The sequence below is a fragment of the Denitromonas ohlonensis genome, from assembly GCF_007625205.1.
GTDB classification, from domain to species: domain Bacteria; phylum Pseudomonadota; class Gammaproteobacteria; order Burkholderiales; family Rhodocyclaceae; genus Nitrogeniibacter; species Nitrogeniibacter ohlonensis.
This window is the reverse complement of record NZ_VMNI01000008.1, coordinates 56,716-114,386: the sequence shown is the minus strand read 5'-3', so window position 1 is coordinate 114,386 and position 57,671 is coordinate 56,716. Positions and strand designations below refer to the sequence as shown.

Genomic DNA, 57,671 nt, shown 5'->3' with positions numbered 1-57,671 from the left:
TTTCGAACTTGATCGTCTTGCCGCCGATGGTCACGCCCTTGGCGTTGTATTCCTCGATGGCGAGCAGGGCACCGTTTTCGTTGTCCTTGCCCAGGTGGGAGATGCTGCCGGTGAGCGGGCCGACGTGGCCAAGCTTGACCACCATGTCGGCGGCGCTGACGCCGCCGCTCATCAGGCCGAAGCCCAGGCCCATGATCGCAATAGCGATACCGGTTTTTTTCATGTCTCGTATCCTCCAGCTGACTCTTTTGTGAGTTTGGGTGGTTCCGATTCCGACCGGTTCGACATGAATCGGTCGGGGTGTGGCTTTCCGCTGTTCGGACCACGCGTTTGTGTGCCTCGTGGTCGGTCTTTGTTCTCTGTCCGCACCCGCCCTTTTTACGGGGTGGGCGAATGGTACGAAAGGCGCAAAGGCAAAGGTGTGCTTATTCTGCAAAAAAACCGATAGGGAAAGAAAAATTTTTGCCTGAAAAGCGGGTCGCAAGGGCGGGCATGGCATGCCGCAGTGCAATATGCCGGAAGATATGTTCTTTCCGTGTCGGACGTCTTCCGAAACGGAATCTCGTCAAGTCTCTGTACCGCTTGGGTTGCCGGGACGATGGTGCAGACAGTCGGCACAAATGCGGTGCACCAAAAATGCCGTATAGGGGGTTTCCCTAGTGTGCCCCGCAAAACATGTCCGCTGCGTCACCGATTTTTCCGGATTTCCGCCGTTTCGCGGCCGCCGTCACGCCGCGAGCCGTTTCGATGACCAAAAAAAACCGCCCTGTTTCAGGCGGCTTTCTGTTTGAGACAATTGCGGAGCGTTCAGGCCCCAACTCAGTCGCCAAAAACCGCGCTGGTATAGACCTCCTGAACGTCGTCGAGACTGTCCAGTGCGTCGAGCAGGCGCTGCATCTTGGCCTCGTCGTCGCCGGTCAGTTCGGTCTCGTTCATTGGTTTCATGGTGACTTCGCCGAACTCGGCCTTGAAGCCCGCGGCTTCGAGCGCGTCCTTGACGGTCGAAAAGTCGGCCGGCGAGGTGACCACCTCGATGGAGCCGTCGTCATCGGTGATCACGTCTTCGGCGCCGCATTCGAGCGCGGCGTCCATCAGCGCTTCTTCATCGACGCCGGGGGCGAACATCAGCTGGCCGCAGTGGCTGAACTGGAAGGCCACGCAGCCATCGGTGCCCAGGTTGCCGCCGTACTTGCTGAAGGCGTGGCGCACATCGGCCACGGTGCGTACCTTGTTGTCGGTCAGGCAATCGACGATCACCGCCGCGCCGCCGATGCCGTAGCCCTCGTAGCGCGCCTCTTCATAGCTGACGCCTTCGAGCTGGCCGGTGCCGCGCTTGATGGCGTTTTCGATGTTGTCCTTGGGCATCGACTCGCCGCGGGCCTTGTCGATGGCCAGACGCAGACGCGGATTCGATGCCGGATCGCCGCCGCCCATCTTGGCGGCCACGGTGACTTCCTTGATCAGTTTGGTGAAGACCTTGCCCCGCTTGGCATCCTGACGGCCTTTGCGGTGCTGGATGTTGGCCCATTTGGAATGACCTGCCATAGCGCCCTCGACTCCTGCAGACTTGCTGTTCGAAAAGCCGCCATTATACCTATCGACCCGGGTGTGGCGGAGCCCCGGTCCGCACAAGCGGCGACGAGTCTGCTAGATTGCACACGATAGGCATGACAACCGGATCGGGAGTGACCGCATGAAGTCTCTATTTTCAATGCTGGCCGTGATGTGGCTGGCGGTGTTTGCCGTGCCGGCCGGCGCCCAGGACCTCACCTTCCGTGGCTGCACCGACGCAGCCGGTCGCGCCGTGCCCAGTCGGCTCGATGTGGAATCGCCCTCGCTGGTGATGACGCAGATGGGCAAGTCCCGACCGCTGATTGTTTACAACCCGCGCGCGCTCCCCGATGTGACCGACGCCGTTCGCGCCTTTCTGTATGCCCATGAGTGCGCCCGTCACAGCCTTGGCATCACCCGCGATGTGCCGACCGCTGAGGCGGCGCACCGGGCCGACTGCGAGGGTCTGGCCACGCTGCAGCGCTCGGGCATGCTGGTCGAGGCGGGCGACGTAACGGCCTTGCAATCCATGCTGGTGTTCTCGCCCGAACAATGGGCGCGGGTGCCGGGACCGCCGCGCGGCTTTGACCTCAACAGCTGCCCGACGCGTCGTGCCATGCCACAAAGCGATCCGGCCTGGAACCAATGTGTGCACCGCTGCGGCGATCGGCTGTTCCACTGCGGCCAGAGTGCCAGCTGCCTGGCCACCTACAACAGCTGCCAGTCCGCCTGCCGGCGTTGATGTTTTTCGGGGCGAGGTGTTGTCACCACGCCCCGTCGCCGTGCCAGGGCTGCGATGTGACGTCACCCTGGGCTAGACTATGGCGATTCCCTCTGCCCGGACCCCGCTCATGATCGAACCGCTTGTTATCGCCAAGGCCGACGGCCGCGATGTCGCCCTGTTGCCGCGCCTGGCCAACCGCCACGGACTGATCACCGGCGCCACCGGTACCGGCAAGACGGTCACCCTGCAGCGCCTGGCCGAGTCCTTTGCCAGCATCGGCGTGCCGGTGTTTCTGGCCGACGTCAAAGGCGACTTGTCGGGTATCGGCGTGGCCGGCACGGCCTCTGAAAAGCTGATGAAGCGGCTCAACGCCATCGGCATCGAGACCTTCGAGCCGGTGCAAAATGCCGCGGTGTTCTGGGACGTGTTCGGCGAGTCCGGCCATCCGGTGCGTGCCACCGTGTCGGACATGGGTCCGCTGCTGCTGTCACGACTGCTCAACCTCAACGACACCCAGAGCGGCGTGCTGCAGATCGTCTTCAAGGTGGCCGACGACAACGGCCTGTTGCTGCTCGATCTCAAAGACCTGCGTTCGATGGTGCAGTTCGTGGGCGACAACGCCAAGACCATCAAGACGCAGTACGGCAATGTCTCCACCGCCTCCATCGGCGCCATTCAGCGCGGCCTGCTGACGATCGAGGAGCAAGGCGGTGATGTGTTCTTCGGCGAGCCGATGCTCGACATCGCCGACCTGATGCAGACCGGCGCCAACGGTCGTGGCGTGATCAACGTGCTGGCCGCCGACAAGCTCTACAACAACCCCAAGCTCTACTCCACCTTCCTGCTGTGGCTGCTCGCCGAGCTGTTCGAGCAATTGCCCGAGGTGGGCGATCCGGACAAACCGAAGCTGGTGTTCTTCTTCGACGAAGCCCATCTGCTGTTCAACGACGCCCCCAAGGCGCTGCTCGAAAAGGTCGAGCAAGTGGTGCGCCTGATCCGCTCGAAGGGCGTCGGCATCTACTTCGTCACCCAGAACCCGCTCGATGTACCCGACTCTGTGCTCGGCCAGCTCGGCAACCGGGTGCAGCACGCGCTGCGCGCCTTCACCCCGCGCGACCAGAAAGCCGTCAAGACCGCCGCTGACACCATGCGCGCCAACCCGGCCTTCGACGCCGCCGAGGCCATCACCGAACTCGGCGTCGGCGAGGCCTTGATCTCCTTCCTCGATGAAAAGGGCCGGCCCAATATCACCGAGCGCTGCTTCGTCATCGCGCCGGGCTCGCGTCTTGGCCCCATGACCGCCGCCGAGCGGCAGCAGACCGTCCATGGCTCGCTGCTCTTCGGGCATTACGAGAATGCGCTCGACCGTGAGTCGGCCTTCGAAAAAATCCAGGCCGGCTTCGGTCAGGACAAAGCCGAGGCCGACGCGCCGGCGGCGACCAAGGCCCCGGCGGCAGATGAGGGCGGCTTGTTCGGTGGTCTGGGTGGCATGCTCGGCGGGATGTTCGGCGGCGGCAAGTCGAGCCGATCTGACAGCGTCATCGAGTCCGCCGCCAAGAGCGCCGCGCGCAGCATCGGCACGCAAGTCGGCCGGGCGATCATCCGCGGTGTGCTCGGGTCGATTCTCGGCGGCAGCACCCGCCGCTAGCGCCGGCGCGGTGTCAGGCCGGCGTGGCCCGGCCGGCGCGCAGGCGCTCCGCGGCGCGGCGCGACAGATCGGGCCGACCAAGCGTGAGTCGATTGGCCGCGGCCAGGGTTGCCAGCGCGCGCAGGCTCACCACGAGCACACGGCCGTCGTTGGGGGCGAGCAGTAAACGCATCAAACCCTTCGGCGTACGGCCGGCCAGCACACCTTCAAACACCGTGCCATCGGGCAGATTCAACGCGACGCGATCTCCCTCGACACAGGCTGACCAGGCCGCAGGCAAGGCTGGTGCGCTGCTCACATGACCGTTGTGCTGAAAGACCAGCAATCCCTCCGGTGTGGTGCGCAGTGCCGGCGGACGCTGGATGGCGGTGTGGCGAATGGGCGGCAGGATGGCGCCTCGCACCACGGCCGAATGCAGCTCCATGCACGGCGCCAGCGCCCGCGATACGGTGTCTTCGTCGAGGCCGAGTTCGGTCAGCCCGGAGCGCAGTTCGCCAACCAGCGCCGGTAAGGCCCTGAGTAGCACGGCGCGCTCTGCTGCATCGGTCTCCCCGGGGGCGCTGCGGATCAGGCGGTGGGCGGTGTCGAGCCGCGCGCGCCATAGCCGGTCGTCGCGTTCGCGGTGCTGGGCCGCCTGGGCAAGAGCCTGTACCCAGAAGCGCTCAAGCAGGGTGACCAGCACCGGGTGGGTGTCGGTCTGCAGCATGGCGTTGATGGCGTTCGACGCGCTTTGCAGGGCGAGCTCCTTGCGCTCGGCACGCGCGGCCGCCACGGCGTGCTCCGCCAGTTGTTCCGCAAACAGGTTGGTCAGCTCGGCGAGCAGGAGGTCGACCGTGGCCTGCGCCCGGCCGCAGTGCGCCGCGTCCAGATCGGGCGCGCCGGCCAGTTCTTCAAGGGTGCCGCCCAGGCGCGGCAGCACCGCCGTATGCCGGCTGGCGGGCAGGGCGTAGGCCAGACGGACGGTCGAATCGAGCAGCTTGAGCACGGGGCTGTTTGCGTCGTCGACCAGATCGGGCTGGCGCAATGCGCGGCGCAGGGTCGGCGTGTGCAGGCTGGCCAGGGGTTGGCGTAGTGCCGTGGGCAGTGCCGTGTCGTCGGCAATCACCTGGAACAGCGCGTCGACGATGTCGATTGCCAGGGCGCGGTCGGGCGTGAGGAGCCCGGCGATTTCACGCAGCCCCAGCCGGAGCTCGTGGGCGTCGCCCGGCACCGTGCCGGCGAGTCGCGCTTCGAGCCGTTCGAGTGCCTCGGCCAGCCGGGTCGGATCGACCCCCGCGGTCGATGCTGCCGGCGCCCCTGACTGACGTGCGAGTTGTTGGCGCAGCGCGCCCAGATCGTCGCTCTGGCCGGCGGTGTTGGCACGGCGCGTTTGGCTTGGCGTTGTGTTTTGACGGGGGGCCGGGGGCGCCACCCCGGCGGCCGCGAGTCGCGCATCGAGCTCGGTGTAAAGGCGGGTCAGCGCGTGCCGCAACGGCGGTTCGGCACGCACGAGCAACTGCTCGCGCGCCTGTGCCGGCAGATCGGCGGCTTCGGCCAGGGCGCGCAGCGCCTCACAGGCGGTCTCTGGCGCCAGTGGCGACATTTCGGGTTCGAGATCGGACTGCTGGAGCACGGTGACCAGCCGCTGATGGACCCGCGCCAGTTGCGATCCGCAGGCCTCGCGCAGGCGGCGCGCGAGGTCCGACAGGTCGATGGTATAGGTCAGATCGTCTTCGTCGATCAGGCTGATGCGCGAGGCGGTCAGACTGCGCACGGCATCGAAGCCGCGCCGGTCGCGCACCCCGGTGAGCTCGTCGTAACGCTGTCCGGCCGCATCCAGCGCACGTGCGAGCCAGGCCTCGTCACGGAAGCCCAGGTCGCGAAAGACGGTGTCGAGCATGCTCAGCAGATGGCGCCTGCAGTCGGCAACGGGTAAGACGGGGCTTGTCGGCATGATGATCGGGTAGCGAACGACGTGGTGAGCAGTGTACGCGGTCTTTGGACGCATCGCACGTCTGTTCGCAAGCACGGCCGCGCGCTTGGGTCTATAATATTAGCTTTTACTGATGGAGATAATCATGCGGACCACTTTGCTGTTTTCGGCCTTGCTGCTCGCCGGCCCGGCTGCGGCTCAGGACATCGAAGCCCTCAAACGCGACACCCGCGAAAAAGCCCTGCCGGTGCTGCCCAAAGTGGTCAAGATGATGCAGGACACCGTCGCTGCCGAAGGCGTGGCGGGCGCCATCCCGGTGTGCAAGGAGAAGGCCCCGGCGCTGCTCAAGGCGCGCGCTGAAGAGCTGGGCTGGAAGATGCGCCGGGTCAGCCTGAAAACCCGCAATCCCGAGCGCGGCATGCCCGACGCGTGGGAGACCGCGCAACTGACCTCCTTCGATGTTCGCGCCGCCGCCGGCGAACCGGCGACTGCGCTCGAAGTGGGTGAGGTGATGACCCAGGCCGATGGCACGCAGATGTTCCGCTACATGCGCGCGATTCCGGTCGGCGACGTGTGTTTGAGCTGCCACGGAGCAACGGCCGAGATTGCGCCGGAGATCAAGGACGAACTGGCCAAGACCTACCCGCAGGACCGCGCCACCGGTTATTCGAAGGGCCAGATCCGTGGTGCGCTCACCATCGAGCGCCCGCTGTAAGCGATGGGGGCGTATCGTTCCGAATCGTGTTCAGGAGGGATGCGCCCGTGGCGGACGAGTACTACTTTGACGAAGGCTGTTTCATCACCGAGCTGCACAATACGGCGGACGACCCGGCTGTGTCGGTCGCCCGTGCGCGGGTGCCGGTCGGCGTCACCACGCGCTGGCATGTGCTGGCCGGCATTGCTGAGCGCTATCTGATCGAGTCCGGCGAGGGCGAGGTGTGGGTCGGCGACGCGCCGGCGCGTCAGGTGGCCGCAGGCGACACGGTGGTGATTCCGCCGGGGCAGCGCCAGCGCATTCGGAATATCGGGGTGAGGGACTTGTCCTTTCTGGCCGTGTGCACACCCCGCTTTGTCCCGTCGGCCTATACGGACGTCGACGTCGCCAGCTAGTTTGGCTGCCGGTGTTGCGGTTGTCATTGGTCGCGTCTACAGGCTAAATCGAGCCCTCGCCTGTTGCCGGTTCCCGTATGTCGCAGTTCAGCCCCGATTCGTCCAGCCCCCATGATTTGCCCTTGATGGGCCTCGCACTCGGCGTGCTGGCCGCGGTGGGCTTCTCGTTCAAGGCGATTCTGGTCAAGCTGGCCTATCGGCATGGCGTCGATGCCGAAACCCTGCTCGCGCTGCGCATGCTGTTCAGCTTGCCGTTCTTTCTGTTCATGGGCTGGCAGGGCAGCCGGCGCGCGATGGCGCCGCTGGGCTGGCGCGACTGGCGCGCGCTGTTCCTGCTCGGGCTGTCGGGTTACTACCTGGCCAGCTATCTGGATTTCCTCGGTCTGGGCTATATCACTGCCGCGCTCGAGCGGCTGATTTTGTTTGCCTATCCGAGCATTGTGGTGATCTTGTCGGCGCTCTTTCTCGGCAAGCCGCTGACCCAGCGAACCGTGGTTGCGCTGGTGATGTGCTATGTCGGCGTGGCCTTTGCGGTCGCTCATGATCTGACACTGAGTGACGACACCACCGATGTGATGATCGGCAGTGCGCTGGTGTTTGGCAGCGCGGTGGCCTACGCGCTGTACCTGATGGGCAACGGTCAGGTGGTGGGTCGGCTCGGCGCGGCGCGGGTGACGGCCTGGGCGTCGACCGTGGCTTGCGCGCTGAGCATCGGGCAGTTCTTGATACTTCGGCCGATTGCCGCGCTGGACCAGCCCTGGCAGGTGTATGGGCTGGCGATTGCGATGGCGCTGTTCTCCACCGTGTTGCCTATCTGGTGTGTGAGCGAGGCGATCCGCCGCATCGGCGCCGGGCCGGTGGCGCTGACCGGAAGCCTCGGCCCGATCGTGACGCTCGGCCTGGGTGCCGTGATGCTCGACGAGGCCATCGGTGTTGCCCAGTTGGCGGGTGGCGCGATGGTGGTGGGCGGCGTGCTGGTGATGGCGCGCGGCAAGTGCTGAGCGCGGTCGGGGAGCTTTTTGGCGTTTTGGGCGTCATAACCGGTGTGCCCACCGTGAGGAGCGACGCCATGACCCCGGAAACCGTGGAAGTGCTGATGGAAGACATTGAGCGCGAAGACCCGCTCGATTTCGGCATGCTGTCCATCGACGAGCATGACGCCCGCTGCCTGATGGCCAATCACTTTTGCGAAGTGGATCGCAAGCTGACCGAGAGCGGCCTGGATGTCGAGGCCCGTCTGGAGTTGATGACCGCCATTGCTGCCCACGCCATGGTCGAGAACATGTTGCTCAACGTGCAGCGCCTGGAGGACAGAGGCGCGGGTGAAGACGTGCGCGCCTGGATGCGCCGGCACGGCATGGGTTGAGCGGCGCGCCGGCTCAGTCGGGCGCCGGCTCGCCAAACAGCGCCGGTGATTCAGTGACCAGTGCGCGCAGGAAATCCCACACTACGCGCACCCGGCGCAGGCGAAACAGGTCAGCCGGTGCGGCCAGCCACAGCACACTGTGGGCCACGATGTCGCCCGGCAGAACCTGCACCAGCGGGCTGTCGGTAGGCACCGCGTACGGGGCGAGCATCGCCAGCCCCAGCCCCGCTTCGGCCGCCTGCGCCTGCGCCAGCATGCCGGTGCACGAGAACACCCGCCGGGGCGCGTCCACCAGGCGGTCCAGATAGCGCAATTCGTCGCTCATCAACTGGTCCTGCACATAGTCGATGAAGGCATGGCCGGCCAGATCGACGCGGCTGTTTATCGGTGAGTGCCGCGCCAGATACGCCGGTGAGGCATAGAGCACATAGCGAAACGCCGTCAGCCGGCTGACCACGTAGCGCCCGCTGGTGGGCGGCTCCAGCGTCACGGCCAGGTCGACCTCGCGGCTGGCCAGGCTCACAAAGCGGTGCTGCAGCAACAGTTCGACCGACAGCTCCGGGTGGTCGTTCAAGAGCGCGGGCAGGCGCGGGGTCAGCACGCGCGTGCCGAACACTTCGGGCACGCCGAGGCGCACCGCGCCGGCAATTGCGCCGCCCACGCCACCGGCAGATTCCTCCGCCCCCAACGCGGCGCTCTCCATGGCCTCGGCATGGGCCTGCAGTGCCTGGCCGGTGTCGGTCAGCACATAGCCATCGCGACGGCGGTCAAACAGTGTGGCGCCGAGCGCGGTTTCGAGCCGAGACAGGCGGCGCGCCACAGTGGTGTGATCGACCCCGAGACGGGCGCTGGCGGCGGTCAGCGTGCCGGTGCGGGCGACCTCAAGAAAATGCCGAAAATCCGTCCAGTCAATGTCCACGGCTCACTCCGGATTGATGTGCAAATATGCACAACGATGCGGTGAGTATGCGCTTTGTTCTGCTTTTATGGGGTGATAAGGTCCGCTGATACTGCACGCCATGCAGCGATCTTGACGAGGACAAGCAAATGAATTTGAAAGACAAAGTGGTGGTCGTGACCGGCGCAGCCCAAGGCATTGGTGAAGCCATCGCCCGACGCTGCGCGGCCGAAGGTGCGGCCATCGCGGTGTGGGATCTGGACGCCGATGCCGCCAAGGCAAAGGCGGCTGAACTGAGCGAAACCTACAATGTCACGGCCTGCGGTTGGGCCGTGAATGTGGCCAATAGTGCGGCGGTCAAGAACGCGGCGGCAGACGTGATCGGCGCGTTCGGGCGCATCGACGGCCTGGTCAACAACGCCGGCATCGTCGCCGACGCGCAACTCAAGAAGATGAGCGAAGAACAGTGGGACCGCGTGATCGGCGTGAACCTCAAGGGCGTCTACAACTGCACGCGCGCTTTCGTGGATACCTTCCTGGCGCAGGGCAGCGGGTCGATCGTGAATATCTCGTCGGTGGTGGGCGTGTATGGCAACTTCGGCCAGACCAACTACGCCGCCGCCAAAGCGGGCGTGCTCGGCATGACCAAAACCTGGGCCAAGGAGTTGGGCCGCAAGGGCGTGCGCAGCAACGCGATCTGCCCCGGCTTCATCGCCACGCCGATTCTCGCCTCGATGCCAGAGAACGTGCTCAAGAGCATGGAGTCGGAAGTGCCGCTGGGCCGCATGGGCGAGCCAGCCGAGATTGCTGCGGTGGCCGCCTTTTTGCTGTCGAAAGACGCCAGCTACATGAACGGCGCGGTGCTGGAAGTCTCTGGCGGCTTGACCATTTAAGGGCGCCGCGATGACGATGCAGGCGGCAATGGTCGGCTGGGCGCACACGCGTTTCGGCCGGCTCGACGATGAAACCCTCGAATCGCTGGTGTTGCGGGTGACGACCGAGGCGCTGGCCGACGCCGGCGTCCCAGCGGACGAGGTGGATTCGATCCACATCGGCAATCTGGGCGGTTTCGACGCCCAGTCTTTTCCCGCCGCTTTGCCGCTGCAGGCCGCGCCGGGGCTGCGCTTCAAGCCGGCCACGCGCTACGAAAATGCCTGCGCCAGCGGCTCGGCCGCGCTGCATGGCGCGCTTGATCGCATCGCTGCGGGGCGCAGCGGCGTGGCGCTGGTGATTGGCGTCGAGAAGATGAACGCGCTCACCACCCCCGAGGTGGCCCGCGTGTTGGCCGGCTGCAGCTACCAGCCCGAGGAGGGGCAGCTGAGCTTCCCCGGCATTTTCGCGCAGATGGCCCAGGCCTACTTCGACCGCTACGGCGAACAGCTCGACGCGCTGGCCCACATCGCCGCCAAGAACCACGCCAACGGGGCGCTCAACCCGTATGCCCACATCCGCAAGGATCTCGGCTTCGACTACTGCCGGCATGAGTCGGAACGCAACCGCATCGTCGCGCCGCCGCTCAAGGTGTCGGACTGTTCAACGGTCGCCGACGGCGCTGCAGCGATGATCGTGGTCGCGCCCGAGCGGATTGGCGATTTCCAGAAAGCCGTGGGCTTTCGCGCCACCGCCCAGGTCACCGACTACCTGCCCATGTCGATGCGCGATGTGATTGCCTTCGAGGGACCGCGCCGCGCCTTTGCCCAAGCGATGACCGCCGCTGGCACGTGTCTGGACGACCTGGCCTTCGCCGAGGTGCACGACTGCTTCACCATCGCCGAGTTGCTCAGCTACGAAGCCATGGGCCTCGCCCAGCAGGGCGAGGGCGCGCGGGTGATTCTCGATGGCATCAGCCGACGCGACGGTCGCCTGCCCATCAACCCTTCTGGCGGCCTCAAGGCCAAGGGCCATCCGGTGGGCGCCACCGGCGTGTCCATGCATGTGATGAGCGCCATGCAGCTCACTGGCGCGGCGGGTGACATTCAGGTGCCCGACGCCCGACTCGGCGCCGTGTTCAACATGGGCGGCTCGGCCGTGGCCAGCTACGTGAGCATTCTCGAAGCCATCAAATAACCGGCAAAGGCGGTCCGCAGAGGCCGCCCGCCACGGAGGAGGAGACAATCATGCAGATTGACGGACTGATCGCGCATCACGCGCGCTATCGCCCCGAGCACACGGCGGTGGTTTTCGGCGGCCAGCGGCTGAACTGGGACCAGTTCAATCGCCGCGTCAATCGCCTCGCCCACGCCTTTCGCGCGGCCGGCATCGACAAGGGCGACCGCGTCGCCACCGTGCTGCCCAACTGCCTGGAACTGCTCGATATCTACTGGGCCTGCGCCAAGCTGGGCGCCGTCGTCGTGCCCCTGTCGCCCCTGCTGACCACCGCTGGGCTCGAATCGCTGATGCGCAACGCTGCCCCCAAAGCCGTGTTCGCCTCGCGCGAAACCGCCGCCATCCTGCTGCCCGCCAAGCCGCGGCTCACCTCGCTGCGCTGCTGCGTGCTGGTCGGCGCGCTGGCCGATGGCTGCCGGCCCTACGCCGACTTCACCTCCGGGCGCTCCGAGCGCAACATTGGCGCCGAGATCACGCCCGACGACATGTTCAACATCATGTACACCAGCGGCACCACCGGCCTGCCCAAGGGCATCGTGCACACCCACCGCATCCGCGCCCATTACGGCACGCTGTTTGCCAACGCCTGGCGCATGGGGCCGGAGTCGGTGGTGCTGCATACCGGCGCCATCGTCTTCAACGGCGCCTTCGTCACCCTCATGCCCGCCTTCACGCTCGGTGCCCGCTACGTGCTGGCCGAGCGCTTCGACGCCGCCGCGACGATCGACACCATCGCCGCCGAGGGCGTCACCCACACCATGATGGTGCCCTCGCAGATCGTCGCCCTGCTCAACGCCCCCAACTTCGACCCCGCGCGCCTGCAGTCGCTTGAGATGCTGCTCTCGCTCGGCGCACCTTTGTCGGTGGCGCACAAGGACATCCTCGAAGCCGCGCTGCCCGGCCGCTTCTACGAGCTGTATGGCCTCACCGAAGGCTTCGTCACCATCCTCGACCGCGACGACGCCACGCGCAAACGCGGCACCGTCGGCGTACCGCCGCCCTTCTTCGACATGAAGATCGTGCGCGAAGACGGCAAGACCGCGGCGGTCGGTGAGATCGGCGAAATCGTCGGCCGCGGCCCCATCCTCATGCCCGGCTACTACCGCCGCGACGACCTCACCGCCGACGCCATCCGCGACGGCTGGCTGTACACCGGCGACCTCGGCTTCGTGGACAAGGACGGCTACCTGAGCCTGGTCGACCGTAAAAAAGACATGATCGACTCCGGTGGCGTGAAGGTGTACCCCCGCGATATCGAAGAAATCCTCATCCAGCACCCCGCCGTGCTCGAAGCCGTGGTGTTCGGCATCCCCGACGAAAAATGGGGCGAAACCCCCGCCGCCGCCGTCACCCTGAAAACCGGCCAGCACATCGACGCCGAGGCCCTGCGCGAATGGACCAACACCCGCGTCGGTGCGCGCTACCAGCGCCTCAGCACTCTCGGCTTTCTTGACCAGTTCCCGCGCAATGCGGCGGGCAAGATTCTCAAACGGGAGTTGAGGGAGCCGTACTGGGAGGCGGCGGGGCGGCGGATTTGATAGGTGCTCTTGCCATTATGGATGGGGTTCGGTGACGCGAAGCGTTGCTACTAACTCGACCGTCTTGTGATCAAGGGGTACCGAAACAAACTGCCGGCCGTCACTTCCGGTATTTGCGACGAAGAGATAGGCGCGGCCGCCGGAGATATCGATTAACCGTCCTTGGACGTTTTCACCTGCACCATTCTCGTCGCGAATACGCACGCATGGCGCCACTCGGGCTTGGCGAAGATCACACGTCTGTGCAGTTATCACTTGGATCTTTGCATCGGCGCTTCCGCTGGATACCCCCAGAGAAGGGATATACACGACCATGACAAATAGCAAAGAAAGCACGAGGCTCATGATCAAATACACCGCGCTGGCGGCGGAAACAAAACCCAACGGCACTGCCAGCCAGCCGAAATACCCCAATAGTCGGGATCGACGAGGTGTCAGCCGGCGAAACACCCGAAGGGCTGGCGCGATGTAGTGATGTGCTCTGAGTGCTGTGGTCATTTGGCCGAGTGTTGGCCTGATGATTGGGCGCCAAGCCTGGGTCAGGTAGATGGCGATCGTCAATGTTATGCCAAGTGCCGCCATCAGCAGCTGGACTGTTTGGCTTGATAACCACGATTCTAGCCATGAAAGAAAGGTTCCCAGATTCCATATGCGGGCCATCGGCTCTGTCCAGTGCATCAACGGCCGATAGCTGCGCATCAGAAAATCCAGCGGCGACCGTCCGACCATTTCTGGGCTTAGGCCGAAGGGTTCCAGGTACGCAAGATCGTACCCGTAGCCGATTAGGGTCAAAGCCAGCGTCAGCACCGAAATCAGCAGTGCGAAACTCGTTGCCCAACCAGCTACGCCCAGTCGGCACTTGTGTGGTGGTGGGGCTTCGGTGAGGGTGTTCTCCATGATTGCGAATCAGCTCCGATCAAACACTACCCGGCGGCGCACATGGCCGTCGCTCTCTCGTCGCGTGTCCGTCATGCGCTTGACCGTCAGTTCAGTGATCTTGTCCTCCATGTCCAGCAGGTCCTCATAGTCCGAGTCTTGCATCACCGGGAAGCTGCCGGGAGATCTGGCGTCCTCTGCCAGCATGCGTCCCTCGAACGCGGTGAGCGTTTCGCCGCGACGCTGCTTATCCTTAGCTAACTGCAGCTTTTCGGCCCTGTCGTAGGTGCCCAAGGGGCCGGCAAGATAGAACGACGCATGTGAATCGTGCACATGCTCGTCAAAGAAGGCATGCACCGGTTCGGGCACCTCGCTGGTGCGCGCCGCTTCATCGATGGCCGCCTGATACACGGGTGTCGATGTTGCCGGCGGTAGCTGGCGGCCGGGTATTGGGTGCATTGTCCGGCGTCGCTCCATGTCGTCTTTCCGGCGCTTGCGCTCCATTGCCCGGGCAACGTCGCGCTGGAAGTCGCCCTCACTCGCCGTCAGGTCTTCGCGGTCTTGCGCATTGGCGCGCTGGTAGCTGGTCAGCTTCTTGAACTGCGGCGCCACGCGCAGGCGCCAACGCCAGTAAAGGCGCATGTGCTTGAACAACAGGTCTTCGACCTTCGCCGCCGAGCCGGCGGACCAGACGGTGTAGTCGCGGAAACGGGTGGCGAGGGTGGGGTCGATTTTGAGGTCGTCGACGACTTCGTCCTTGTTTTCAGTTACAAGCGTCGTGGGATCGAGCAGCGGCACCCCTGACTTGCGCGCTTCCAGATACATATTCACCAGCGGCACCTGCGAGGCCAGCAAGGCCCGACGGCCCGGTGCCTTGCCCTGTTCGCCCGGTGCATAACCACCACCCACATCCGAATGCGCGCCTGGGTACACCACTTCAACGCAATTGGCCGGATAGGCCGCGCCATCGCGCGCCGTGCTCAGCGGGAAGGACTTGCGGATTTCGTGTGCCGCCACATAGTGCACACAGCGCTCGATGGCCGGTGAGATGGCCATGCTGCCGTCCGCCCAGTCCATCAAGCCATCACCGCCAATCGGCGACGAATCGGCCAGGCCCACCGAGGCCACGGTATCGAACAAGCCCATGAACTGGAAACGGATCGGGATGCCGCAAAACGTATAAGCACCGGCCTCGGACTTGCAGCATTCCAGAACCCAGTTCGCCCAGGCGCGCGCCTGCGCCGCCCCGCGAGAGAAACCGAAGGTCGAGACGTTGATCAGTGTGATTTCCGGTTTCTGATGGGCGATGGACTGCCGCAGACGGCGTTCCGCCTGTTCGAAGAAAGCGCGTCGTTTGCCCGAGAAGAGCGTCCAGCCATTTTTGAGGGTGTCTGGATTACGGATGGACGTTTTGGCTTCGCCAGCCGCTATGAGGTTGCGGCCATGGATGGCCCAATTGACTGCGTTGTAGAGCTGGATCATGGCCCAGTACAAGCGGGCCTCGCCGCCGGTGGCCATGGATTTACCATTGGAGGACTCAGTCGTCTCGCCGATCTCGGGAAAAGCCGTCCCTACACCGGGGACGTAGTAGGCGTAATAGCCTTCTTTTCGTTCATCTCGAAACGCATCATGCAGCACGACAACATTGGAATGGCTGCGCGCGTTCGGGTTCGGAATCAGCTCCTGGTCGCGATGCTTGTTGTTATTGGTGCCATCAAAGAACATGCCGACCCAAATGGTCTGTCGACAGCTGGGTTTCTTCGTGTCGGCGATACAACCGTAGGCGGCAACTCGCTGAGCTTGCTCTCGGGCAGACAATGCGCGCAGACCGGGGAGGTTTGTTGGGGGCGTAGTGGCGCTCATGGCTCCATGAACCTCTTCATTTCTGCGTCTGTGAATGGGCGCTGGTCGATGTCTCCGAGTTTGGAGAGGAGTTTTGACGGATGGCCTGCGTGCCAAGGGCTCTTGTCCGTCACATAAATCTTGATTTCGTCGTTCGGCAGGAAGAACACCTGGGTTTCGTCAAGCACGTCGTACGGCTCGATGGGGACGGTTTTCTTAAGAGTTTTCTTGGGCCAGTTCCCTACGTTTTCCAGTGTGCATTCCGATGACTTTGGTACTCCACAATCGCTTCGTCGCCACTCGACCGTCACCTGCAGCCCCTCATGCCACTTGTTCGGAATCATCACGCAGCACACCGAGCCCCCGCCGCTGCCAATGCCTACGCCGCTACCCCAGACACCATCAACGTAAAACTCCTGAACGCCCTCCGAGCTGAAGTTGTAGCGCGACAAGGAACTGGCCGTGATGTTCGGGTCGGGCCGGTCGTCGTTGGTGACATCGCAGGCGGTCAGCGTCAGTAGCGCGAACAAGGCGCAAAGCGTGGCGCGCCATCGGGCGGGGTGGATGAGGGTGTGAATCATTGCGGCTCCGATGCTGAGGCGACGGCGGAAGCATCCGCCATGGCTTCGATTTGATCCCAGATGTCATTGTCCCAATTCGCCAGCGCATCGGTAAATCGCAATGTGCCGCGACGGGTTGCGTCGAAGGTCGGTACCAGGGCCGGGAGCGTGTGGAAGTGTTCGGATGCGCTCCAGGCGAGGGTGATGAACTGGCGTTGATCGGGGGCGTCGGTGATGCCGTGGCTGCGGGCAATGCCGAGCAGCGCGTCAAGCCGGCGCCACAGCGCGGCGGGTTCGGCGTTGGGGATGATTTCGGGGGTGTGCTCGTTCAGCATGTCGAACAGCGTATCGGCTTCGGCGGTTTGCATGAGGGCGGCAAATTGCGCGTCGTTGAAGCGGATGCTGGTTTCGTCGCCGAGGGGGGCTGCGGCGTTGGCTGGCGCGATATTCGTCGTCTGTAGGGTGCCGTCACGAGCGACCCAGGCCCATCGACGCGCCGTGTCGGCGAGCCGTGTCGTTTGTGCCGGATCAAGAATGCCAAGCACATTGGGCAGGATGCGGGTGTCGGCGTAGCGGCAGTAGAGCCGGGTGTCGTCGGCACATTGCGCGTCGGCCAGCCACTGCAGCGTGTGACACTCGGGCGCTCCGTCGCGTGTTGCGACTTCAAGCACCGACAACGCTGGGTGGCCATCGGTGAGCGAGAGCAGGCGTTCAAGTGCCGATGCCTCGACTGCTCCCAGAGCGAATAGCCGAGGTCCGAGTTCGCCGTATGCTGCGTAGCGACCGCCCGCGAGGAGCGGCGTCGACGGCCCAATTGCACGGCCGAGATGGCGATGCGCGCTTGCGTCGAGCATGCTCATATCGACCAGGGCATAAGGGGCGTGCGATGCGTCGGCGCAGTGTGCCAGCCACTGCACCAATTGCGTGGCAAGGCCGGCGTGATGAGCGTTTTGCAGGAAGCGGGGCATTGTGTCGTCCGTCCTTACTGCATGGTGGCGAAGGGGGATCCCGCTTTCATCGCTGCCAGCAGACACTCCTTGCAGACGGTTTGCGGGAATGTCGGTAGTCCATAGTCGCCACGCGTCGGTCCGGCAAAGCTCTTCTTGCTCGCATGCACCGTAATCGTGCCCGGGCACTCGACCGTGATCCCGCCATCGATGGTGATGCTCGCGCCGCCCTCGGTGGCCAGCACGATGCGTTTGCCGGCGGCGAAGTCGATGTGTTCGGTGATCGAGACCATCTCCAGATCGTCGCGCGCTTGAAACTTCATCTCATCGCTTTGCGCCTGCATCTCGATGTCGTCTTTGGCAGCGATCATGGTGATGCCGGTGTTGTCCGCGCCGGCCCGAATGGCGCCGGCGAGCAGGCCGATGGCCTGGCCGGTGTGGATTCGGGTTTTGCCGGCGACGGCGAGGTTGGTGTCCTCGCCGCTGATGAGGCTGATGGTTTCGCCATTACTCAGCTGAATGTGCCCGCCGGCGACGAAGCCGAGGCCGGCTTTGGCGGCCTGGATGATGGCGGCGTCCGTGAGGTGGGGGAGCTTGCCGGCGGTGGCGGTGTTCTTTTGCTTGGCGTCGGCCAAGGCGGCGTCGAAATCGGCGCCGTCGACCATGCCGCGGGCGACGGTGTGCAGGGCCTTGAGCGGGGCGGCGTTTGGGTCGATGGCGCTTTGCTGGGGACCACCGCTGCCGATGGCGGCGGCGAGCTGCACGGTTTGATGGGTGGCGGCGGCTTTGCTGAGCGTTTGGGCGAGGGCGTCGGCCTGACCGAGCAGGGCGGCGGCGGGGGCCATGTCGCCGGCCGGCTCGGCGTCGGTGTGCTGCGCCCAGGTGCTCAGGGTGATGCCGCGCGCGGCGCGCAGCGCGCCCCAGGCGTCGGTGCGTAGCTCGGCGCCGGTGCCGCGGAAACTGCCGCGGTAGTTGTCGGCCTGGTGGATGAGGTGGCCGAGGTTGAGCTGCGAGGCGTATTGGGTGCTGTGCACGGCGGCGCGTTGCTGGTTGTCGGTGTCGTCGAAGACCAGCTGGTTGTGGCCGGCGAAGCGGCCATGGGCGCCGAATTCCTTGGTTTTGAAGCCACTGAGCGCGGCGGCGTGATTGTGTTGGCTGGCCGCTGCGCCGTGCCAGGCGGGGCTGTTGCCAGCGGTCAGATTGCCTTGCGCGGCGGGGCTGTGGTCGGTGGATTGCTCGAAGACTGAGCGGTCGACAGGCTTGGCGTCGGCGCCGCCGGGCGTGGGCGTGATGCCGCCCTCGCCCTGCCCGTTGTAGAGCGCGCCGAGCACCAGCGGGCGGTCGATATCGTTGCCGAGGAAGGTGACGAAGACTTCCTGCCCGATGCGCGGTAGCGCCTGCCAGCCCATGCCGGGGCCGGCCTGGCGCGTGACCACGCGCACCCAGCAACTGCCGCGGTCATCGGCGGTGTGGGCTTGCTGCCAGTGAAAGCGGATCTTGATTCGCCCGAGCCGATCGCACCAGATCTCGTCAGCGCCATTGGGGCGGGTTTCGCCGTTGGGGCCGACGACGACGGCGCTCATCGGGCCATGGACGGTGGGGCGCGGGTTGAGGCGGGCGCCGGTGTCGTCGGTGAGTTGGGGGCGCCAGGGGCGTGTACCGGGCTGTGCCTCGAAGGCGTTGGCGTAGCCGCGCTCGGCGGCGAGGGCCAGGGCCTCGGTGGGGAGGGCGTGCGGTGCGCGGATCGGGGCGGCGTCGTCTTCGCCGGTGGTGGCCTCGTCGATCATCAGCGCGGCCGCACCCAGGCGTTTGGCGATGGCGGCCATGGGCTCACCGCTCAGGTTGTTGATGCCGATGTGGGTGAGCGCTAGCAGGCTGAGGCGTGGCGGTTCGGCGGCATTGGCGGTGGCGGCGGGGATGGGGCTCGGCGCATCGAGCAGGTCAAACGCGGTGCCGGGGCGGAAGCTGCGCACCGTGCTGCGCCCCTGGAAGGTGGTGTGACGCGCTTCGAGCGCTTCCATCATCAGGTGCTGGTAGCGCTCGGCTTCGCGCGCGTTGGCAAAGGCGTAGAGGCCGGCGTCGTCATAGGCTTCCAGCGCCGGGGCCTGTGTGCCGCCGATCGACAGCGCCGTGGGCAGGCTGACGGCGACGGCGCGCTTGGCTTTGTAGTCATAGCTGAGCACGGAGCCGATGGCCGCGCCGAAGCGTCGGCACTCGCCAAAGGCGACGATAGCGTCTTGATCTTCTTGCGAATCGGCGCGGTGAAAGCGGATGCCGCGGCCGCCGTTGGCGTGCTCGGAGAGCGCATCTTCCGGCCAGCGCGGGCTGTCGGCAAACAGGCGCAGGCGGTGGCCGGCCGGCGCGCCGGTGTCGTCTTCGATGCACCAGCCGATGCCCTCTTCGGCCAGCAGGCGCGAGACGAAGGTGTAGTCGCTTTCCATGTATTGCACGCAGTAGCTGCGCGGGCGGGCATCGGCGAGAAACTCGGCCACCTCCTCGCTCCAGTGCCAGGCGGCATGCTCGGCGTAGTCGGCAAACACCGCGTCGACGATTTGCACCACAGTCTTGTCCTGAAAGACCCGGTTGTGCCGCCCCCGCGAGAGCAGCCAGGTCCACGGCACCAGCGTGATGCGGTAGCGACAGAAGCCGCCGTCGGCGCCGAGCTTGAGCACCGAGCGCACCAAACCCGAGCGCGAACTGCGGCTGCCGTCGGACAGCGTGCTGTGCAGCGTGACCGCCTGGCCGAGCATGTGTTTGAGCTCGATGAAAGCGTCGGTGGAGAGCAGATCGATGCAGAACTCAAAGCCCGACGACACCGCCTCGGCGCCCCACCAGGCTTCGACAGGCAGGTCGAAAGCGGCGTCGCGCCATTCAAGCGCGAACAGGCGGGTGTCGGAGGAGAAGGGTGAGAACATGTGAGCGCCCTGAGATCAGCGGGCACTCATTTTACATAAATTATGACGTTTGGAATTGCCGGAAGATGCCGGAGGATCAGCGGGGCTTCTTCGGTTTTCGGTTGCGCAGGGCACAGTCGATGGCCAGACGGGCCCAGGGAGCCATCGCCGCCGGGCTGTCGAGGGCTTCGTCGGGGGCGGTCCAGTAACCCATCGAGAAGGTTTTGCCGTCCGCTTGTGTGTAGATGAAGCGCTGGCAGCCGGCGTCGGCAAAGGCTTGTTCGCTTTGCGTGTCGGCTTTCAGATAGAGCGTGTCCCAGGCCTCGAGGGCGAAGAACAGCTCGTCGAGATAAAAGCCCCAGCCGCCGAACATGGGTTTGACCCGGATCGAGCCCAGCGGCGCGAACAGCTCTTGCGCGTGGGTGACGATCTCGGGGGGCGGCTTGCGGGGCATGGCGGGCGGCGGGTCAGGCTTTCAGGCCGAGGCGCTCGACGATGGTGCTGGTCGGGCCGGCCATGTTCATGCAGTAGAAGTGCAGGCCGGGCGCGCCTTCTTCGATCAGCCGCGCCGTCAGGTCGGTGACCACATCGAGGCCGAAGGCTTTGATCGAGTCGGTGTCGTCGCCGTAGCTCTCGAACTTGCGGCGCATCCAGCGCGGGATCTCGGCGCCGCAGGCGTCGGAGAAGCGGGCGAGTTTGGAGAAGCTGACGATGGGCATGATGCCGGGCACGATGGGGATCTCGATGCCCATGGCGACGCATTCGTCGCGGAAGTGCAGGTAGGCGTCGAGGTTGTAGAAATACTGGGTGATGGCCGAGTTGGCGCCGGCGTCGACCTTGCGCTTGAAGGCGGCGAGGTCGGACTGGGCGGTGCGCGCCTGGGGGTGGTATTCGGGGTAGGCGGCCACTTCGATGCTGAACCAGTCGCCGGTTTCGCGGCGGATGAATTCGACCAGTTCGTTGGCGTAGCGCAGCTCGCCGGCTTCGACCGCGCCGGAGGGCAGGTCGCCGCGCAGGGCGACGATGCGCCGGATGCCCTTGTCCTGATAGCGCTTGAGAATGTCGCGGATGCTGTCACCGGTGGCGCCGACGCAGGACAGGTGCGGTGCGGCGGCGAGGCCCTCGGCCTGGATCTCGAACACGGTTTCGAAGGTGCGCTCTTGCGTCGAGCCGCCCGCGCCGTAGGTGACGGAGAAGAACTCCGGCTGCAGCTGGGCGAGCTGGGCGCGGGTGCCGCGCAGTTTGTCGACGCCGGCCGGGGTTTGCGGCGGGAAGAATTCGATGGAGAAAGGTGTCGGGTTCATGCGTCGTCTGTCAGTTCGTTGAGATGGGCGGCGAGGAAGAATTCGCGGTTGCCGTCGCCGCCGGTGATCGGGCTGTCGAAGTAGTCATCGACGGTGAGGCCGGCGGCTTCGGCGGCAGCGCGGATGCGGGTTTCGACGCCGGCGTAGAGGCTGTGGTCGCGCACGATGCCGCCTTTGGCGAGACCCTCGCGGCCGACTTCGAATTGCGGTTTGACCAGCGCCAGCACGCGGCCGCCGGGGCGCAGCAGCGCCGGCCAGCGCGGGATCAACAGGGTGAGCGAGATGAAGCTGGCGTCGCACACCAGCAGGTCGAAGCCGCCCTCGGGCCAGGCCTCGCCGAGGGCGGCGGGGGTCAGGTCGCGGGCGTTGAGGCCTTCGAGGCAGGTGATGCGCGGCTCGTCATGCAGCGAGGAGTGCAGTTGGTCATGACCGACTTCGACACCCACCACGCGGCTGGCGCCCGATTGCAGCAGGCAGTCGGTGAAGCCGCCGGTGGACTGACCAACGTCGAGCACCGTGAGGCCGTGGGCCGACCCGTGGCAGTGCGCCATGGCGCCGGCCAGCTTGAGCCCACCGCGCGAGACGTAGCGATCCTCGGCGTCGGGGACGACCAGCAGTGGCGCGTCTTCGTCGAGCGCGAGCGAGGCTTTGCTGATGGTTTGATCGCCGAGGCGCACCCGGCCGGCGGCGATCATGCGCTGTGCGGTGGTGCGCGAGGGGGCGAGGCCGCGGGCGACGAGCAGGCTGTCGACCCGTTGCAACCCGTGCCGGTCGACCGCCGGCGCAGCGTCGACCGTGGGGGTCGGCGCCGGGCGGGCGGTACGGCGGTGGAAGGACTTCACGGGCGCGCCCGGCGTGTGCTCATTTACTTGACCTTGATGACTTCGACCGGGTGTTCGTAGACGTCTTTGCGCTTGTCGTAGAGCGGGATGGTGGTGCCGCTGAGACGGTTGCTCTCCAGATCGGCCAGGTCGACGTCGGCGACCACGATCTGCTCGATGTTGGCGGTGCCTTCGGCGGCGATGCCGTCGCGCGCAAAGGCGAAGTCCGAGGGGGTGATGATGCTGGCCTGGCCGTAGTGCAGGCCGAGGCCTTCGACGGCGAGGTTGCCGACGGTGCTGGTCATGACCACGAAGACCTGATTTTCGATGGCGCGGGCGTGGCAGCAGTAGCGTACGCGCAGGAAGCCCTGGCGGTCATCGGTGCAGGAGGGCACGAAGAGGATGTCGGCACCGGCCTCGCAGACCATGCGGGCGAGCTCGGGAAACTCGATGTCATAGCAGATCAGGATGGCGATCTTGCCGAAGGGGGTGTCGAACAGGCGCAGCTGGTCGCCGGCGTCGGTGTTCCACTTCTCGCGCTCCCAGCGGGTGCGGTGGATCTTGTCCTGCTCGTAGATTTCGCCGGTGGGGGTGAAGTAGTAAGCGGTATTGAGCAGGCGGCCGTCTTCGGTCAGCGTGGGGTGGCTGCCGCCGATGAGGTGCACGTTCCACTGTGCGGCCAGCTCCTGCATCAGATCCTTGTAGCGCTTGGTGTAGTCGTTCATGTTGCGCACGGCGTCACGCACATCGGTGGTGTCCATGAAGGACAGCAGCTGGGTGGTGAAGATCTCGGGCAGCAGCACGAACTGCGGTTTGTAGTCGCCGGCGGCTTTCATGATGAAGCGCACCTGGTTTTCGAAGCCCGACCAGTCGTGGATCTGACGCAGCAGGTATTGAACAGCCGCAATGCGAACGATCACAGGGCAATCTCCTCGGGGATGGTGGTGGGTCGCGTCGGATCGTAGTCGCGATTGAGCCAGACGATCACCGAGGCGCAGCCGTGCGACTGTTCGTCTTCGGGGATGTAGCCTTCAATTACGCCGCAATAGCTGAAGCCTTCCTTGATCTGAAAGCTCAGCACCTGGTCGCGCAGGTCACCCCACACGACTTTTTGCGCATAGAACTCGGCACTCATTTCATCGGCGTAGCGGTGGTAGCCGGGCAGCCGGCCGCAGGCGATGATGCGTCGCAGATTCATGGCACGGCACAGCGTGCGTCGCGCTTCGTACAGCAGATGACCAACGCCACTGCCTTGCATCTCGGGGGCCACAAACACCTCGGCGCCATAGAGCGTCTTGCCCTCGGGGTCGTGGTGCTCAAAGGTGCCGGCACCGGTGATTTCTTTCCAGGTATGCGATTCAGCCCAGTCGTCCCACAGCACGATCATGGAACTGGCGCAGCCAACAATGCCGCTGTCGGATTCGGCCACCACCTGACCTTGTGGAAACACCTCGAGCTGCTCGCGCAGCTTGCGGCGACTCCAGGGCGGAATCGAGGGGTAAACGCGGGCTTGAAGCTCGATCAAGGCGGGAATGTCGTCTGGCCGAGTCTGGCGCACCCAAGGACGAGTCATGCGGTGTCTCCTGCGTGAATGGCCCCGACTGCCTGCGGGCGCAGAGTTGGCAGTCGGGGGCCGTTGCTTCAATCAATAACGATAGTGTTCCGGCTTGTACGGGCCAGCCTTGGGCACGCCGATGTAGTCGGCCTGCTCGTCGGTCAGCTCGGTGAGCGTGACGGCCAGCTTCTTGAGCTGCAGACGGGCAACCTTCTCATCCAGGTGCTTGGGCAGCGTGTACACGCCCACAGGATACTCCGCCGTGCGGCTGTAAAGCTCGATCTGCGCGATGGTCTGGTTGGCGAAGGACGAGCTCATCACATAGCTCGGGTGGCCCGTGCCGCAGCCCAGGTTCACCAGTCGGCCCTTGGCCAGCAGGATGATGCGTTTGCCGTCCGGGAAAATGATGTGATCGACCTGCGGCTTGATCTCTTCCCACTCGTACTTTTCGAGCGCGGCGACTTCGATTTCGTTGTCGAAGTGGCCGATGTTGCAGACGATGGCCTGGTCTTTCATGGCGGCCATGTGGTCGTGGGTGATCACGTGGAAGTTGCCGGTGGTGGTCACGAAGATGTCGCCATGGCTGGCGGCGTAGTCCATGGTGACCACGCGGTAGCCTTCCATCGCGGCTTGCAGTGCGCAGATCGGGTCGATTTCGGTGATCCACACCTGCGCCGACAGCGCGCGCAGCGCCTGGGCTGAGCCCTTGCCCACGTCGCCATAGCCGGCGACCACGGCGATCTTGCCGGCGATCATCACGTCGGTGGCGCGCTTGATGCCGTCCACCAGCGACTCGCGGCAGCCATACAGGTTGTCGAACTTCGACTTGGTCACCGAATCGTTCACGTTGATGGCCGGGAACTTGAGTTCGCCGCGCTGGTGCATCTGGTACAGGCGGTGCACGCCGGTGGTGGTTTCTTCGGTCACGCCCAGGATCTTCTCAAGGCGGGTCGAGTACCAGCTCGGGTCGGTGGCCAGCTTGGCGCGGATGGCGGCGTACAGAATGGTCTCTTCTTCGGAGGTCGGCTTGTTCAGCACCGACAGATCCTTCTCGGCGCGGGCACCCAGATGCAGCAGCAGCGTGGCATCGCCGCCGTCGTCGAGAATCATGTTCGAGTAGCCGCCATCGGCCCACTCGAAGATGCGGTGGGTGTAGTCCCAGTAGTCGGTCAGCGTTTCGCCCTTGACCGCAAACACCGGCACGCCCGAGGCGGCGATGGCCGCGGCGGCGTGGTCTTGCGTCGAGAAGATGTTGCACGAGGCCCAGCGCACTTCGGCGCCCAGCGCGGTCAGCGTCTCGATCAGCACCGCGGTCTGGATGGTCATGTGTAGCGAACCGGTAATGCGCGCGCCCTTGAGCGGCTGGGTCTTGGCGAATTCCTCGCGGATCGCCATCAGGCCCGGCATTTCGGTTTCAGCAATGTTCATCTCGCGGCGGCCAAAGGCGGCCTGGGAGATGTCGGCAATTACGTAATCGTTGAAGTCAGTCACAGCGTTCATCAAAGAACTCCTGGCTATGACCGGGGGGAGGCGGTACGGCACCGTGGCCGGCTCACGCACCTCCCGTGCCCGGCACGGGTTGATGTCGTGAGCGCCGTTGGTTCTCACCGCGTGTTGCTGCGGCTTCCGAGCCTGGGGCGTCGGTCAGGGCAACCTGACGACCTCGCAGCGCTCCTCGGAAAAGGCAGCCAGTATACGACAAGGCGCTGAAAAAACTGAAATCCGGGCCGACGAGCGAGGCTCAGGAGCTGCCTGGGCGGCAGGCCTTGAGCACGGCGGCGTCGTCTTCCTCGGCCCATCCGAGCGTGCAGGTGCGTTGCAAAACGGCTTGCGCCGCCACGCCCAGCGTTGCCGGCTGATCGACCGCGCGGGCGCAGTCCAGCGCCAGGCCGATGTCCTTGGTCAGAATGCGGGCGTGGGCGCGCGGGGCGAAGTCGCCGTCGAGCGCGCGCGGCATGCGGTCGGCCGCCATCCACGACTGGCCCGAGCTGGCGCAGACCACGTCGAGCACCGTTTTGGGATTCAGGCCCAGCCGCTCGGCCAATGCAAAGGCTTCGCCGGCGGCGGTCAGGTTGATCGCCGCGAGCAGGTTGTTAACCAGCTTGGCCTTGGCGCCGTCGCCGGGGTGGGGGCCGATCACGAAGCGCGGCTCGGCCAGTTGCGCCAGCAGCGGCGTGAGCGATTCGATCAGTTCCGGATCGCCGCCCAGCATCATGCTCATGCTGCCGGCCCGGGCGCGTGCCGGGCCGCCGGAGATCGGCGCGTCCAGCGTCTTCCAGCCGGCGCGGGACAAATGCTCGGCGCAGTGCGCCACATCGTCTGGCGCGATGGTGCTGCAGATCAGCACCGCGCGGCCGTCGCCGTCGACGGTGGCCACGCCATCGGCGCCGAGCAAGACCTCGCGAGTCTCCTCGCCGGTGCCGACCACCGTGATGACCACATCCACCGACTCGGCCAGCGCCGCCGGGCTGGTGGCGATGACGGCGCCGGCGGTGTGGGCGATGGTCTCCGGCCCGCGGCGCAGATCGCGCACCGTCAGCGCGACGCCCCGCTCGCTCAGATTGAGGGCCATGGCCAGGCCCATGTTGCCAATGCCGATGATGCCGACGCGCATCCCGTGCTCCTGAAAGTCCGCGCCCACGGGCGTATCGCCCGACTCTACCGCCGTCGCGCCCGCTCGGCTACGCGCCCTTGCCGGCGGCGGTGCGCCGATGCCGCCACAGGCTCACGATCAGCGTCAGCACCGTCAGCGGAATCACGAAGCTCAGCATGGCCGAGGAGAGCATCGGCGCGGCGGCGTGGTGCTGCGCCGAGAGCACCAGAAATGCGGTGTAGGCGATGTAGTAGCCCAAAAACACCACACCCTCCCAGCGCGCAATTTCACGGCCGGTGATGAACACCGGCAGGCAGGCGAAGGCCACCGCCAGCATCACCCACATGTCGAAGCTGCGTGCCGCTTCCGACACCGGCAAACCGTTGGCCGACACCAGCCCCGCCGCGCCGAGGCAGCCGAGGATATTGAACAGATTGCTGCCCACCACGTTGCCCACGGCAATGTCGCGCTCGCCACGCAGGGCGGCCATGATCGAGGTGGCGATCTCCGGCATCGAGGTGCCGATGGCCACCACGGTGAGCCCGATCACCAGATCGCTGACGCCGAAGGCCCGCGCAAAATGCGTGGCCGCGCCGACCAGCCAGTCCGCCCCCAGCACCAGCAGCCCCAGGCCGCCCAGCACCAGCAGGATCTGCGCGGGGCGCGAGGCGTCCCAACCCGCCGCTTCGGGCAGCTCGTGCAGCGCTTCTTCGTTTGCCTTGGCCGAGCCACGCCGCGCCTGAACAATCAGAAATACGGTGTACACCACCGCCAGCGACAGCAGCACGCCGGCTTCAAAACGGCTCAGCGTGCCGTCGGAGGACAGGCCCACCAGCAGCGCCGACACACCGATCAGGATCGGCACCTCCTGGCGGATGATCTGCTCCGATACCGCCAGCGGCACGATCAGCGCCGAGATGCCCAGAATCAGCAGAATATTGGCGATGTTGCTGCCCAGCACGTTGCCGATGGCCAGATCCGGGTTGCCGTCCAGCGCCGCCCCCACCGACACCGCCACTTCTGGCGCGCTGGTGCCAAAGGCCACCACCGTCAGGCCGATCACCAGCGGCGAGATGCCCCACGACAGCGCCATGCGCGAGGCGCCCCGCACAAGTGCTTCGGCGCCGGCAATGAGGGCGATGAGGCCAAGAACGAACAGACCGAGTTGAGCAAGCATGAGGAGCGCGCGCTAGAGAGAATCGTGGCGCCTTTGAGTGCTATTTGAATGCCAAGTTCCGTGTACCGCCTGTCGTCGCCGGGGCGTCTTAGATCTCATTCCAACGGTATACTTCGGCTTCAACCCCGACTCTATTCGTCTTATGACCGACTCCGACACGCTTGCTCATACCCTGGCCGTCAGCACGACCGTGGAACAACGCATGGTCGGCGTGCGCGCGGTCACCCAGCGGGTGCAGCGTGTGGGCGGTGCCCCCTGGCGCAGCATTGTCGCCATGTTGGCGCTGTGGATGGTGATTGGTGCGCTGGTGGGTTTCTTTGGCGCGGAGATGAAGGCGCTGCCCGGCGGTCAATGGCTCCCGCTCGTAGTGGTGGTGCTGGTGTTTATCGTCCTCATGCAGCGCGCCCAGGGCAAAGTGCTGCGGCGGGTGTCGGCCCAACAGCCGGGCGAGTTTCAACTCACGCTGGCCGACGAGGCGCTGGTGGTCGTGCATGCCGGCGCCACCACGCGCCTGCAGTGGCCGAGTGTCGCCGCGCTCGAGCGCATTGGCGATTTGCTGCTGATTCATCTGAACACCTGCGATGTGCTGACCGTGCCGCTCGCGTGTGTTGAACCAGACGCCGACGCCTGGTTGGCCCGCCTCGAAACGCTCAGCGGTCACCATGTCACCATCGGCGCGGTCCCGCCGCCCGAGCCGGACGCCGCCGATCAGGCCCGCCCCTGGCGTGATCTGTTCAGCAATCTCGCCGCGGGTGTGGGCCTCCTGCTGGTGCGCGCCAAGGCCACCGCCCGGCTCAAAGTGTCGCCGGCGCAACTGGTCTGGCTGCTGCTGTTCGATCTGCTCCTCATCGCCTTCGGCAACTGGTTGCTGGTCGGCACCGACAGCGAGTTCAACCGCTACGGCATGGCATCGGCGATGTTCTGGGTGCCGCTGCTGCTGCTCACCGCCTGGGCCTCGGCTCGCGCCGCCGATGACGACCGCAAGATGCTGCCCGGCGCCGTAGCGTTGGTCGCGGTGGGCATCGTCGGCACATGTATTCAGTACGCCGCCATTCTCGGCTTCCCGCTGCTCGGCGAGGGGTTCGCGATGGCAAGCGCCTACCTCTACTGGGGTTTTGTCGCCTGGCTCGTCATCGCCTCCATCGTCGCTTTGGCGCGGGCGCAGCAGCTCCTGCCCGAGCAACGCATGGGCGCCGTGCTGGCCGTGCTCGGCCTGCTCATCGCACCGCAGTGGCTGTTCAAGGACAACAGCAGTCTGTGGATTCCGCACTACGACGAAACCGCGGCCGCCGCCGAGAGCGACGCCGCGCAGGCCCGCTACGCCGCGGTCACCCACGAAGCCATCCTCTATACCCAACCGGCGCTGCTCGACGACGCCCTCGCTGCCATCGCGCCCGGCCGCCTCGGCGTGCCCGAACTGTTCGTGCTGTCGGTCGGCGGCCATGCCAATCAGGACGTGTTCCTGCGTGAAGTGCGCGCCGTCGATACGCTCTTCCGCGAGCGTTTCGACGCCGAGGGCCGCAGCCTGGTGCTGGTCAACAACCCCGCCACCGTCAACACCTTGCCGATTGCCAGCGTCACCGCGCTGGCGCGCAGCCTCAAGGTGTTTGGCCAGCGCATGAACGCCGACGAAGACGTGCTGGTGGTTTTCCTCACCTCGCACGGATCGGAAGAACACCGCTTCGACCTCAGCCTGTGGCCCTATCGTTTTGATGAACTCACGCCCGAGGTGCTCCGCCACCAGCTCGACGCCGCCGGCATCCGCTACCGCGCGCTCATCGTCTCTGCCTGCTACTCCGGCGGCTTCGTGCCGGCGCTGGCCGATCCCAACACGCTGGTCATGACCGCCTCCCGCGCCGACCGCAACTCCCACGGCTGCAGCCACAGCGCCGACTGGACCTTCTTCGGCCGTGCCCTGTTCAACGAAGCCCTGCGCGACACCTACGCGTTCGACACCGCCTTCACCCAGGCCAGCGCGGCTGTTGCCGTGCGTGAAGCAGCCGAAGGCTACGACCCGTCCGAACCGCAGATCGCCCTGGGCGAGGCCGTCGCGCCGGTGCTGACGGCCATCGAACGACGCTTGCAGGTGAACGCCATGGGGCAAGGGCAGATGGCGGAGACTGTTCTGCCGGCTTCGCGCGTCGCCGCTCGGTAGCGCGCTATCCACGGTGCGAGTGAGGTGGTCGTGAAGAAAACGGTAGTGAAAATTGGCTTCGGGTTTCTGCTGGCGGGACTGATCGCGGCGATCGTCGGCGCGTATCGCGTTGGCGGCGCGACGGCTTGTGCCGGCCAATGTGCGGTTCGCGGCAAGGTTTCCGAGTACACGCCACCGGTTGTGGGCTATCGCGGTCACGTGGTCAAAGCCGAGATCTGTCGGTGTTTCTAGTGCGGCGGTGCGGCGAGGCCGGGCGGAACCGCGAGCCTCTGATCCGCCGTCGCTCGGCTTGCATCAGTCGTCCTTCGCCATCAGCGCCCGCTCCACAAAATCCAGCCGGTCCTGCCCCCACAACACCTCCGTGTCGCCGCTGGCCGAGCCCAACACCCTGGTCGTGACCGCCTCCCGCGCCGACCGCAACTCCCACGGCTGCAGTCACAGCGCCGACTGGACCTTCTTCGGCCGCGCCGCTGCAAGGGCGCTAGCCGGCAGTCATGGCGGGCGTACAGGCTTTCAATCTATGCCAGCGTCGTTTATGGTTTGGCCCTCGCGCAACTGGATTGAGTTTGCAAGATGCGACGTCACATCAACACGCTGAACGGGCTGATCACCCTGATCAACGACGATCCCTTGGCCCCGTCGCCGGATCTGCCCGTGTCGTCTGTCCTCGCGCAGATGATCGAGACCGTGGTCAAGACGACGAACCTGTCGATCAATATCAACAGCACCACCGGCGGCGTCCATTCGCCGCGCAGTTTCCACTACCATGGGCAGGCGCTGGACATTAACCGGCTCGATGGCAAACGGATCGACGATGTGAGCAACGGGGCGGCGGTTCAGGTGTTTCAGCAGGCGGTTGCGGCGCATGCCGATGTGGCAGAGTGCTTTGGCCCGTTCATCAATATTCGCAAGCGCGGCGCGCTGGTCGAGCAACGACCCGATTTGCGCATTCGCCATGTGAACCACCTTCATATTTCGTCACAGACATGATGCGCAAACGACTGCTGGCCGTGCTGTTGGCACTCACCGTGACGGCCTGCGTCCATGCACCGTCGCTGGTGCAGTTTGCCAATAACGCAGAGCTTGTCGCACAAAGCCCCTCGCCCATGGCGCCGCTCTTTGTGCGCCTGTTCCGGCTTCAGGCCGTGGGGGAATGCGATGGCCCGCGCTGCCCCGAAGTCACGATGCAGATTGCGGTGTCGGAATCGGGTGAATACCCGCGGCAAGCGCTCTTCGCCACACCGCCCGCCGACGACTGGCAGTTCGTCGAGTGGGGACAGTCGCCGCGAGACGAAGCGGACATCGGCCCGGTTGTCTTCACCTTGAAAACAACCCGCGACGGCGCATCGCGCTTGCAGCGTTTTGCGGTGACGCTCGACGGCTTGCGTTCCCTGGATTGATTCCGCAACGCCCGGACGCCGCACCGACGCCGGCCGAAGGCCGCCCGGTCAATCCGGCTCAGCGCCCAGCGCTCTTTCCACAAAATCGAGCCGGTCCTGCCCCCAGAACACTTCCGTGCCCACCACACAAGTCGGCACGCCAAACACGTTGGCGCGGATCGCGTCTTCGGTATTGGCCGCCAGCGTGTCGGCGTGACCCGGCGCGCCTGCCTTGTCCAATAGCTCGGGCGGCAGCAGCGTGGCGACAAGCGCGTGGCGCACCACGGTGTCGTCAGCGAGGTTGCGGTTGTCGGTCCATAGCGCTTTGCCGAGGGCCACGGTGAGGGGCAGCGCGTTGAATCCGGCATCGACGGCAGCGAGCACCGTGCCGATCGCGAGGCTTTCATCGACCGGGAAGTGCGCCGGTTGTATGTGCATTGGCACGCCCAGCCATCGGCTCCAGCGCGCCAGTTCCTGCAGTCGATACGCCTGGCGCGCCGGCGGGCGGTCACGCAAGAGCTGACTGCCGGTGGCGGCGAACAAGGTCGGTAGCTGTACCGGCTTGAGCCGCAGCTCGGCCCCCGTGCGCTCGACAATGCCGCCGAGCTGGCGGGTGGCGAGGTAGCTCCACGGGGAGTTGAGGACGAAGTAGTAGTCGAGGGGCTGGGGCATGGGGGCGGCGTCCTGTCGTTTTTATGGGGTGGCGTTGGCGGATCGGCGATCCGGGGCGCGACAGGAGCATGCTGGCACAGGCGGGATGTTGATTGCCAGCGGGGTTGGCTTTCGGTTTTGGTGCTTTCGACTTGTTATCGTTGGCCGGGTCTCGCCCCGGCGGGCGAGTAACTTCTTTGTCGCGACAAAGAAGTTACCTAGAAAACGCCCCCGCTGTACCGCCGGCTTCGCCGGTCCCCTCTCTACGCCCGCGCCCGGCGGGTCGTGTCGCAAACTCGCCCTGCGGGCTCAAACAAGCGACACGACAATTCCCGCCGTCCCCGGCCTCCGTTCGGCGCTACAGAAGGGGAGGGCCACGCGGGCTCGGCTCCGCCATCGCCCGCGCGGTGCCGTAGGGTGGGTGGCTTGCCACCCACCATCGCTCCGTGATGCGGCCAAATGGTGTATCTCAAAACCGGCCGCCGAAAGCCGCGCGGCCGATCACCCCGGAATCAGCGCCACCCCAATCAACCAACCATGCAGGCCAAAGACGAAGGCGACGTAGAGCGCCAACCCGCCCACAATCGCAATCACATCATTGGCCTTGCCCGCCGGCAGCGCCGGCAACGCACGCGGGGCGCGGCGCTTGAGTGAAATCCGGTCGGCCACCGCCCAGATGAGAAACCCCCCGAACAGCAACACATCCGCCAGCATGCCATTGGCCAACAGATGCGCCAGCGCCCACAGCTTGGTCGCCACGAGCGTCGGATGCCGCGCAACGCGCTGAATGCGGCCGGGCAGATAGGTGGCGAGAAACAGCGGAAATACCGGCACGAGCAACAGCAGCGCAAGGTGCCGCAAGCCCATCGGCGGCGTGTAAAGCACCACCGGCTCCATCCGCGCGGCGCCATAGCCATAAATGATGAGCACAAAGCCCGCCAGCGACACCAGCGAGTACAGCCCCTTCCACCCCGCCTCACCGAGGCGGGCGTGCATCCGGTCGCGCCAGGGCGCGTTGAAGATGGATACCGAGTGCGCGCCGAGAAACAGCAGCAGGCCAAGGATGAGCAGGGTCATGGGTGAGTCTCCGGAAGCGGTTGCGTTCGACTGTGCCGGTCGATTGTTGCTCGGTCAAGACAGAACCTTTGTCGCCAAGAGCAGGGCAATGAAATTTTGGATTTCAAGACTTGCCCCTCAAGCTCCGGCGAGTTCGATATCGCACTGCTGGTTCTGCGGAAGAACGCTGAGTCGGTGATTACTTCAGTCCATCCCTAGATGTTGAATCTTAAGACCTGTTACCGGTGATTTCTGATACCGAATGGGCATGAATCGCGCGCAGGACTCGTACACCGAGGACCCGGGTGTTCAATCGTGCACCCGCAGCGCTGCAGACCGGCACGTTCAATCGGTCGGCGATTTCTCGCAAGAAGGGATGCGTCGGGGTCTGAATATCACCAGAGCGGAAGATTCGAATCGTTCCTGACTCCATTTGCTGGACAAGAAACTCTTCGAATTCGGCTTCGTCTCGAACAAAACAGTCATCGACACCTTGTTCATCCTCTCGGAAACAATCCTGCTCCGTCAGTTCCTCCTGTGCCTCACATGCATCGTCGGGCTCTCCTTGTTCCGCAACTATCGCCCTGATAATCAACGAGCCCAACTGTCTTGTGTTCAACGTTATGCCAGTTGCGCTTACGACTGATACATTGAGCCGCGGCGCCAACTCGCGAAGCACGGGTTTGACGGGCGTGACCAGCCCGCCATTCCGCTCGGCCTGAATGGTTCCGTTCTCTAGTTCACGTAGAGTTGTGCCTTGATAAGTGACTTCGCGGACCGAACGGAGATCGGAGTGTTTAGGCGCTCCTTGCGCCAATGCCGCAAGTTGCAAACGACGCATGCCGTCTTGACCAAGCTGCAGACGCGGCACCAACGAAGTAGCCAGCTCATCAAGAAGCGTTTCAACTTGCATGTCCTCCGTATTTACGCGCAGAACAATGATTCGATCGACCTCGGCAAGCGTTGTCTCCCGAAAAAGGACCTGCCCTCGAATCGCCTGCCGAGCGGTCGTCTTCACGGAGATTCTCTCACCCTTTTCACTCACGACATCATATCCCGGCTGATTCACCCGATTGGCTAGTTGCCCATTTGTCGTCATTGCAACATAAAGCTCCCCGATTCGACCCACCAAGTGTCTCAATTCGGTTGGGGCAACACCCCATTGAAGCTCGCGTTCAAACCACGCCATGGCTTCGCCAAGGGACTGAATCAATTGCATCTGTGTTAGAGCCATCGTCTACTTCCGTGCGCAAAAAATTAGACAAAACCAAGTGTTTGTGGCCTTGGTGCAATCAGTTGAGTGTTTGTCGGGACAAACTACCTCTGGAATCGCAATGCGTTTCGGCAACATACTTGCGAGCCGTCTCGGTGAATTCCTGCCGAGCCGTATCATCCAAGGCTGCAAAGAACTTTTGCTGCCGTTTTAATGCTTCCGAACGCCATGGCTCCTCAGGTTCCAATTCCACCGCAATGCAAAAGTGAAGCAGGGCATACTGATGATTCTCTTCGAGAATTCTTCCTTCCCAGTGAAGCTCGCCGAGCTGAATATGTGCGCTAGCAAGTAGAGAATCAGCAGCGAATCTAAATAGCCGAACTGCGACTTCTTCGTTCGAGCTGTTTAGCTGGCCGTTTAGATGTAGCAAGCCGAGGTTCATTGCAGCCAACTCATCTCCCTGCATCACGGCCTTTTCATACCATTGCGCGGCCTCCTCAAGGTCACGGTGGCCACCCCGTCCCATTTCGAGCATCCGTGCATAGTGCATCTGCGCGTCCCGAATCCCCTCGGCTGCCGCGAATCCGTACCAGCGGCGTGCTTGTTCAGGGTTGCGCTCGCCACCCTCGCCGTAGTCCAACATGTTGCCAAGAAAGTACCCAGCCATCGAGTGCCCCATCTCGGCGGCGACCTGATATAGCCCTTTTGCAGCCACCCGGTCCACGTCAAACGGCGAAGGCTCACCTGTCTCGTCGTGCATAAGCGCGAGGTGAAAAATTGCTTCCGCTTGGAGTGCCCCCGGCGTTTCCGCGTGCTCTGCAATGATTGCAATGGCTTGGTCATCGCCCCTACGTGCTTTCTTTTCTAAGTCGCGAAGGTATTCTTGGTTCTCCGACAATCGCGCGTTCATGATCACCCTCCTTGTGCAAAACGTACGCGTACGACCTGAGACTGCACTCAATGGACATTGGGTCGTTTCGACCAACGGCATTGAAGCCACAAGTTGGAAATCGGTTCTTCAGGCAAATTCTTGAATACCGCGACTTCGGGGAATAGGGCACAGACCACGTTTTTTTCGCCCCTAAACCGTGGTCTATCCCCTATTCCCGAGCGTCGGATGCCGCGCAATGCGCTGAATGCGGCCGGGCAGATAGGTGGCGAGAAACAGCGGAAACACCGGCACGAGCAGCAGCAGCGCAAGGTGCCGCAAGCCCATCGGCGGCGCGTAGAGCACCACCGGCTCCATCCGCGCGGCGCCATAGCCATAAATGATGAGCACAAAGCCCGCCAGCGACACCAGCGAGTACACCCCCTTCCACCCCGCCTCACCGAAGCGGGCGTGCATCCGGTCGCGCCACGGCGCGTTGACGATGGATACCGAGTGCACGCCGAGAAACAGCAGCAGGCCAAGGATGAGCAGGGTCATGATCAGATCTCCGGATGCGGTTGCGTTCGACTGTGCTGGTCGGTTGTTGCACGGTCAAGACGGAAACTTTGTCGCCGTGAGCATGGCACCAAAGCGCTGGATTTTAAGAGCTGACCCCCGAGCCCGATGGGCTGGGACCAAACACGACGCGACCCTCGGGGTGAAACGACACTAAGTGCCGACGCCGTGATTTCTCCTGAGTGTTGAAAGCAAGAATACAAGAGCTGAGCTGATCGCGACGCAGCCAATGAATAAGCCAATAAAGAAAATGGAGCTATGGAACCATAACCCAATCAATGAGTTCGCCATTGCGTTTGCGGCAATCCCGGCTTTGCTAAATCGGTAGGCATTGACAAAGTCTGCATTTATATAAAACAGCAGAAAGATTGTAGTTCCGACAAAAACTGTCCCATTGACAAGTAGAATATATGGCTTGAATTTATGGGTGTTGGTGGTTGTCGTTGAAAGTATGCGATTGCTATTTTTCCAATCTGTTTTAACAAAGGAAAACAGCATTGAAAAAAACAGCGCGCTAAGAATAGCGGTCGGTGACATCAACACAAGATCTGGGTTGTTCGAGATCAGTGAAATCTGTTTGTATAGTGAAGGCTGGCAGAACGACTTCACAGCAAGCATGGTTTCGTGAAACACAGGTTCTGTGCTGACGTAACGAAAAAGAATGAGCTGGATAAAAATCAGGCATGATCCATACGCCATTCCGAGCAGCGTTGGGTTGTGGCGTTGATTGGTGGATTTCAAGACTTGACCTTCGATGGTTATTGCACCCTACATCCTGTGCGCCATGAGGGCTGCGAAAGGATAAGCAGTTGCACTAACAAGGATGCAGATGATGCCTTGCTCCCGAGTGAGCCAGCCTCGCGAAGCGACCGCAAACCGAAACCACCCCCAGACGCCACCGATTAGAACCACGGCGCCAGCAAGCGCCGACTGGAACGACGTAGAACTCATTCCGCCCCACACGGCGCCAAAAATGGCGGCGGAAAGAACCGCGACGACAGTGCTGGTTGGCGGTGCATCGACAGCGGAGGTGGACGACGGATGTGCCGTCTCCTCCCACACGATGCCAGCGAGCATCCCGAGTGCTGCGAAGGCGATCCCCTGAAGGCCGGAGAGCCAGGGGAACGCCTGAACCAGAAGAAAAGCGGTGACGCTGCTGACGACGAGGCACACGGCGACTCGCCAGTACAGCAGCAGATTGATAACACCCAATATGGCGTCGAGATTCATTGTGTGTGCGGTGACATTGTGTGCGTCATTCGGTTACACCATGCGGCGGAAGGCGCTTCGCTTTTCCGCCCTACGCGGGCTGTCTTTCCCGTCAAACGCGACATGTTGGGTTATGGAATGTCTCGAGCCAGCCGCAAGCCACGGTTAAACTGCCTACTGTTAATGTTTCCAAAACTTCGTTTTGATATGCGGAGAGAGTTTTCACATCCGTGGTAAGTATTTTGGAAGAGACCAACAACCCACCAGCTGCCACCGCGGACTGAGCTCAAGCATTCGTCGGGTTTATACGTTTCAGCCAGTTTGTCTACTAGCCCGCCGGCAGGTTTCCCCTGTTTGACTGCGCTCCCGTCAGCGGGTAGTGCTTCGTAATTATCCAAAAAACAGTCTTGAACATAAGTCGTTGGGCCTCCAGCCATGTCGAAGAGCCCAAATGAATTTGATTCATAGGAGCCTACAGGTTTCACTCCTTCCGTGCCACGAACGGAACAATTTCCTTTTCCCTCTTCGTACGTGTCACCCCAGTGGTAAGCGCCATCTTTCCCCCCACTTGCAGCCCACTCGTACTCAGCTTCAGTTAATAGGCGATAATTTTTATTTGTTACCTTGCGGAGCCAATCAGCGTACGCAAGAGCATCATGCTTGTTGATGCAAACAACTGGGTGGTCAAACGACTGCTCATAGCCTGGGAAAGCCCATCCGTGTTCTGAGCCCAGTTGCCAGAATATGCTGTTGAACAGGCAACCTTTGATGCCAGAGTCTGATTTGTATCCGGTTTTCTTTACGAAATAGGCAAATTCTCCAAGAGTAATTGGATTCTTTGAAACTAAGAACGGCTTTTTTATTGCAATTCTCTTTAGTGGCTTTTCATTGCTATCTGCTTTCTTGTCTCGCCCGCCAATAGAGAACTCGCCACTAGGTATTGCAACCATTTTTGGCGCGAAATGTTTATCCCAGATTTCAGTTGTTGATAAATAGAAAAAGGTCACCCTATCGTTGGCATCGATCGATCTGTCTTTCTTTGTTGCTTGTTCGGGAGCTTTATCAATGATCGATTTCAATTGGTTTTCATTGTCAGAATTTGACGATTGCCACTCCCCATATTCTCTTGAGCGCCGTTGAATCCAAGAGGTCGAGACACTTTCCAGTAGTTCAGTCTTCTTCTTTTGTGCTTCAGCAGTGATTTTTGGGTCCTCTGCGGGATTGAATGACGTACAAGCTGATGTAAATACTGCACATAATGTTAATGGAATTAACAGGACACGGGATTTAGCGCGATTCTGAACAGAAAGATGCATGGATAAAATCTCAGTCAATTGTTTGGCAAGTGAGTCCAGTCTGGAAATCGCATAGATTGAAACGCCGTGAAAAGGAGTGGGATCAGATCTCAATTCTGTTCGCGTAGATGGCATTCCGAGGTCATGGGACTCCGGGGGCAGGGTTTTAAACCCAACGTTCGAGCGTGTCAGATCGACTCGGATCAAGCGGGTGCTCAACCGATCAGAGTCAATCACTATCGTCGTAGCGGTAGCCACGACAAAAAAGAATATGCCTGAAGAATCGAGGCTCTGCCAGTCTCTTGGGGCACGATCGACCCGCCCTCTGCCGCGCCAACCGGAGGATGCGGCGGGCGGAAAGAGGGGCTTCGCTGTTTGAGCCCGCAGGGCGAGTTTGCGAAGCACCCCGCCCGGCGTGTCCGGAGGGCGGGGACCCCGAAGGGGCGCGAAAGTGGGCCGTGCTTCTTTGCCTAGCTTTCTTGCACGAGCAAGAAAGTAGGTCGCTCGCCGGGGCGAGACCCGGCCAACGTCCCGTCGCACCGCGACAACCGGTTGAGTCTCACCGTAGCGTTGGCAGAAGGCTCAGGCACGGCGCCCGCGCCGCCGCTTTAGTTCAACGCAATATTCAAAGACACATGCGCCCGCGGCCGCTTGTCATGCAGCTCCGCCGGATTCCCCCGCAGCGGCTGACCAATGACGATGCGCCCAGTCACTTTTTCGGAAAAGTCGAACAACACGCCAAAGCCAACACTGGTCAGGTAGTCGTCATGCGTGCTTTCCTTGAGGTTGCCCGGCCGGTAAGGCAGCGCCCCACCGTGGTCGATGAAGACGATGCCGTGCAGCGTGGGGCCGTCGGGGTCGGCGGCCTGGTATTCCTCGAGGGTGCGGCCGATGCGGAGTTCAGCGGAGACGAAGTAGCCGTTGCGGCCTGAGAGCAGGCCTTCGGAGAAGCCGCGCACGGTGTAGGCGCCGCCGATCTGGAACAGTTCGCTGGCGGGCAGGAAGCGGGTGTCCGACAGTTGCAGGCCGCCGCGCAGCAGAAGCTGGAAGCGTTCGGAGAGGCGGTCGAAGCGGGTGGCGCTGCCGCGGTAGTAGAGGAAGCCCTGGTCGCCGCCGAGGGCGGTGATGCCGGAGGCGAGTGAGTGGTCGACATACCAGGCGGTGTCGTCGCTTTGATGCTCGCCGGAGATGCCGGCGGTGAACACGCGCAGGTTGAGTTTTTCCTGCTCCAGGCCGCCGAAGGCGCTGGACGATTCGCGGGCCGAGAGGCGGCCGTAGACCGACCACATGTCTTCGAGCGTGACGATGAGCGGGTAGGTGAGGCCGGCGGTGAAGTCGCTGGAGCTGCCGGTGATGTCGAGCGGTTCGAAGGGGCCGTCGACGATGCTGATGTTGCCTTTGCTGGCCGAGAGGTCGAGGCGCAGGTCGTGCCAGTCGAGCGGTAACGAATAGGACAGCGCGTAGTTTTCGGAGCCCTCGGTGCGGGTGGCGAGGAACTGCAGGGTGTCGCTGCGGCCGGCGAGGTTGGCGAAGCGGGCGTTGAAGCCGCCGCGGGTTTGGCCCACGGTGTCGCGCCCGGCGTTGTCGAAGAACACCGAGAACTTGGTGCGTGGCGGCTCGACGGCGGTGATCTCGACGTCAGTGGTGCCGAACTTGCTGCCAGCCACCACACCGGCGCGCAGCTGGGTGCTGTGCAGGCGGTTGAAGCGCACCAGCGCGGATTCGAGCACCGGCACCGAGAGCAGCTGGTCGGCTTCGAGCGCGACGCGATCGGTGATGAAGGCCGGGTCGATGGCCTCGGCGCCATTGACACGCACATCGCCCACTTTGGCTTCGACCAGGCGGAAGCGCACCTGACCGTCCTTGACGGTTTGCGGCGGCAAGATGGCGCGTGCGGTGGCCTGGCCGGCGGCGGTGTAGAGCGCGTTGAGGGCGTCGATGGCTTGCTGCAGGTCGGCGAGGCTGACCGTCTGCCCTTCGAGCGGCTTGACGATGGCGTCGATCTGGCCCTGGGTCAGGATCTCGGAGCGGTCGATGAGGATCTGCTCGACGCGGATGGTTTTGGCGGTGCTGGCTGGCGCGGCCGGGCCGCCTTGCGGCACCGAGATTTCGGGCGCCACGGGGCGTTGCTGGATGCGTTCGTCACGCAGTCGCCGGTCGATTTCCTGTTGCTGTTGCTGCTGGATGGCGCCCGGCGATTCGGCCGTGCCGGGGGTTTGCGCCATCACCAGCGAGGTGGCCATCATCAGCCCCAGTCCTGCGGCTTGCCGCGTGATCGTTCCCTGCATTGATTGTCTCCCCATCCTCAAAGGTCTTCGCACGCGTTCGGCTCGCCGGGCTTGCCGCATTCGAACAGATCCGGATCGACGAACACCAGGCCACCGGCGGCGGTGGCGTAGTTTTCGGCGGCGCCGGCGGCTACGCGGTTGCTCTTGTCGTTCTTGGTTTGATGATCCAGCGCGTTGAGCTGGCCGCGGCTGCGCAGGTCGGCCACGCCGCCCGGGTTGCTGAACACCACCTTACGCGGATTCTTGGTGATGATGAAGGCGCCGATCAGCGCCGACTCGGGCGTGACCACCATGTCGTACAAGCCGCTGAGCGTAAAGGCGCGCACATCGAAGCCGGGCTGGAAGGCGCGGTTCTGGTGATCGACCCGTATCGCGAAGGCCGGCGTGTAGAAGGCGGCGTAGTCGCCCAGCTGGCCGTCGGTGACGGTGAACAGCGGGGTGGTGGCGGTGGTCTGGCTGGTGTTGGCAAACAGCGTGCCGATCGTCACCGAGCTGCCGCTGGCCAGATTGAGCGTGACGTCGCTGGCCATGCTGCCGCCCACGCCGCTGGCGTTGATCATCAGCGGCTGGGCCGGGGTCAGCGGGGTGGCGACCACGTCCATGGTGTCGGCCTGCAGGTCGAGTTGCGGGGTGCGCACTTCGACCGGGGCGCCGGTGCCGATGCCCTGCGGCGCGGTGATGAAGGCCGAGGTGGTGGCGACAATGTCGGGGCCGGCGGTGCTGCTGCCTGCCACGTTGCCCGTGCCGTCGCTGCCGGCGGAGATTGCGACCGTGTCGGTGGCGATCTGGCCGCCATCGAAGCGCACGTCGTCGCCGGCGGCGATATCGACACTCACCGGCGCGGTGACTGCGCCTTCGACGACCACGTCGGTCCCGCCGATCACGCGGATCTCGGTGCCGGCGTCCACCTGATGGAGGATCAGCGGCAGGCTCGGGCTGCGCAGGAAGGCGCCGGTGCCGGCGTTGGCGGTGAGGTAGCCGGTGTCGTCGGTGTCGCTCTCAAGCCGCGGTCCGAGGCCGATGTCGAGGAAGTTGCTGGCGCTGCCGAGGCTGCCGCCGGCGAGCAGGTTCAGCGTTTGCGAACGGATGTTGGTGTCGTCGGTGTTGAAGGCATCGACGATGGACCCCGGCGCGGTCAGCCAGATGCCGGCGCGTGAGAACAGGGTGTCGACCGCCAGATCGTTGCCGAGCTGCGTGATGAAGATGTCGCCGTCGGCGCGGGCGATCAGCGGATCGTTGTCGCCCAGTTGCACCAGCACCGGCTGGGTGGCGGAGCCGATGTCGCCCTTGGCCGATTCGAGGATCAGGCTGCTGGCCACGAAGGACGGCAGGCCGGCGCCGGCGCCATGCATGATGCTGCCGGCGGCCTTGAGGCGGGTCTCTCCGGTGGAGAGAATAGCGCCCACATTGACCGAGGTTTCGGAGGCGAGGAAGACATCGCCGGCCACGGCGTTGCCGGCGCGGTCGGTGACCGTGAGCAGACCGTTGCCACCAACGACCACCGGCTTGCGCTGGGTGACGCTGGCGATGCCGCCATTGATGCTCAGGTCGTTGCGCTCGGCAGCGGCCAGGGCGACCTTGTCGTCATCCGAGATGAGGCCCGGATTCAGGCTGAGGTCGATCATGCGGGTCAGGCCGGTCTCGCCAATGCCCTGGTCGGCCAAAAGCGTGACGCTGGTGCCAGCCACGTTCGGGTCCTTGAGCACCGGGTTGGTGTCGGTGGTCTCCTTGAGCAGACCCGGCGAGAAGGCGATGCCCAGCTCGTGCTCGCTCCACGACGAGCCCTTGAGTTGGGCGTCGCGTTCGGTCTGCGTGGCGGCGTAGGCAAAGCCGTCCTGATAGCCCACCGGGATGAGGTTCTCGTAGACCGGCGTGGCGTACAGCTTCTCGTGCAGGGCGCGGTACTCGTCGGTCTTGTTCTTGCTGTAGTCGCGCACCAGGGTGTCGATCTCGGTCTGCGTTTTGCCTTGCTGGGCCAGGCTGTCGCGCATGGCCGTTTCCTGCGCGGTACTCAGCGCCACCGTGTGGTTGGCGTCGAAGCTGCTCGGGTCGGCCTGCTGGTTCCGGATCTGCCAGTAGATGCGGTATTCCTGGCTGGCACCGGCCTCGAAGGCGGCGATGGCCGCTTGCTGCTTCTCGGCGTTCTTGGTGGTGTTTTCGAGCAGGGACAACTCTTCCCACAAGGTGAGCAGTTGCGCGTAGGTGCGCTCGTCGCGGGTTTCGAAGGGGTTGTTGTCAATGATGCGGCCCGGCGTGCGCACCTGCACGTCGCCGGTGGTCGAGGTGATGCTGGAGACCAGCAAATCGGCTCCGAGGTTGCCGATCCAGCTTTCGCTGTCGAGGAAGATGCTCTCGCGGGCGGCGGCGGTCACGCCGTAGAAGCGACGTTCGGCCAGGTTGCTGGTGAAGCCGGCCTTGATGCGGAACGGGTCGGTGGCGCTGCCGATGCTGCCGTTCTCGGAGACCAGCTCGATCTGGTTGCCGGTGACGCTGGACAACGGGCCAGCCATGCTCAGGTGGCCGTCGGCGGCGATCAGCACTTGGCCGAGGCCGGCGTTGGCCGCGCCACCGGCGCTGACGATGCCGATCGACAGATCGCCATTGGCCTGGCGCAAGGCCAGGTTGCCACTGGCCACCGCCGCGTTGAGCGTGCCGCCGTTGAGGTCGATATTGACCGGGTTGGCGTTGCTGCCGGTGGTGCCCACGCTGTAGGACGCCGCAAAGTTGAGCGTCTGGCCGGTGACCAGTGCGTCTTCGCTGCCCTGCAGGATGGACTGCCCGGCCTTGACCAGCGCCGGGTTGCTGGTGACGCCCACGCCCGGATTGACGCCGGCCGTGATGGTGGTGTCGCCGAAGCGGTTGTTGATCAGCCCGTTAAGGGTGACGTCGCTCTTCGAGTTGATGGCCACCAGGCCCGTATCCTGACCCGAGAACTCGACGTTGATCGGGTAGTCCGCCTTGAGCGAGAAGGTGGTGATGGTCTGCGTGCCGGTGCTCTGGGTCCACTTGGAGTGGTAGTCCTGCGCGATGCAGACCGTCCACCAGTTGCAGTCGGTCCACTCCTTGGTCTTGGTCCAGTGGTCGGAGGTGGTCCGGGTGTCGGAGGTGGTCTTCAGCGGTGTGCCGGTGAGGCTGGTGTCGCGCAGCAGGTAGGTGCCGTCGTCCAGCCGGCGGGTGCCGGTGGTGTAGGGGCCACGCTTGGATTCGACCGTGCCGGAGGGGCGGGTGCGCAGCGCCGAGATGCCCAGGAACTGCGTGCCCGAGAACTGCCAGTAGGTGTTGGTCGACTTGTCCGTGGCGGTGGTCCACACGTAGCGCAGGCCGGTTTGCGGGTCGTAGGTGGTGTTGCGGCCGTCGGCGGCGGTGGTGTCGGCCCCGGTGAAGCGGTAGTTGGGGTTGAACACGCTGCCTTCCCAGCGGCCGGTCTGGTCGAGCATGACCGTGTTGTTCTCGCGGGTGATGACGGTGTGGATGGCATCGCTGGTGCCGTTGGTGGTGTTCACCCGCTGGATGTCGGTGATGTCGATCACCCCGCGGACGCCACGACCGCTGCCGTCGGCATCGGTGCCGGTGCTCAGGTTGTTGACCACCACCGCGCGGTCGGTCGGGTTGGTGACCACGATCTGGCCGAAGCCATCGAGCACCTTCAGGCGCGAGGCGCTGCCTGCGGTGTTGAGGATCTGGCCGTAGAGCTGGATGTAGCCGCCCTTGACCGCTTCGCCGTCGAGCACGAAGCGCCCGCCGGTCACGCTCGGGTCGTAGCTGGCGCCGATGTTGCCGTAGTCGGAAATCAGCGGGTAGAGGCCGCCGAAGCTGCTGGTGCGCTGCGCCCAGCCGCTGGTGCCCATGTCGGTGTGGGCATAGCTGGCGTTGGCTTCGATGCGGTTCAGCGCGGCGTTGAACACCACCGCGCCGCCCGCTGCGGCCAGCGTGGAGTATTGCGGGCCGGTGCTGTTCTTCCAGTTCTCCACCAGGGTGTCGAGCGCGCTCTGGTTGAGGCCGTACAGGCTGGCCGGGCCGGTGAGCACCGGGGTGGTCGGCAGGGTGATGTTCCAGGTTTCGATGCCGCTCTGGACCAGGCCGTTGATGTTCAGGTAGCGCGCGCTGATGAACACGCTGCCATTGGCCACGATGCCCTTGCCGGCCGGCGTGCTCGTCTGGCCGCCCTGCACGTTGGCGGCCGGATCGCCCGAGGAGTGGTAGAAGCCGTCGACAAAGCTCTGCACGAAGTCGCCGTTGTCGGCCTGCACGTCGACCTGCGCGGCGCGGATGTCGCCATCGACGTAGATGCTGCCGGCCTGGCTATACACGCGCACCAGACCGAGCGGGTTGCTCACGTCGTCCGAGAGCTGGATGTCGGGCGAGGGGGCGGGCAGATTGGCGTTCTTGGCGCTGTTCGGGTCGTAGTTGCTGATCACCTCGATCTGCGGCAGGCCGGCGCCATTGTTGTGCTTGGTCTGCAGCGTCAGGCTCGGTGCCTGGTTGTTGAGGTTGATGCGGCGGATCTCGTTGTTGTCGTTGATGAGGAAGCCGTTCTGACGGATCTCGCCGCCGCTGTCGCTATCGACGGTGAGTTTGCCCAGCACGAGGAAGTCGGGCGTGTTGTTGACGATGCTGATCTTCGCGTCGCCCGGTGCGCGCAGCGCGCCGGTGCCCGTCAGGTTGTCGGCGGTCACGTCGATGTTGCCCAGCCGCACGGTGATGTCGTCAACATGCATGAAGTCGGCAATCGGGCCGTTGGCGGGCACATCGGACAGGCCGGGCAGTTGCGCTTCGAGCGCCACCAGGTCGGTCTGTGCCGTGCCCAGATCGGTTTCATAGCCCTGCACCGTCGTGAGGTTTCCGGCCACCGTCGTGCTGGCGCCGGCCACGGTTGCATCGGCGCCGTTGATGCTGCCGGCCAGGGTGCTCACGTCGCCGCGCAGGCTGGTGTTGCTGCTTTGCAGGTTGGTGACGGCAGCGACCCGGCTACTGTCGGCGCTGCCATTGGCAAAGCGGCTGCGCAGGGTGCTCTGCAGGCTGTTGATGGTGGTGTAGGTGCTGTTCAGCGAGCCAGCCTTCTGGTCGAGCAGGGTGCTCTTGGTGGCGATGCCGGCCAGCAGGCTGTTGGCGGTGCCCAGTTCGCTGGTGGCGGCGCTGCGGTCGGTGTCGTTGAGCGCGCGCAGGGCGTCGATCTGCGACTGCGCGCCGTTGGTGGCAAGCAGCGTGTCGATCTGGCTCTGGCGGCTGGCGATATTGCCCAGCAAGGTGTCGATGTTGGCATTGCTGGTGGCCAGCGAAGTGCGGTCGGCGCTGAGCTGGCCCTGCAAGGTATTGATGTCGCTGCGCAAGCTGGCCGCCGTACCCTGCTGGCCAATCAGGTTCAGGTAATCACCGTCGGCGGCGTTGAAATTACCCATGCCGGCGAGGTTGGTCTGGATGGTGGCGTTGTTGCCGTTGATGCTGTCGGCGCGCAGCACGACCGTGCCGGCGTCGGTGGTCAGTGTGGTCTGCGCGGTCAGTGCGCCGTCGGTGGTGGTGGTGGCCCCGTCGGTGGTCGATACGATGTCATTGCCGAGGCTGTCGATCTGCGCTTCTTTCTGCGCGATCTCTTCGAGTTTCACTTCTTTCGGGCTGGGGTTGTTCCAGTTGCCCGTGTTGAAGTTGGTGCCGTTGGGGTCGCCGCTGGCCAGGCCGAGTTCGACCAGCTTGAACTGCAGGAACTTGATCTCCGACTCGTAGGCGCCCACGGCCACCGGGTCGCCCGAGTACTGCTCCATCAGGCTACGCAGCTTGTCGATGCGCTTCTGGATGTTGGCGGCCAGGCCAACGGCCGGATCGATGGTGTAGTTCACCCCGTCGGTCTTGCTGACCTTGAGGCGCCACAGCACGCGACCATCGGTGCCGGTGACCGGCGAGGCCACCACGTTTCCGCTCGCGTCGACCAGCTCGTATTCGAGGGTCAGCGACTCGAAGCGGTGGATACCGGCCAGCGCGGAGCCCTCGATCTGCGCAGTCGAGCTGCCGCCGACCACGGTTTCGCCGCCTTCGATGTCGAAGGACACGTCGTCGCCGCCAAAGGCATTGCTGATGCCGCTGACGATGCCGGAGGCTGCTTCGCGGTAGATGTCCTTTCCGATACCGACATGGTGGGCGTCGATCTTGCCCTTGTCGGCGGCCAAGGTGATGTCGCCGGCCGTTTCGATGGCGGCGGTGCCCAGCAGCTGCACCGAGGCGTTGCTGGTCACGGTGGTGCGCGCATCCGGATCGGAGTTGATCGGGAAGGCGGTCTTGTTCCACAGACGCACATCGGAGTCGGCCTCGATATCCGTGCGGGTGCCGTCGCTGGCCTGACCGCCGCCCAGATGCACGCCGCCCTGATCGGCCAGCAGCCGTGCGCCGGACCTGACGATGGCGGTGTTGTTGCCGGTCCAGGTCGACCAGGCCTCGCCCATCGGCGCGCCGGCCAGACCGTAGGTGTCGGACGACGAGCGCGTGTCGAGATCGACCCGCGAGCGCGTGCCGGCGGTGATGTCGCCGGTGTCGCTGGTTACCTGGGCGCCGGCGCCGAATTCGGCCGTGGCATTGCCGGTGGCCGTGAAGTGGGTTTCGGTTGCCGCGACAGCGACCAGACCGCCCGAGTCGAGCTTGGACTTGTCGTGCCCGATGACGTCGTTGAAGGCATCCATGCTGAAGCTGCCTTCGCCCAGTGCGGGCATCAGCCCATGCACTTGTGCGTTCTGGCCGATGCGCGCGACGGTGGTGAGCGTGACCGTGCTGCGGCTGCTGCCGGCGGCGGCGTTGAGCGCGCCGCCCGAGCCGGATTTGATGTTCCAGGCAGCGGAGTCGGCGTTGGTGGCTGCGTCTGCCGCCACTGAACTGGCGCCCCACCAGAACTTGTGGGCGCGGTTGTTGGCGTCGATGTCGACATGGTTGGCATTGATGCGGCCGTTGTCGGCCACCGTGGCCTCCACCGTGCTTTTCACCGTGTGGCGGGCCTTCGAACCGCTGGCGCCGACCGCCGAGGCCGACACGCTGTCCACCTTGCCGTTGAACTGGGTGGTGTGGTCGGCGGTGAGCGTGACGGTGCTCGCGTTGAGGCTGTGTGTCGCGTCACCGCTGCCCACGCGTGCCGAGGTGTCGCTCTCGCTGAAGGTGCCCACACTGGCGGCCGAGCCCGAGATCAGGCCGCCGCTGCCGGAGACGGCGGTGGCAATGTTGTCGTCGGTGCCGACGGCGGTGACGCTGATCAGGCCGGTCAGGCCGCCCAGACTGGCGACCTGTACGCCGTTGCCGAGGCTGGCGTGGGTCTCGGTGTCCGAATTGGCATGGCCGATGGTCGCACCTGCGGCGAGCACGCCGCCGATCGACACGCCGGTCACGTCGGTACGCTGGCGGGTGTTGTTGGTGGCGTCCACATTGACGTTGCTGGCCACCACGAGCTCGCTGTTGTCGCCGAGCTTGGCGTCGACCTTGCCGTTGTTGTTGCTCTCGGCGTAGGTGGCATTCACCCCGGCGAGCAGGCCGCCCGCTGCGCCCAGCGCGTAGGCCGAGGTGCCGCTGCCGAGGATGGCCTGGGTGGCGGCGATGCGCACTTGATTGGCGGTGATGCGCGCACCCGCGCCGATGGCGGCGTCGATGTCCGGTGCGCTGGTGGCGGTGGCGATCGAGGCGCCAATACCCACACCGCCGGCCACATTGACGCCGATGGCGTCGGCGTCGGCGCTGCTGCGGCCGGTCGCGTTGACGTTGGTGGTACCGCTGACCTTGATGCGGCTGTTGTCGCCGATCATGGCGCTGACGGTTGGAGTCGTCTTGGCGGTGGCCACCGAGCCGCTGGCCGCCAGACCGATGCCCGCCTTGCCGGCAATCGATTCGGCTTTGGCGGTGGTACTCGAATCGGCGGTCACGGTCAGGCTATCAACCGTGTTCACCGACTGGCCGGCTAGCAGGTTGTCGCCTGCGCTGGCGGTGGTCGAGCCGCCCAGCGTGGCGGTGGCCACCGAGGCGCCGACGGCCGCGCCGCCGGACACGCTGACGCCGACCGCTTCGCTCTCGGCGGTGCGGTCGTCGCTGGCCGAGACGCTGACGCCGGTGGCGTCGACAATCTGCACGCCGTCGCCGATGGCGGCGCGGGTGGTGCTGTTGTCGGTGACGATGGCGACCGCCGCGTCGGCGGCGAGGCCGCCGTAGCTGCCGGCAAAGCCGGTCAGGTCGCTGACGGTTTTGGTGTGGGCGCCTACCGAAATGGCACCGCCGCTGTTGAGTGTGGCCAGTGCAGCCACATCGGCCGCCGTGCCGGCATTGACCGCCACGACGCCGACGCCGACGCCCAGACCCACGCCGCCCACCGACGCACCGCCGGCCAGCACTTTGACGTCGATGTCCTGACGCGCGTCGATGTCGATGGCGCCGCCGGTGGTGATGTTGGCGTCGCCGATGGTGGCGGTGGTGCCGGCCGTGTTGGCGCCGGCCAGATCGCCCGAAATGCTGACCCCGGCGCGCGCCGTCTGCGATTGCGTGCCGGCGTTGCGAATCCGCGCATCGTCCGAGCCGGCGAGCAGGCTGTTGATGCTGCCGTCGCTGGCCTGGTCGTCGGCGTAGCTGTTTACATCACCAAAGTCGCCGCTGTCGGACTTGAGCTTCTTGCGCCCTTCGGCGTCGAGGCCGCTGCCCACGCTATACACCGAGATGCCGCCGGCGATCGCGCCGATGCCGCCCGCGGCGCTGACCGTGATCGAGTCAATGTCGGCGTCGGTGAGCGCGTTCACATCCACATCGCGCTTGGCCGAGACCTGCGCGTTGTTGTCGATCAGGGCGGTGGTGTCGTTCTTGATCGTGCCCACATCCACGCCGCCGGCCGCGCCGACGGCGCCGCCTGCCAGCGAGCCGGTGTAGGCGTCGAGCCTGGCGTGGTTCTTGGCGCTGACGTTCACATCCTGCGTCGCGCTGCCGTTGGTTACGCCCTGGTTGATCAGCGCGCCGTTGCCGATGACGGCGGTGGTGTCCGAATCCACACTGGTGACGGTGACCGCGCCCGACACGCCGGCGTAGAAGCCGCCCGCGCCGCTGGCCGCGACCGAGAACAGGTCTTCGCTGGAGTTGGCTTCGACCATCAGGCCGGTGATGGCATCGCGGTCGGTGAGGTCGTTGCCCGATAGCGCCTGCATGCTGGCGGTGTTGTTGCCGCGGGCATTGACCGTGGCGCCCACGCCGACGCCGGCGGTGGTGTCTTTTTCGATACGCGTCACGCCGACCGCGCCGCCCACGCCAGCCGCGCCGAGGCCGACCGCGAGGGTGCCGTCGACCACGTCGGTTTCGGTGTGATCGGTGGCGACAATGCGCACATTGCCGTCGGCATCGACCACCGAACCCGTGCCGGTGGTGGCGCTGGTGACGTTGGTCATCGACAGCACCGAGGTGGAGCCAGCCACGCCGACCGTGCCGCCCACGCCCAGACCGGCGGCGATGGAGAGGATTTCTTCTTGCGCGCTGGCGATCACCGACACGTCCTTGCGGGCACGCACGTCGGCCGAGTCGCCCACTTTGGCGGTGGTGGTGTGCTTGGCCACCAGCACGTCGGCGGCGGCGCCGATGCCGACCGCGCCGGCGCCCGAGGCGGAGCCGGCGATGCCCATCTGGTAGTGGTCGTTACCCGCCGCGACGAGCACCGACTGGCCGGCGGCGGCGCCGGTGCCGGTGTTCTGGTTGATCTGCGCGTTGTCGGCGATGTCGGCGGTGGTGTTCGTGGTGATGACGTTCACATCGCCGGCCAGGGTGATGGCGGCGCTGCCCGCGGCCGAGCCGGTGGCCGAGATGGTTTCGATGTCGTCCTGGTTGGTGGCGGTCACCGCCAGGCCCTGGAAGCCGGTGGCGGTGCCACGGATGCCGGTGCGCTGGCCGGTGAGGGCCTGGCTGTCGCTGCCGTCGGGGTTACTGGCGGCGGGGGCGCTGATTTCGCCCTCGTCGGTGCCGTTGGCGGTGTAGGTGGTGTCGAAGCTGCCGTCGGCCACGGTGACGCCGGTGGCCTTGCCGAGCGCGTCGACGGTGGCGCCGGTGCCCACGCGGGCGGTGACGGTCTTGTTGATGATCGCCACCGCGGCCGAAGCACCCACGCCCGCGCTGCCGCCGAAGGCGCCGTTGCCGGCGATCATGTCGATTTCGTTGTCGTCATCGGCCGAGACGATCACGTTGCCGTCGCTGTGCACCGTGGCGCCGTCGGCGATTTCGCTCTTGGTGGTGACGTCGACCACATACACCGAGGCCGAGCCGGCGATGCCGGCCGAGCCGCCGACCGACAGCGAGGCGGCGACCGAGGTGATGTCCTCTTCGCTGCGCGCCTCGACGGTGACGGTGTCGTTGGTTTTGACGTTGCCGGCCACGCTGGCGGTGGTGGTCTTGCCGATCAGGCCGACGTCGGCGCCGGCGCCCACGCCGCCGCTGCCGCCGAAGGCCACCGCGCCGGCGACGCCGAGCAGGGTGGTTTCGTCGGAGGCGCGCACGGTCACGTCCTGCGTGCTGCTGCCGTCGTCGAGCGGGTTGATGGTGGCGCCGCTGCCGATGGCGGCGGTGGTGGTTTCGGTCAGGTCGGTGACGGTGGCCGAGCCCGCCACGCCGGCGCTGCCGCCGCCCGAGCCGCCGGCGGCAATGGTTTCGATGTCTTCATGCGAGGTGGCGGTGACGGCCACGCCGCGGGTGGATTCGGTCAGCAGCGTGCCGGCGCTGTTCTTGTCGCCAGTGGGCACATCGATGGCGCCCCGCTTGCCGCGACCGGTGGCGCTGCCGTCGATGCGTGCTTCAACGGTGTTGTTGGTGATCAGCACCGAGGCCGAGGCGCCGATGCCGGCCTTGCCGCCGCCGGCCACGTTGCCGGCCAGGCTGAAGAGGTCGACATCATCCGAGGCGCCGACATGCACGTTGCCGTCGGCGATCGCCGTCGAGCCGGCGTCGATGCTGGCTTTGACGGTGTTCTTGGCTTGCACCACCGTGGCCGCACCGGCGACGCCGGCTTTGCCGGACACCCCGCCGGCGGCGGAGATGCCCTCGATGTGGGTGCTCGAATCGGCCTTGACGGTGATGTCGCCGGCCGTCGATTCGGCGTTGGCGTTGTTCTTGAGGCGGGCGTCGACGATGTTGTCGACATCGTTCCAGGCGAAGGTCACGCCCACGCCGGCCGAACCGGTGGTGGCACCGAGCGCGCCGGCCAGGCCGAAGATGCGCGAGCTGTCGGTCGAGAGCAGCGCGATGTTGGCGGCGCTGTCGACGCCGTCGCCGCCGCGGGTGCCGGCGATCCAGGTCTTGGTGCTGTTGTCGATGGTGTTGATGGTCACGGCCGCCGCGCCGGCCATGGGGCCCTTGCTGGCGCCGATGGCGGCCGAGATGGTGTCGATGCTGTTGTCGGTGGTGGCGGCGACCGAAACCAGCCCGGTGGCGTCCACATCGCTGTTGGCGATCCAGCTCTCGGTGTCGTTGTCGAGCTGGTTCCAGCTGAAGGACAGGCCGATGCCGGCCTTGCCGCCAAAGGCGATGGCGCCGGCGATGGCGCGGATGGTCGAGTCGTCCAGCGCGGTGAGGCCGACCGTGCTCACGCCGGTGAGCAGCACATTGCTGAGGTAAGTCTTGGTGCTGTTGTCGATGTCGTTGATCGACACCGAGCCGGCCACGCCGACCTTGCCCTTGGTGCCGGCGATCGAGGCGGAGAGCGTTTCGATGGTGCCGGTGGTCTTGGCGTCGGCGGTGAGCGGGCCGGTCAGCGTGAGCGTGGCGTCGTCGGCATAGGCGGCGGTGGTGCCGGCGAGCGAGTTCTGCGCGTAGGAGCCGGCCAGCGCGTTGCCGCTTTGCTGGGTGGAGATGGTGACCGCGCCCGAGAGGGCCGACAGGGCGAGGGTGTTGGTGGCGTCGAGGTCGAGCGCGGTGGCGGCCGAGATGGTGGCGCCATCGGACACATAGGCCTTGGTGTCAGCCGTCACGTCGTTGATCGACACATCGGCTGACACGGCCACGCCGAACTTGCCCTTGCCGGACTTGCTCGCCGTGCCGCTGCCGCCGCCGTCCTGCGTATCGCTGGCGCCGGCGGGCATGTCGGTCTGGGCCTTGCTGTCGGTGGCGAGCGCGCCGGCGACCGAGTAGGCGCCTTGCGAGACTTCCGACACGGCGACCAGATTCACCTTGCCGGTGGTGCTGATGTTGCCCAGCGCCGGCACGAGGTCGAGGCCGAGCGGGTCGAAGTTGCCGATATAGGCGGCCACGTCGGAGACGATGGTGTTCACCGACACCGAGAAGCCGATGCCGACCTGGCCCTTGGTGGCGACTACGCCGCCGGCCACCGAGATGTTCTCCAGATCGCCCTTGGCATTGACGGTGATGTCGTCGCCGGCGGCCACCGTGGCGTCGTCGTCGATGGCGGCCGTGGACGTGTTGGTGAGGGTGTTGATCGACACCGCGCCTTCCACACCGACCGCGTCGGAGCTGCCGCCGGCCTCGGTGACGGTGACCACGCGCTGGATGTTGGTGGCGTCCACGTCGACCGCGTTGGCGCTGTTCACTTTGGCGTTGCCGCGGATGGTGGCGCTGGCGTTGGTGTCGATGCTGATCAGCCCGGCGGAGCCGCCGAGGGCCGCCTTGCCGCCGCTGGTGCCGAGGAATTTCTTGGACAGGATGCCGACCGCGCCGGTGAGGCTGATGTCGTTCTTGGCGCTGACCTTGACCGACTGCGTGGCCAGGCCGGGGATGGCGGTGTAGCGGGTGTTGATCTGCGCGCCTTCGTCAATATAGGCGGTGGCGTTGTTGTCGAGGTCGAACAGGTTCACGCCCACGGCCAGGCCGATGCCGCTCTTGCCCTTGGCTGAGTTGATCGAGTAGGTGGTGAGGAACATGTCCAGCACGCCACCTTGCAGGAAGTTCAGGATCTCGTCCGGATCTTCCCAGTCGATCTGCCAGGGGTAGGGCACATGGGTTTGCGCGTCGACCAGCAGCGCGCCCTTGGCGTCGACCGTGGCGCCCTTGCCGATGAAGGCATTGGCGGTGTTCACAAAGCTGCCATAGGCCACCGAGCCGCCCACGGCCGAGCCGGTGGAGCTGGTCTTGGCGCCGGCGCTGGAGCTCGGGTCGTCGGTGACCTTGGCGGTGACCGAGATGCCGCCCGCGGCTTTCACGTCGGCCAGCGGCGCGATCGAGGCGGTGGCGGTGTTGTTGCCGGTGGTCCACGCCACCGCACCGGCGGCGTTGAACTTGCCTTCCTTGATGCCCGGGAAGAGGAAGCTGGTGAGGCGGTCGGCGGTGGTCGGGTTGATCTTGCCGGTGGCCTTGAGAATGCCGCCCACCACATTGCGCTGGATGCCGGCCTTGAAGTTGGTGATCTTGGCCGAGATTGACGACGGGTTGCCCAGCGTCGCCGCGTTGGCCGAGTTGCCCTCTTCGATGTCGGCATTGGCGGTGACGCTGACGTCGCCGGTGGTGGCTTCGGCCGTGCCGCCCAGGGTGGCGGTGGTGGTCGAGGTGGTCTCGCTGATGGCCAGCGACAGGCCGACGCCGCTGCCGCCGGTGTTCTTGGCGTCGGCGGCGGCGTTGATTTCGGCCTCGGTCTGCGCGTCGACGCTGATCGAGCCGCCGGTGGTCGTGGTGGTGTCGCCGACTTCGGCGATTGTGGTGATGTTCGTGTTGGCGCGCACAAAAGTGGCGTCGACCGGCTTGTTGATCGAATTGACCGTGGCGGTCACGTCGATCTCGGTGTTGGTGTGGGCCTGCACCGTCAGTGCGCTGGTGGCGGTGATGTTGGCGGTGCCGACCACGCGGGCGCGGGCCTCGGCGGTGGATTCACCCCACGCCGCCGAGAACAGGAAGGGGCTGCTGAAGGTGGGCTTGGCGGCCGAGTCGGCGTCGGCGCCGATGGTGACCGTGTCGGTGCCGATGATCAACGACGCGCCGTCGATCAGCGTGGTGGCCTTGGCGGTGGACAGCGCCACCAGCGGGACGGAATTGAAGTCGAAGAGGTTGTCATCGAGTGCGGTGATCAGCGGGCCGTCGGGGTCGGGCAGCCAGCTCTGGTCGAGCAACTTGGTGACCGTGCCGAGGATTTTGTAGGACAGCGACGTGGTGGCGGTCGAGGTGATGTCGATCGTGTTGCCACGGATCTCGCTCTTGATGGCGCCGCTGTCGCCGATGGTGGTGGTGGCGGTAGCGATTTTCTCGAAGCCCGAGCGGGCGCCGGCGTGGCTGCTGATGCTCACCTTGCCGCTGCCGGTGACTTTGCTGCCCAGCACCGTGGTGGTGGCGGTGGCTTTGGTGGTGACGCTGAGGAAGGCGCCGCCGATGCCGTCGATCGGGTCGTCCAGCTCCTGGTCGATCTGGCGCTGGGCGTCGGCCACGCTCAGCGCCGGGTTGTTTTCGAGCAGCTCCTGCACCAGCGAGGTCTCGGCGGACGAGCGGATGGTGATGTCCTTGCCGGTGACGGTGGCTTCGGTCAGCGACACGCTGGCGTTCACATCGCGGTTGGCGCCGATGGCATCGAGCGTGCGGCCTTCGACCGTGACGTCGCCGCCGGTGTGGCCCGGTGTGGCATGGGCGAGCAGACGGCTGCCGGCTTTGAGCTCGACATTCGAGGCGCGCAGCGTGAGGTCGCCCGAGTCGCCTTGCGAGGCGTCGGTGGCGTGGTTGCCGGTGGTGGGGTTGGCGATGTCGCGGGTGGAGATGGTGATGTTGTTTTCGACGGTGATCGTGTCGTTGGCGATCAGGGTGAAGTCGACACCGTCGGTGTAGGTGTTGGCGGTGACTGCTTCGATGTTGTTGGGGTCGATCAGCACCGAACCGCGCTTGCCGTTGGTGGCATTGGCTTTGAGCGCGCCGCCTTCGAGGCGGACAGTGTCGGTAGCCGAGAATTCGATGTGGCCGCCGTCGCCGGAGATCTCGCCGCCGCGGGCCGACAATTCGCCCTGGGTGGCCAGCGTGGCCGTGCCCTCGGCCCACACGCGGATCTTGCCGCCGTCCGAATTGGCGCCATGGCCATCGGCCGACACCCGGCCGCCGTCGGCCACGGTGATGTCGCCGCCGGCGTCGATACGCACCCGGCCGGCGGCTTCGCCCGCCGCGCCATCGGCCGAGACCAGACCGGCGATGTTCACGGCATCGGCCGCGACGATGCGCACGGTGTCGCCGTCCTGCAGCATCTGCGCGCCGGCTTCGAGGCCGTCGATATTGACCAGTGCGCCAAAGCCGGCATGCGCTGCCGCGCCGGCTTCGATGCGGGCGCCGCCGACGATGCTGACGTTAGCGGCGGCCAACTGCACCGCACGCGCCGCCTTGACCGAACCCTTGACCGTGATCAGGCCGGATTCGGACAGCGGGATCTCGCCACGCAAGGCCTGATCGACCGCTGCGTCGTCAATCGCCCCGCCCGGGCCGATCAGCCGCTCCATATAGGCCGGTGTCGGCGTGGCCACGGTGAGGCTGCCCACGTTGATCTGCCCTTGCGCGCCCACGACCATGCCGTGCGGGTTGAAGAAGAACACGTTGCCGCCGATGCGCCCGTCTTTGTAGGCGTTCATCACCCCGTCGATCTGGCTGCGTTCGTTGCGCACCAGATTGAGCAGGTTGGCGGTTTGCTGCGGCAGGTGCAGATTGACCGTTTGCCCCGAGCCGATGTTGAAGCGCGAGAAGGAGTTGAAGGCGTTGTTGCCTCTGACCGTCGCCGTGGTGATGTCGGTGACCGCCCCGGCCTGCGTCAGCGTGGTCGCGGTGCGCCCGTCGGTGACGATGCCGGGTTGTCCCGCCATGGCCATCGGGGCCGCGAGCAGCAGCCAGCTCGAAAAGGCATTCAGGAAGGCGCAGCGGCGCAATACGCAAAGATATTGACGACGCAGATAGGTCAGGGCCCCTTGACTCACGGTACTTCTCCCGGTTGGTGCATCGCGGGGGCGGGGATGCTGGCGCATCGCCGGTGAGACAGGACTTGGCGTTCAGCCCGCCGCGAAGTGAATTGCTGAGGCAGTGCCGGTGGGGGCCGTGAACATGCGCATCGGGCCATCGGTTCTTGCCGCGGTCCCTGTCTGGCTGTTGAGTGCCGGTATCAGGGGCGTTCGAGTGCAGTGTTCTTGAGGATTGGCTGACGGAGGTGCGTCGGCCAAATTGACGCAGGTCAATAATATGGAGAGGTGAAGCAAGACATGTACCGCCCTGTGCAAACTATTGTTACATAAGCGATCATGGCTGCCGATGGCATAGGTCACGGTCATGCAGTGTAAAAAATTCCGACACTTTTTGACTTGTTGCGACGGATTGGCGCGGCCGCCGGCGGGCCTTCGACGACCGTTTGGCGCGGGTCTCGGCGGAGTGCGCGATGGCGGTGTGACGGATGGCTTTACACCCGGCGGGATGCGCACGCCCGATGCGAGGCGTATCGGCCGCTGGCGATCAGCGGGGCTTGCCCCGACGCCGTTGGCGGAGGCTCACGGCAATCAGGGTGATGACCGAGAGCGGCAGGGCAAAGCCCAGCATGGCGATGGTGAAGGTCTTGAGCGCACCGCTGCCGGTGGCATCGAGCACCAGGTAGATCACGTAGGCAATGTAGTAGGCGATGAATACGCCGCCTTCCCAGCGGGCGATCTCGCGGCGCACGAGAAACACCGGCAGGCAGGCGACCGCGACGGCCAGCATGACCCACAGGTCAAAGTCGATGGCCGCGGCGGGCACCGGCAGGCCGGTGGGCGAAATCAGACCGGCCAGACCGAGGCAGCCGAGCAGATTGAACACATTGCTGCCCACGGCGTTGCCGATGGCCATGTCGCGCTCGCCGCGGATCGCGGCCATGACCGAGGTGGCGATCTCGGGCAGCGAAGTGCCGATGGCGACCACGGTGAGGCCGATGACCAGATCATCCACGCCCAGCCAGCGGGCGAAGAACACCGCAGCGTTGACCAGCCAGTCGGCGCCGAGCACCAGCAAACCGAGGCCGGCGGCGACCTTGAGCAGATCCAGGCTCCAGTGGCCATCGGCGCCCGGCGCGGCCAGATCGCCAAAATGGGTCTGTTCGGCCTGCGAGGCGCGGCGCGACTGGCGCACCAGAAAAATCAGATAGGCGATCAGCAGCGCGAGCAGCAAGCCGCCTTCGGCCTGGCCGATCTGGCCATTGGCGGCGAGGCCGACGACCAGCGCCGAGGCGCCGATCATGACCGGCACCTCCTGGCGGATGACTTGCCCGGCAATCGACAGCGGCGTGACCAGCGCGCCGATGCCGAGAATCAATAACAGGTTGCAGATGTTGCTGCCGACCACATTGCCGATGGTCAGCGCCGACTGGCCGGCGATGGCGGCGTCGATGGCCACCGCGATCTCGGGCGCGCTGGTGCCGAAGGCGACGATGGTCAGGCCGACCACCAGCGGCGACAGGCCAAAGGACAGCGCCAGGCGCGAGGCGCCCCGCACCAGCACGTCGGCGCCGACGGTGAGGGCGATCAGGCCGGCAAGGAAAAAGAAGAGTTGTGTCATGGATCGGGCGTGAAATGCCTTGACGAAAAAAGCCCGCCATCGCGGTGGCGGGCCTTTTGGGTCACTGAGCGTGAATCAGTTCAGGGTGGCCCACTTGCC

42 protein-coding genes and 1 riboswitch (2 of these 43 only partly in view) are annotated in these 57,671 nt (G+C 64.9%); of the genes, 13 read left to right on the top strand and 29 right to left on the bottom strand.

All coding sequences use genetic code 11. From position 1 onward, the window contains the following. Both FHP89_RS10275 and FHP89_RS10270 read right to left on the bottom strand, forming a co-directional pair. Positions 1–223 carry the start of a branched-chain amino acid ABC transporter substrate-binding protein gene (locus FHP89_RS10275; protein ID WP_144175885.1) on the bottom strand. Its footprint begins 908 nt before the window's first position, so only the first 223 of its 1,131 coding nucleotides appear in the window; it begins with the start codon at positions 221–223; its stop codon lies off the left edge, out of view. 596 nt (positions 224–819) lie between these two features. After that, positions 820–1,545 carry a YebC/PmpR family DNA-binding transcriptional regulator gene (locus tag FHP89_RS10270; RefSeq protein ID WP_144175883.1) on the bottom strand — a complete coding sequence of 242 codons (726 nt, stop codon included), beginning with the start codon at positions 1,543–1,545 and terminating at the stop codon, positions 820–822. Between the two features lie 148 nt (positions 1,546–1,693). On the opposite strand from FHP89_RS10270, the gene FHP89_RS10265 reads away from it, so the two are divergent. Both FHP89_RS10265 and FHP89_RS10260 read left to right on the top strand, forming a co-directional pair. After that, positions 1,694–2,293 (top strand): hypothetical protein, encoded by a 600-nt coding sequence (locus FHP89_RS10265; RefSeq protein WP_144175881.1) that lies wholly within the window; start codon positions 1,694–1,696, stop codon positions 2,291–2,293. 109 nt (positions 2,294–2,402) lie between these two features. After that, a complete protein-coding gene (locus FHP89_RS10260; protein WP_144175878.1) occupies positions 2,403–3,923 on the top strand; it encodes a helicase HerA-like domain-containing protein in 1,521 nt (506 codons plus the stop codon). Positions 3,924–3,936: 13 nt separating this feature from the next. On the opposite strand, the gene FHP89_RS10255 is transcribed toward FHP89_RS10260, so the two are convergent. Continuing rightward, entirely contained in the window at positions 3,937–5,856 is a 1,920-nt protein-coding gene (locus FHP89_RS10255; RefSeq protein ID WP_186300239.1) for a DUF1631 family protein, read from the bottom strand. Between the two features lie 124 nt (positions 5,857–5,980). Here FHP89_RS10255 and FHP89_RS10250 point away from each other — a divergent pair, with 124 nt between their 5' ends. The 4 genes from FHP89_RS10250 to FHP89_RS10235 all read left to right on the top strand — a co-directional run bounded on the left by FHP89_RS10250 (position 5,981) and on the right by FHP89_RS10235 (position 8,311). Beyond that, on the top strand, positions 5,981–6,550 hold the full coding sequence (locus FHP89_RS10250) for a Tll0287-like domain-containing protein (RefSeq protein WP_260851555.1): 570 nt from the start codon (positions 5,981–5,983) through the stop codon (positions 6,548–6,550). Between the two features lie 47 nt (positions 6,551–6,597). Beyond that, positions 6,598–6,945, top strand: coding sequence for a cupin domain-containing protein (locus FHP89_RS10245; RefSeq protein ID WP_144175871.1), 348 nt, complete (start codon positions 6,598–6,600; stop codon positions 6,943–6,945). Between the two features lie 77 nt (positions 6,946–7,022). Continuing rightward, positions 7,023–7,946, top strand: a complete 924-nt coding sequence (locus tag FHP89_RS10240) for a DMT family transporter (RefSeq protein ID WP_260851554.1) — start codon at positions 7,023–7,025, stop codon at positions 7,944–7,946. Between the two features lie 68 nt (positions 7,947–8,014). Further along, positions 8,015–8,311 (top strand): hypothetical protein, encoded by a 297-nt coding sequence (locus FHP89_RS10235; protein WP_144175869.1) that lies wholly within the window; start codon positions 8,015–8,017, stop codon positions 8,309–8,311. Positions 8,312–8,324: 13 nt separating this feature from the next. Here the strand turns inward: FHP89_RS10235 and FHP89_RS10230 are convergent, their stop codons facing one another. Then, positions 8,325–9,230: a LysR family transcriptional regulator gene (locus FHP89_RS10230; protein ID WP_144175867.1), complete on the bottom strand. Its 906-nt coding sequence runs from the start codon at positions 9,228–9,230 to the stop codon at positions 8,325–8,327. Positions 9,231–9,358: 128 nt separating this feature from the next. On the opposite strand from FHP89_RS10230, the gene fabG reads away from it, so the two are divergent. The 3 genes from fabG to FHP89_RS10215 are packed head-to-tail and all read left to right on the top strand — an operon-like array spanning position 9,359 to position 12,853. Next, on the top strand, positions 9,359–10,102 hold the full coding sequence (gene fabG, locus FHP89_RS10225; protein ID WP_144175865.1) for a 3-oxoacyl-ACP reductase FabG: 744 nt from the start codon (positions 9,359–9,361) through the stop codon (positions 10,100–10,102). A 10-nt stretch (positions 10,103–10,112) separates the two neighbouring features. Continuing rightward, positions 10,113–11,276: an acetyl-CoA acetyltransferase gene (locus tag FHP89_RS10220; RefSeq protein ID WP_260851553.1), complete on the top strand. Its 1,164-nt coding sequence runs from the start codon at positions 10,113–10,115 to the stop codon at positions 11,274–11,276. Positions 11,277–11,326: 50 nt separating this feature from the next. Continuing rightward, on the top strand, positions 11,327–12,853 hold the full coding sequence (locus FHP89_RS10215; protein WP_144175863.1) for a class I adenylate-forming enzyme family protein: 1,527 nt from the start codon (positions 11,327–11,329) through the stop codon (positions 12,851–12,853). A gap of 15 nt (positions 12,854–12,868) precedes the next feature. On the opposite strand, the gene FHP89_RS10210 is transcribed toward FHP89_RS10215, so the two are convergent. The 13 genes from FHP89_RS10210 to FHP89_RS10150 form a co-directional block, all read right to left on the bottom strand. Then, positions 12,869–13,750: a hypothetical protein gene (locus FHP89_RS10210; protein ID WP_144175861.1), complete on the bottom strand. Its 882-nt coding sequence runs from the start codon at positions 13,748–13,750 to the stop codon at positions 12,869–12,871. Between the two features lie 9 nt (positions 13,751–13,759). Then, the gene (locus tag FHP89_RS10205; RefSeq protein ID WP_144175858.1) at positions 13,760–15,688 is read right to left on the bottom strand and encodes a T6SS phospholipase effector Tle1-like catalytic domain-containing protein; all 1,929 of its coding nucleotides are present in this window, start codon (positions 15,686–15,688) and stop codon (positions 13,760–13,762) included. Further along, on the bottom strand, positions 15,589–16,152 hold the full coding sequence (locus FHP89_RS10200; protein WP_144175855.1) for a DUF3304 domain-containing protein: 564 nt from the start codon (positions 16,150–16,152) through the stop codon (positions 15,589–15,591). The genes FHP89_RS10205 and FHP89_RS10200 overlap by 100 nt, the downstream gene beginning before the upstream one ends. Beyond that, the gene (locus FHP89_RS10195; protein WP_144175852.1) at positions 16,149–17,099 is read right to left on the bottom strand and encodes a DUF4123 domain-containing protein; all 951 of its coding nucleotides are present in this window, start codon (positions 17,097–17,099) and stop codon (positions 16,149–16,151) included. Before FHP89_RS10195 ends, FHP89_RS10200 begins: the two co-directional genes overlap by 4 nt. A gap of 14 nt (positions 17,100–17,113) precedes the next feature. After that, entirely contained in the window at positions 17,114–19,993 is a 2,880-nt protein-coding gene (locus tag FHP89_RS10190) for a type VI secretion system Vgr family protein (protein WP_144175850.1), read from the bottom strand. Positions 19,994–20,069: 76 nt separating this feature from the next. Next, complete coding sequence (locus FHP89_RS10185; protein ID WP_144175847.1) at positions 20,070–20,426, bottom strand: TfoX/Sxy family protein; 357 nt, start codon at positions 20,424–20,426, stop codon at positions 20,070–20,072. Positions 20,427–20,439: 13 nt separating this feature from the next. Beyond that, positions 20,440–21,276 (bottom strand): methylenetetrahydrofolate reductase [NAD(P)H], encoded by an 837-nt coding sequence (gene metF / locus FHP89_RS10180; protein ID WP_144175844.1) that lies wholly within the window; start codon positions 21,274–21,276, stop codon positions 20,440–20,442. Next, entirely contained in the window at positions 21,273–22,118 is an 846-nt protein-coding gene (locus FHP89_RS10175) for a TlyA family RNA methyltransferase (protein WP_144175842.1), read from the bottom strand. Before FHP89_RS10175 ends, metF begins: the two co-directional genes overlap by 4 nt. A 23-nt stretch (positions 22,119–22,141) precedes the next feature. Further along, a complete protein-coding gene (locus FHP89_RS10170) occupies positions 22,142–23,017 on the bottom strand; it encodes a carbon-nitrogen hydrolase family protein (protein ID WP_144311370.1) in 876 nt (291 codons plus the stop codon). Beyond that, entirely contained in the window at positions 23,014–23,670 is a 657-nt protein-coding gene (locus tag FHP89_RS10165; RefSeq protein ID WP_144175837.1) for a GNAT family N-acetyltransferase, read from the bottom strand. The genes FHP89_RS10170 and FHP89_RS10165 overlap by 4 nt, the downstream gene beginning before the upstream one ends. Positions 23,671–23,742: 72 nt before the next feature. Then, entirely contained in the window at positions 23,743–25,152 is a 1,410-nt protein-coding gene (gene ahcY, locus FHP89_RS10160; RefSeq protein WP_144175834.1) for an adenosylhomocysteinase, read from the bottom strand. A gap of 82 nt (positions 25,153–25,234) precedes the next feature. After that, positions 25,235–25,335: riboswitch (S-adenosyl-L-homocysteine riboswitch) on the bottom strand. A gap of 58 nt (positions 25,336–25,393) precedes the next feature. Continuing rightward, positions 25,394–26,266, bottom strand: coding sequence for an NAD(P)-dependent oxidoreductase (locus FHP89_RS10155; RefSeq protein ID WP_144175831.1), 873 nt, complete (start codon positions 26,264–26,266; stop codon positions 25,394–25,396). Between the two features lie 67 nt (positions 26,267–26,333). Beyond that, the gene (locus tag FHP89_RS10150; protein ID WP_144175828.1) at positions 26,334–27,422 is read right to left on the bottom strand and encodes a calcium/sodium antiporter; all 1,089 of its coding nucleotides are present in this window, start codon (positions 27,420–27,422) and stop codon (positions 26,334–26,336) included. A 142-nt stretch (positions 27,423–27,564) separates the two neighbouring features. On the opposite strand from FHP89_RS10150, the gene FHP89_RS10145 reads away from it, so the two are divergent. The 4 genes from FHP89_RS10145 to FHP89_RS10125 all read left to right on the top strand — a co-directional run bounded on the left by FHP89_RS10145 (position 27,565) and on the right by FHP89_RS10125 (position 30,977). Further along, the gene (locus FHP89_RS10145) at positions 27,565–29,577 is read left to right on the top strand and encodes a C13 family peptidase (protein ID WP_222105361.1); all 2,013 of its coding nucleotides are present in this window, start codon (positions 27,565–27,567) and stop codon (positions 29,575–29,577) included. A 24-nt stretch (positions 29,578–29,601) separates the two neighbouring features. Continuing rightward, positions 29,602–29,808 carry a hypothetical protein gene (locus tag FHP89_RS10140; RefSeq protein ID WP_144175825.1) on the top strand — a complete coding sequence of 69 codons (207 nt, stop codon included), beginning with the start codon at positions 29,602–29,604 and terminating at the stop codon, positions 29,806–29,808. Positions 29,809–30,150: 342 nt separating this feature from the next. Then, on the top strand, positions 30,151–30,567 hold the full coding sequence (locus tag FHP89_RS10130; RefSeq protein WP_144175819.1) for a hypothetical protein: 417 nt from the start codon (positions 30,151–30,153) through the stop codon (positions 30,565–30,567). Beyond that, on the top strand, positions 30,564–30,977 hold the full coding sequence (locus FHP89_RS10125) for a hypothetical protein (protein ID WP_144175816.1): 414 nt from the start codon (positions 30,564–30,566) through the stop codon (positions 30,975–30,977). Before FHP89_RS10130 ends, FHP89_RS10125 begins: the two co-directional genes overlap by 4 nt. A gap of 48 nt (positions 30,978–31,025) precedes the next feature. Here the strand turns inward: FHP89_RS10125 and FHP89_RS10120 are convergent, their stop codons facing one another. From FHP89_RS10120 to FHP89_RS10065, 12 genes are all read right to left on the bottom strand, one after another. Next, complete coding sequence (locus FHP89_RS10120; protein ID WP_144175814.1) at positions 31,026–31,628, bottom strand: 2-hydroxychromene-2-carboxylate isomerase; 603 nt, start codon at positions 31,626–31,628, stop codon at positions 31,026–31,028. A 480-nt stretch (positions 31,629–32,108) separates the two neighbouring features. Then, positions 32,109–32,684, bottom strand: a complete 576-nt coding sequence (locus FHP89_RS10115; protein WP_144175811.1) for an NnrU family protein — start codon at positions 32,682–32,684, stop codon at positions 32,109–32,111. 208 nt (positions 32,685–32,892) lie between these two features. Then, positions 32,893–33,882, bottom strand: a complete 990-nt coding sequence (locus tag FHP89_RS10110) for a DUF6998 domain-containing protein (RefSeq protein WP_186300238.1) — start codon at positions 33,880–33,882, stop codon at positions 32,893–32,895. Positions 33,883–33,955: 73 nt separating this feature from the next. Beyond that, positions 33,956–34,786, bottom strand: coding sequence for a tetratricopeptide repeat protein (locus FHP89_RS10105; RefSeq protein ID WP_186300237.1), 831 nt, complete (start codon positions 34,784–34,786; stop codon positions 33,956–33,958). A 183-nt stretch (positions 34,787–34,969) separates the two neighbouring features. Next, positions 34,970–35,302 (bottom strand): NnrU family protein, encoded by a 333-nt coding sequence (locus FHP89_RS10100; RefSeq protein ID WP_144175796.1) that lies wholly within the window; start codon positions 35,300–35,302, stop codon positions 34,970–34,972. Between the two features lie 171 nt (positions 35,303–35,473). Further along, entirely contained in the window at positions 35,474–36,061 is a 588-nt protein-coding gene (locus FHP89_RS10095; RefSeq protein ID WP_144175784.1) for a hypothetical protein, read from the bottom strand. 27 nt (positions 36,062–36,088) lie between these two features. Beyond that, positions 36,089–36,550, bottom strand: coding sequence for a hypothetical protein (locus FHP89_RS10090; protein WP_144175772.1), 462 nt, complete (start codon positions 36,548–36,550; stop codon positions 36,089–36,091). A 110-nt stretch (positions 36,551–36,660) separates the two neighbouring features. Next, entirely contained in the window at positions 36,661–37,845 is a 1,185-nt protein-coding gene (locus FHP89_RS10085) for a formylglycine-generating enzyme family protein (RefSeq protein ID WP_186300236.1), read from the bottom strand. A 587-nt stretch (positions 37,846–38,432) separates the two neighbouring features. After that, positions 38,433–40,112: a ShlB/FhaC/HecB family hemolysin secretion/activation protein gene (locus tag FHP89_RS10080; RefSeq protein ID WP_186300235.1), complete on the bottom strand. Its 1,680-nt coding sequence runs from the start codon at positions 40,110–40,112 to the stop codon at positions 38,433–38,435. 17 nt (positions 40,113–40,129) lie between these two features. After that, positions 40,130–55,972, bottom strand: coding sequence for a leukotoxin LktA family filamentous adhesin (locus FHP89_RS10075; RefSeq protein WP_186300234.1), 15,843 nt, complete (start codon positions 55,970–55,972; stop codon positions 40,130–40,132). Between the two features lie 526 nt (positions 55,973–56,498). Next, positions 56,499–57,572 (bottom strand): calcium/sodium antiporter, encoded by a 1,074-nt coding sequence (locus tag FHP89_RS10070; protein WP_144175732.1) that lies wholly within the window; start codon positions 57,570–57,572, stop codon positions 56,499–56,501. Positions 57,573–57,647: 75 nt separating this feature from the next. Beyond that, on the bottom strand, positions 57,648–57,671 hold the end of the coding sequence (locus FHP89_RS10065) for a branched-chain amino acid ABC transporter substrate-binding protein (RefSeq protein ID WP_144175724.1). It continues 1,089 nt past the right edge of the window; only the last 24 of its 1,113 coding nucleotides appear in the window; its start codon lies beyond the right edge, outside the window; its stop codon occupies positions 57,648–57,650.

What these genes read in the sequence shown, in the direction of transcription:
- FHP89_RS10120 (WP_144175814.1), bottom strand. Translation starts at nt 31,628, where the DNA reads ATGCCCCAGCCCCTCGACTACTACTTCGTCCTCAACTCCCCGTGGAGC.
- FHP89_RS10200 (WP_144175855.1), bottom strand. Translation starts at nt 16,152, where the DNA reads ATGATTCACACCCTCATCCACCCCGCCCGATGGCGCGCCACGCTTTGC.
- FHP89_RS10070 (WP_144175732.1), bottom strand. Translation starts at nt 57,572, where the DNA reads ATGACACAACTCTTCTTTTTCCTTGCCGGCCTGATCGCCCTCACCGTC.
- FHP89_RS10155 (WP_144175831.1), bottom strand. Translation starts at nt 26,266, where the DNA reads ATGCGCGTCGGCATCATCGGCATTGGCAACATGGGCCTGGCCATGGCC.
- ahcY (WP_144175834.1), bottom strand. Translation starts at nt 25,152, where the DNA reads ATGAACGCTGTGACTGACTTCAACGATTACGTAATTGCCGACATCTCC.
- FHP89_RS10260 (WP_144175878.1), top strand. Translation starts at nt 2,403, where the DNA reads ATGATCGAACCGCTTGTTATCGCCAAGGCCGACGGCCGCGATGTCGCC.
- FHP89_RS10265 (WP_144175881.1), top strand. Translation starts at nt 1,694, where the DNA reads ATGAAGTCTCTATTTTCAATGCTGGCCGTGATGTGGCTGGCGGTGTTT.
- FHP89_RS10195 (WP_144175852.1), bottom strand. Translation starts at nt 17,099, where the DNA reads ATGCCCCGCTTCCTGCAAAACGCTCATCACGCCGGCCTTGCCACGCAA.
- FHP89_RS10125 (WP_144175816.1), top strand. Translation starts at nt 30,564, where the DNA reads ATGATGCGCAAACGACTGCTGGCCGTGCTGTTGGCACTCACCGTGACG.
- FHP89_RS10255 (WP_186300239.1), bottom strand. Translation starts at nt 5,856, where the DNA reads ATGCCGACAAGCCCCGTCTTACCCGTTGCCGACTGCAGGCGCCATCTG.
- FHP89_RS10085 (WP_186300236.1), bottom strand. Translation starts at nt 37,845, where the DNA reads ATGCATCTTTCTGTTCAGAATCGCGCTAAATCCCGTGTCCTGTTAATT.
- FHP89_RS10220 (WP_260851553.1), top strand. Translation starts at nt 10,113, where the DNA reads ATGACGATGCAGGCGGCAATGGTCGGCTGGGCGCACACGCGTTTCGGC.
- FHP89_RS10190 (WP_144175850.1), bottom strand. Translation starts at nt 19,993, where the DNA reads ATGTTCTCACCCTTCTCCTCCGACACCCGCCTGTTCGCGCTTGAATGG.
- FHP89_RS10080 (WP_186300235.1), bottom strand. Translation starts at nt 40,112, where the DNA reads ATGCAGGGAACGATCACGCGGCAAGCCGCAGGACTGGGGCTGATGATG.
- FHP89_RS10270 (WP_144175883.1), bottom strand. Translation starts at nt 1,545, where the DNA reads ATGGCAGGTCATTCCAAATGGGCCAACATCCAGCACCGCAAAGGCCGT.
- FHP89_RS10145 (WP_222105361.1), top strand. Translation starts at nt 27,565, where the DNA reads ATGACCGACTCCGACACGCTTGCTCATACCCTGGCCGTCAGCACGACC.
- FHP89_RS10235 (WP_144175869.1), top strand. Translation starts at nt 8,015, where the DNA reads ATGACCCCGGAAACCGTGGAAGTGCTGATGGAAGACATTGAGCGCGAA.
- FHP89_RS10115 (WP_144175811.1), bottom strand. Translation starts at nt 32,684, where the DNA reads ATGACCCTGCTCATCCTTGGCCTGCTGCTGTTTCTCGGCGCGCACTCG.
- FHP89_RS10105 (WP_186300237.1), bottom strand. Translation starts at nt 34,786, where the DNA reads ATGAACGCGCGATTGTCGGAGAACCAAGAATACCTTCGCGACTTAGAA.
- FHP89_RS10250 (WP_260851555.1), top strand. Translation starts at nt 5,981, where the DNA reads ATGCGGACCACTTTGCTGTTTTCGGCCTTGCTGCTCGCCGGCCCGGCT.
- FHP89_RS10185 (WP_144175847.1), bottom strand. Translation starts at nt 20,426, where the DNA reads ATGCCCCGCAAGCCGCCCCCCGAGATCGTCACCCACGCGCAAGAGCTG.
- FHP89_RS10240 (WP_260851554.1), top strand. Translation starts at nt 7,023, where the DNA reads ATGTCGCAGTTCAGCCCCGATTCGTCCAGCCCCCATGATTTGCCCTTG.
- FHP89_RS10130 (WP_144175819.1), top strand. Translation starts at nt 30,151, where the DNA reads ATGCGACGTCACATCAACACGCTGAACGGGCTGATCACCCTGATCAAC.
- FHP89_RS10210 (WP_144175861.1), bottom strand. Translation starts at nt 13,750, where the DNA reads ATGGAGAACACCCTCACCGAAGCCCCACCACCACACAAGTGCCGACTG.
- FHP89_RS10100 (WP_144175796.1), bottom strand. Translation starts at nt 35,302, where the DNA reads ATGACCCTGCTCATCCTTGGCCTGCTGCTGTTTCTCGGCGTGCACTCG.
- FHP89_RS10150 (WP_144175828.1), bottom strand. Translation starts at nt 27,422, where the DNA reads ATGCTTGCTCAACTCGGTCTGTTCGTTCTTGGCCTCATCGCCCTCATT.
- fabG (WP_144175865.1), top strand. Translation starts at nt 9,359, where the DNA reads ATGAATTTGAAAGACAAAGTGGTGGTCGTGACCGGCGCAGCCCAAGGC.
- FHP89_RS10090 (WP_144175772.1), bottom strand. Translation starts at nt 36,550, where the DNA reads ATGAATCTCGACGCCATATTGGGTGTTATCAATCTGCTGCTGTACTGG.
- FHP89_RS10215 (WP_144175863.1), top strand. Translation starts at nt 11,327, where the DNA reads ATGCAGATTGACGGACTGATCGCGCATCACGCGCGCTATCGCCCCGAG.
- FHP89_RS10165 (WP_144175837.1), bottom strand. Translation starts at nt 23,670, where the DNA reads ATGACTCGTCCTTGGGTGCGCCAGACTCGGCCAGACGACATTCCCGCC.
- FHP89_RS10110 (WP_186300238.1), bottom strand. Translation starts at nt 33,882, where the DNA reads ATGCAATTGATTCAGTCCCTTGGCGAAGCCATGGCGTGGTTTGAACGC.
- metF (WP_144175844.1), bottom strand. Translation starts at nt 21,276, where the DNA reads ATGAACCCGACACCTTTCTCCATCGAATTCTTCCCGCCGCAAACCCCG.